The 57,246-nt window shown below is 60.0% G+C and carries 51 protein-coding genes and 2 pseudogenes (2 of these 53 only partly in view); 27 read left to right on the top strand and 26 right to left on the bottom strand.

What is annotated here, in order from left to right:
• Positions 1-258, bottom strand: the 5' portion of a protein-coding gene (locus AC3WJW_RS01575) for a YbaN family protein (RefSeq protein ID WP_493724889.1). Its footprint begins 138 nt before the window's first position; the window shows 258 of its 396 coding nt (coding positions 1-258); it begins with the start codon at positions 256-258; the stop codon falls past the left edge of the window.
• Between the two features lie 10 nt (positions 259-268).
• Positions 269-856 (bottom strand): UPF0149 family protein, encoded by a 588-nt coding sequence (locus AC3WJW_RS01570; RefSeq protein ID WP_007975277.1) that lies wholly within the window; start codon positions 854-856, stop codon positions 269-271.
• 379 nt (positions 857-1,235) lie between these two features.
• Here AC3WJW_RS01570 and recQ point away from each other — a divergent pair, with 379 nt between their 5' ends.
• From recQ to AC3WJW_RS01550, 4 genes are all read left to right on the top strand, one after another.
• Positions 1,236-3,362: a DNA helicase RecQ gene (recQ, locus tag AC3WJW_RS01565; protein WP_493724888.1), complete on the top strand. Its 2,127-nt coding sequence runs from the start codon at positions 1,236-1,238 to the stop codon at positions 3,360-3,362.
• Positions 3,363-3,481: 119 nt separating this feature from the next.
• A complete protein-coding gene (locus tag AC3WJW_RS01560; protein WP_007984163.1) occupies positions 3,482-3,916 on the top strand; it encodes a MarR family transcriptional regulator in 435 nt (144 codons plus the stop codon).
• A 127-nt stretch (positions 3,917-4,043) separates the two neighbouring features.
• Positions 4,044-5,294, top strand: a complete 1,251-nt coding sequence (locus tag AC3WJW_RS01555) for a type IV pilus assembly protein FimV (protein WP_493724887.1) — start codon at positions 4,044-4,046, stop codon at positions 5,292-5,294.
• A gap of 33 nt (positions 5,295-5,327) precedes the next feature.
• A complete protein-coding gene (locus AC3WJW_RS01550) occupies positions 5,328-5,615 on the top strand; it encodes an Rdx family protein (RefSeq protein WP_095963812.1) in 288 nt (95 codons plus the stop codon).
• On the opposite strand, the gene AC3WJW_RS01545 is transcribed toward AC3WJW_RS01550, so the two are convergent.
• Positions 5,609-6,502: a DMT family transporter gene (locus tag AC3WJW_RS01545; protein WP_493724886.1), complete on the bottom strand. Its 894-nt coding sequence runs from the start codon at positions 6,500-6,502 to the stop codon at positions 5,609-5,611. The genes AC3WJW_RS01550 and AC3WJW_RS01545 overlap by 7 nt on opposite strands.
• A 71-nt stretch (positions 6,503-6,573) precedes the next feature.
• Positions 6,574-7,338, bottom strand: coding sequence for a helix-turn-helix transcriptional regulator (locus tag AC3WJW_RS01540; RefSeq protein WP_493724885.1), 765 nt, complete (start codon positions 7,336-7,338; stop codon positions 6,574-6,576).
• Between the two features lie 136 nt (positions 7,339-7,474).
• Here AC3WJW_RS01540 and AC3WJW_RS01535 point away from each other — a divergent pair, with 136 nt between their 5' ends.
• Positions 7,475-8,290, top strand: a complete 816-nt coding sequence (locus AC3WJW_RS01535; protein WP_493724884.1) for a UDP-2,3-diacylglucosamine diphosphatase — start codon at positions 7,475-7,477, stop codon at positions 8,288-8,290.
• Positions 8,291-8,428: 138 nt separating this feature from the next.
• Here the strand turns inward: AC3WJW_RS01535 and AC3WJW_RS01530 are convergent, their stop codons facing one another.
• Entirely contained in the window at positions 8,429-9,019 is a 591-nt protein-coding gene (locus tag AC3WJW_RS01530; RefSeq protein ID WP_493724883.1) for an HD domain-containing protein, read from the bottom strand.
• 27 nt (positions 9,020-9,046) lie between these two features.
• A complete protein-coding gene (locus AC3WJW_RS01525) occupies positions 9,047-9,358 on the bottom strand; it encodes an Mpo1-like protein (RefSeq protein ID WP_007975287.1) in 312 nt (103 codons plus the stop codon).
• A gap of 160 nt (positions 9,359-9,518) precedes the next feature.
• Here AC3WJW_RS01525 and AC3WJW_RS01520 point away from each other — a divergent pair, with 160 nt between their 5' ends.
• Positions 9,519-10,580, top strand: a complete 1,062-nt coding sequence (locus AC3WJW_RS01520; protein ID WP_493724882.1) for an AraC family transcriptional regulator — start codon at positions 9,519-9,521, stop codon at positions 10,578-10,580.
• On the opposite strand, the gene AC3WJW_RS01515 is transcribed toward AC3WJW_RS01520, so the two are convergent.
• On the bottom strand, positions 10,537-11,991 hold the full coding sequence (locus tag AC3WJW_RS01515) for a TrkH family potassium uptake protein (RefSeq protein ID WP_493724881.1): 1,455 nt from the start codon (positions 11,989-11,991) through the stop codon (positions 10,537-10,539). The two genes, AC3WJW_RS01520 and AC3WJW_RS01515, sit on opposite strands and share 44 nt — an antisense overlap.
• Positions 11,992-12,112: 121 nt before the next feature.
• Here AC3WJW_RS01515 and AC3WJW_RS01510 point away from each other — a divergent pair, with 121 nt between their 5' ends.
• A complete protein-coding gene (locus tag AC3WJW_RS01510; protein ID WP_493724880.1) occupies positions 12,113-12,679 on the top strand; it encodes an NAD(P)H nitroreductase in 567 nt (188 codons plus the stop codon).
• A 79-nt stretch (positions 12,680-12,758) separates the two neighbouring features.
• Here AC3WJW_RS01510 and AC3WJW_RS01505 read toward each other — a convergent pair whose 3' ends face one another.
• The 6 genes from AC3WJW_RS01505 to AC3WJW_RS01480 form a co-directional block, all read right to left on the bottom strand.
• Positions 12,759-14,102: a sensor histidine kinase gene (locus tag AC3WJW_RS01505; RefSeq protein ID WP_493724879.1), complete on the bottom strand. Its 1,344-nt coding sequence runs from the start codon at positions 14,100-14,102 to the stop codon at positions 12,759-12,761.
• Between the two features lie 187 nt (positions 14,103-14,289).
• The gene (locus tag AC3WJW_RS01500) at positions 14,290-14,739 is read right to left on the bottom strand and encodes a Spy/CpxP family protein refolding chaperone (RefSeq protein ID WP_493724878.1); all 450 of its coding nucleotides are present in this window, start codon (positions 14,737-14,739) and stop codon (positions 14,290-14,292) included.
• Between the two features lie 239 nt (positions 14,740-14,978).
• Positions 14,979-15,656 carry a response regulator transcription factor gene (locus AC3WJW_RS01495; RefSeq protein ID WP_007975295.1) on the bottom strand — a complete coding sequence of 226 codons (678 nt, stop codon included), beginning with the start codon at positions 15,654-15,656 and terminating at the stop codon, positions 14,979-14,981.
• Positions 15,657-15,663: 7 nt separating this feature from the next.
• A complete protein-coding gene (locus tag AC3WJW_RS01490; protein WP_102699474.1) occupies positions 15,664-16,077 on the bottom strand; it encodes an SH3 domain-containing protein in 414 nt (137 codons plus the stop codon).
• 111 nt (positions 16,078-16,188) lie between these two features.
• On the bottom strand, positions 16,189-16,488 hold the full coding sequence (locus tag AC3WJW_RS01485) for a YciI family protein (RefSeq protein ID WP_007975297.1): 300 nt from the start codon (positions 16,486-16,488) through the stop codon (positions 16,189-16,191).
• 1 nt (position 16,489) lies between these two features.
• Positions 16,490-17,086: a septation protein A gene (locus AC3WJW_RS01480; RefSeq protein WP_102699472.1), complete on the bottom strand. Its 597-nt coding sequence runs from the start codon at positions 17,084-17,086 to the stop codon at positions 16,490-16,492.
• Positions 17,087-17,173: 87 nt separating this feature from the next.
• Here AC3WJW_RS01480 and AC3WJW_RS01475 point away from each other — a divergent pair, with 87 nt between their 5' ends.
• The 7 genes from AC3WJW_RS01475 to arfB all read left to right on the top strand — a co-directional run bounded on the left by AC3WJW_RS01475 (position 17,174) and on the right by arfB (position 24,866).
• The gene (locus AC3WJW_RS01475) at positions 17,174-18,037 is read left to right on the top strand and encodes a PHP domain-containing protein (protein ID WP_102699471.1); all 864 of its coding nucleotides are present in this window, start codon (positions 17,174-17,176) and stop codon (positions 18,035-18,037) included.
• Between the two features lie 13 nt (positions 18,038-18,050).
• The gene (locus tag AC3WJW_RS01470) at positions 18,051-18,680 is read left to right on the top strand and encodes an L-threonylcarbamoyladenylate synthase (protein ID WP_033047950.1); all 630 of its coding nucleotides are present in this window, start codon (positions 18,051-18,053) and stop codon (positions 18,678-18,680) included.
• Positions 18,681-19,499 (top strand): segregation and condensation protein A, encoded by an 819-nt coding sequence (locus AC3WJW_RS01465; RefSeq protein ID WP_056721489.1) that lies wholly within the window; start codon positions 18,681-18,683, stop codon positions 19,497-19,499. It abuts the gene before it with no gap.
• 11 nt (positions 19,500-19,510) lie between these two features.
• Complete coding sequence (gene scpB / locus AC3WJW_RS01460) at positions 19,511-20,473, top strand: SMC-Scp complex subunit ScpB (RefSeq protein WP_493724877.1); 963 nt, start codon at positions 19,511-19,513, stop codon at positions 20,471-20,473.
• 247 nt (positions 20,474-20,720) lie between these two features.
• Positions 20,721-21,941, top strand: a complete 1,221-nt coding sequence (rluB, locus tag AC3WJW_RS01455) for a 23S rRNA pseudouridine(2605) synthase RluB (RefSeq protein ID WP_493724876.1) — start codon at positions 20,721-20,723, stop codon at positions 21,939-21,941.
• 869 nt (positions 21,942-22,810) lie between these two features.
• A complete protein-coding gene (locus AC3WJW_RS01450; protein WP_493724875.1) occupies positions 22,811-24,223 on the top strand; it encodes an amino acid permease in 1,413 nt (470 codons plus the stop codon).
• A gap of 229 nt (positions 24,224-24,452) precedes the next feature.
• Positions 24,453-24,866 (top strand): alternative ribosome rescue aminoacyl-tRNA hydrolase ArfB, encoded by a 414-nt coding sequence (gene arfB, locus AC3WJW_RS01445; RefSeq protein ID WP_003222786.1) that lies wholly within the window; start codon positions 24,453-24,455, stop codon positions 24,864-24,866.
• Here arfB and AC3WJW_RS01440 read toward each other — a convergent pair.
• From AC3WJW_RS01440 to phhA, 6 genes are all read right to left on the bottom strand, one after another.
• The gene (locus AC3WJW_RS01440; protein ID WP_493724874.1) at positions 24,863-26,062 is read right to left on the bottom strand and encodes an MFS transporter; all 1,200 of its coding nucleotides are present in this window, start codon (positions 26,060-26,062) and stop codon (positions 24,863-24,865) included. The two genes, arfB and AC3WJW_RS01440, sit on opposite strands and share 4 nt — an antisense overlap.
• 100 nt (positions 26,063-26,162) lie before the next feature.
• Positions 26,163-26,360 (bottom strand): hypothetical protein, encoded by a 198-nt coding sequence (locus AC3WJW_RS01435; RefSeq protein WP_493724873.1) that lies wholly within the window; start codon positions 26,358-26,360, stop codon positions 26,163-26,165.
• A 74-nt stretch (positions 26,361-26,434) separates the two neighbouring features.
• The gene (locus AC3WJW_RS01430; protein ID WP_015096286.1) at positions 26,435-26,566 is read right to left on the bottom strand and encodes a hypothetical protein; all 132 of its coding nucleotides are present in this window, start codon (positions 26,564-26,566) and stop codon (positions 26,435-26,437) included.
• Between the two features lie 264 nt (positions 26,567-26,830).
• Complete coding sequence (locus AC3WJW_RS01425; RefSeq protein ID WP_493724872.1) at positions 26,831-28,024, bottom strand: amino acid aminotransferase; 1,194 nt, start codon at positions 28,022-28,024, stop codon at positions 26,831-26,833.
• Complete coding sequence (locus AC3WJW_RS01420; protein WP_007975310.1) at positions 28,024-28,380, bottom strand: 4a-hydroxytetrahydrobiopterin dehydratase; 357 nt, start codon at positions 28,378-28,380, stop codon at positions 28,024-28,026. The genes AC3WJW_RS01425 and AC3WJW_RS01420 overlap by 1 nt, the downstream gene beginning before the upstream one ends.
• A gap of 105 nt (positions 28,381-28,485) precedes the next feature.
• A complete protein-coding gene (gene phhA / locus AC3WJW_RS01415) occupies positions 28,486-29,277 on the bottom strand; it encodes a phenylalanine 4-monooxygenase (RefSeq protein ID WP_493724871.1) in 792 nt (263 codons plus the stop codon).
• Positions 29,278-29,680: 403 nt separating this feature from the next.
• Between phhA and AC3WJW_RS01410 the strand changes: the two genes are divergently transcribed.
• A complete protein-coding gene (locus AC3WJW_RS01410) occupies positions 29,681-31,240 on the top strand; it encodes a sigma-54-dependent transcriptional regulator (protein WP_493724870.1) in 1,560 nt (519 codons plus the stop codon).
• Positions 31,241-31,470: 230 nt separating this feature from the next.
• Here AC3WJW_RS01410 and AC3WJW_RS01405 read toward each other — a convergent pair whose 3' ends face one another.
• From AC3WJW_RS01405 to AC3WJW_RS01375, 7 genes are read right to left on the bottom strand one after another with little or no spacing between them, the layout of a single operon-like run.
• Positions 31,471-34,977, bottom strand: a complete 3,507-nt coding sequence (locus AC3WJW_RS01405) for a glycosyltransferase family 2 protein (protein ID WP_493724869.1) — start codon at positions 34,975-34,977, stop codon at positions 31,471-31,473.
• Positions 34,974-35,726, bottom strand: a complete 753-nt coding sequence (locus AC3WJW_RS01400) for a class I SAM-dependent methyltransferase (RefSeq protein ID WP_493724868.1) — start codon at positions 35,724-35,726, stop codon at positions 34,974-34,976. Before AC3WJW_RS01400 ends, AC3WJW_RS01405 begins: the two co-directional genes overlap by 4 nt.
• 4 nt (positions 35,727-35,730) lie before the next feature.
• A complete protein-coding gene (locus tag AC3WJW_RS01395) occupies positions 35,731-36,510 on the bottom strand; it encodes a phytanoyl-CoA dioxygenase family protein (protein WP_493724867.1) in 780 nt (259 codons plus the stop codon).
• The gene (locus tag AC3WJW_RS01390) at positions 36,507-37,064 is read right to left on the bottom strand and encodes a GNAT family N-acetyltransferase (RefSeq protein WP_493724866.1); all 558 of its coding nucleotides are present in this window, start codon (positions 37,062-37,064) and stop codon (positions 36,507-36,509) included. The genes AC3WJW_RS01395 and AC3WJW_RS01390 overlap by 4 nt, the downstream gene beginning before the upstream one ends.
• Positions 37,061-38,041, bottom strand: coding sequence for a hypothetical protein (locus tag AC3WJW_RS01385; RefSeq protein ID WP_493724865.1), 981 nt, complete (start codon positions 38,039-38,041; stop codon positions 37,061-37,063). Before AC3WJW_RS01385 ends, AC3WJW_RS01390 begins: the two co-directional genes overlap by 4 nt.
• Positions 38,034-38,792, bottom strand: coding sequence for a WbqC family protein (locus AC3WJW_RS01380; RefSeq protein WP_493724864.1), 759 nt, complete (start codon positions 38,790-38,792; stop codon positions 38,034-38,036). The genes AC3WJW_RS01385 and AC3WJW_RS01380 overlap by 8 nt, the downstream gene beginning before the upstream one ends.
• Positions 38,789-39,907 carry a DegT/DnrJ/EryC1/StrS family aminotransferase gene (locus tag AC3WJW_RS01375; protein WP_493724863.1) on the bottom strand — a complete coding sequence of 373 codons (1,119 nt, stop codon included), beginning with the start codon at positions 39,905-39,907 and terminating at the stop codon, positions 38,789-38,791. The genes AC3WJW_RS01380 and AC3WJW_RS01375 overlap by 4 nt, the downstream gene beginning before the upstream one ends.
• Positions 39,908-40,790: 883 nt before the next feature.
• Here AC3WJW_RS01375 and AC3WJW_RS01370 point away from each other — a divergent pair.
• The 12 genes and pseudogenes from AC3WJW_RS01370 to AC3WJW_RS01315 all read left to right on the top strand — a co-directional run.
• Complete coding sequence (locus AC3WJW_RS01370; RefSeq protein WP_218475389.1) at positions 40,791-41,531, top strand: flagellar basal body rod protein FlgF; 741 nt, start codon at positions 40,791-40,793, stop codon at positions 41,529-41,531.
• 45 nt (positions 41,532-41,576) lie between these two features.
• Positions 41,577-42,362: a flagellar basal-body rod protein FlgG gene (flgG, locus tag AC3WJW_RS01365; RefSeq protein ID WP_493724862.1), complete on the top strand. Its 786-nt coding sequence runs from the start codon at positions 41,577-41,579 to the stop codon at positions 42,360-42,362.
• A gap of 52 nt (positions 42,363-42,414) precedes the next feature.
• On the top strand, positions 42,415-43,110 hold the full coding sequence (flgH, locus tag AC3WJW_RS01360; protein WP_007975317.1) for a flagellar basal body L-ring protein FlgH: 696 nt from the start codon (positions 42,415-42,417) through the stop codon (positions 43,108-43,110).
• A gap of 18 nt (positions 43,111-43,128) precedes the next feature.
• Positions 43,129-44,238, top strand: coding sequence for a flagellar basal body P-ring protein FlgI (locus tag AC3WJW_RS01355; RefSeq protein ID WP_429396896.1), 1,110 nt, complete (start codon positions 43,129-43,131; stop codon positions 44,236-44,238).
• Positions 44,239-44,249: 11 nt separating this feature from the next.
• Positions 44,250-45,536: a flagellar assembly peptidoglycan hydrolase FlgJ gene (flgJ, locus tag AC3WJW_RS01350; RefSeq protein WP_493724861.1), complete on the top strand. Its 1,287-nt coding sequence runs from the start codon at positions 44,250-44,252 to the stop codon at positions 45,534-45,536.
• 23 nt (positions 45,537-45,559) lie between these two features.
• A complete protein-coding gene (gene flgK, locus AC3WJW_RS01345) occupies positions 45,560-47,605 on the top strand; it encodes a flagellar hook-associated protein FlgK (protein WP_493724860.1) in 2,046 nt (681 codons plus the stop codon).
• 13 nt (positions 47,606-47,618) lie between these two features.
• Positions 47,619-49,184 carry a flagellar hook-associated protein 3 gene (locus AC3WJW_RS01340; RefSeq protein WP_493724859.1) on the top strand — a complete coding sequence of 522 codons (1,566 nt, stop codon included), beginning with the start codon at positions 47,619-47,621 and terminating at the stop codon, positions 49,182-49,184.
• Positions 49,185-49,300: 116 nt separating this feature from the next.
• The gene (locus AC3WJW_RS01335) at positions 49,301-52,888 is read left to right on the top strand and encodes a glycosyltransferase (RefSeq protein ID WP_493725140.1); all 3,588 of its coding nucleotides are present in this window, start codon (positions 49,301-49,303) and stop codon (positions 52,886-52,888) included.
• 261 nt (positions 52,889-53,149) lie between these two features.
• Positions 53,150-53,401, top strand: a pseudogene (locus tag AC3WJW_RS01330) (sugar phosphate nucleotidyltransferase); the annotation flags it as partial.
• A gap of 131 nt (positions 53,402-53,532) precedes the next feature.
• Positions 53,533-56,457 carry a TIGR00180 family glycosyltransferase gene (locus tag AC3WJW_RS01325; RefSeq protein WP_493724858.1) on the top strand — a complete coding sequence of 975 codons (2,925 nt, stop codon included), beginning with the start codon at positions 53,533-53,535 and terminating at the stop codon, positions 56,455-56,457.
• Positions 56,458-56,575: 118 nt separating this feature from the next.
• Positions 56,576-56,893 (top strand): annotated as a pseudogene (locus tag AC3WJW_RS01320) (SAF domain-containing protein); the annotation flags it as partial.
• A gap of 231 nt (positions 56,894-57,124) precedes the next feature.
• Positions 57,125-57,246, top strand: partial view of a ketoacyl-ACP synthase III gene (locus AC3WJW_RS01315; protein WP_493724857.1) — the 5' portion only. 808 nt of this gene lie beyond the right edge of the window; 122 of the gene's 930 nt are visible here — the first part of the coding sequence; its start codon is at positions 57,125-57,127; its stop codon lies off the right edge, out of view.

Below are 57,246 nucleotides of genomic sequence, written 5' to 3'. Positions count from 1 at the left end.
GTAGACCTTGCCCTTGAGCGGAATGCCGTTGCCGTCGAGGTAATCGCGAATCCACGGACCAAGCCGCGGGTGCTTGACCAGCCATTGATAGAAGCGCGGCGAACTGCGGGCAAAGCAGGCGGCCGCCAGCAGCAGGAAGGGGGTGGTGGGCAATACCGGCAGGAAAATCCCGATGACCCCCAACGCTACGCTCAGCCAGCCGATGGCCAGCAGCACGTAGCGCAACATCAGGGGGCGGTTGCCTATGGGACTGTCCATAGGCAGAACCTTAGTGGTGGCGGGGTTTGAGAATCGCCGGTTTTTCGTCTGGCGCGTTGCACAGCAGGTACAGCGCAGTCAGGGCTTCCGGGATCTGCACGATCATGTCGTCCATCAGGTTGGCGTCGGCGGCAATGTCGGAGAACTCCGGTTGCTCGTCGAACAGGCCCGAACCGACCATGATCGGCAGCAGCATTTCGCTGACTTCGTCTTCGGCGGTTTCAAACCAGGCTTCTTCGCGCAGGAACACGCCTTCCATGAAACCGATGCACCAGCCGCGCAGTTCGGAATCGTCCGGGTCGTCGCCCAGGTCCAGGTCGCACGGCAACTCGAACTCCTCGTCGGAGGCCAGTTGACGGGCGATGTGGGCCTTGAGGCCGATCAGCGTGGCTTCGATCTCTTCGCGCTGGGCTTCGCCACTGTAATGTGGCTCTTCGGCGAACAGTGCGTCGATCCATTCACGGTCCGGGACCACTTCGGAACAGATCGACAGCGCAGTGAGGTAGCCGTGGGCGGCCACGTAGTCCAGCGCCTCGTCATGCAGTTCATCAGCGTCGAGGAAGACTTGCAGGCGGGTTAGTTGCTCAGCGAAGGACATTAAAGGACTACCTTGGGGAATGTTCGATGCGGGAATTCTAGGCCTTCTTGAGCGCTTGGGCCAGCCGCACGGCATATTTGCCCATGGTCTCTCCCTGTAGGAGCTGCCGAAGGCTGCGATCTTTGGATTTTTCTTTTTAAAGACAAGATCAAAAGATCGCAGCCTTCGGCAGCTCCTACAGGGATCATGTCCATTCCCTCTTATCAGCGGTGCCCTTTGCCGGACGGGGCTCGGGTATACTCGCGCGTTTTGTGATGCCCTGCTGGCTTCACGGCTGAAATGTGAAGCGTCATGCAATGCGCACTTACGATTTGTCGGTGCAGCATCGCGGGTTCTGAACCAGCCTTGCAGGGATGTTTCGGTGATTTTTGGAGTTTTTATGCTCGAACAGGCTCAACGCGTCCTCAAGGACATCTTCGGCTACGACAGTTTCCGTGGCCGCCAGGGTGAAATCATTGAGCGCGTGGCCAGCGGTGGCGATGCCCTGGTCCTGATGCCTACCGGTGGCGGCAAGTCATTGTGTTTCCAGGTCCCGGCGCTGCTGCGCGAAGGCCTGGCTGTGGTGGTCTCGCCGCTGATCGCTCTGATGGACGATCAGGTCGCCACCCTCGAAGAGCTGGGCGTGGCCGCCGCCGCCTTGAACTCCACCCTCAGCGCCGAGCAGCAGCGCGACCTTGCCGCCCGCATTCGCCGCGGTGAAGTGAAAATGCTCTATCTGGCGCCGGAGCGTCTGGTCCAGCCGCGCATGCTGTCATTTCTGCAGGGACTGAACATTTCCCTGTTCGCCATCGACGAAGCCCACTGCGTGTCGCAATGGGGTCACGATTTCCGTCCGGAATACCTGCAACTGGGCCAGTTGGCGGAAATGTTCCCCGACGTGCCGCGCATCGCCCTGACCGCCACGGCCGACAAGCGTACCCGGGAAGAAATCGTCACCCGGCTGCACCTGCAAGACGCCGAGCGCTTCCTGTCGAGCTTCGACCGACCGAACATCTTTTATCGCATCGTGCCCAAGGAGCAGCCGCGCAAGCAGTTGCTGGCGTTCCTCGCCGAACGCCGCAGCGATGCCGGCATCGTGTATTGCCTGTCGCGCAAGAAAGTCGAGGAAGTCGCCGCGTTCCTCAGTGAGCAGGGCTTCCCGGCGCTGCCGTACCACGCCGGTCTGCCCAACGATTTGCGGGCTTACCATCAGAAGCGCTTCCTCAACGAAGAAGGCCTGATCATGGTTGCCACCGTGGCGTTCGGCATGGGCATCGACAAGCCCAACGTGCGTTTTGTCGCGCATCTCGATTTGCCGAAATCCCTGGAGGCCTACTACCAGGAAACCGGTCGTGGCGGCCGTGACGGCCTGCCGGCAGACGCCTGGATGGCCTACGGCCTGCAAGACGTGGTGATGCTCAAGCAGATGCTGCAAAACTCCGAAGGCGACGAGCGCCACAAACGCCTGGAGCAGCACAAGCTCGACGCCATGCTTTCCCTGTGTGAAGAAACCCGCTGCCGTCGGCAAACGTTGCTGGCCTACTTCGACGAGGACATGCCCCAGCCTTGCGGTCATTGCGACAACTGCGTCGATGGCGTGCAGACCTGGGATGCCACCGAACCCGCGCGGCAGGCGCTTTCGGCGATCTACCGCACCGGTCAGCGCTACGGCGTCGGCCACCTGGTGGATGTATTGCTGGGCAAGGACAACGAAAAGGTCCGTAATTTCGGGCATCAGCATCTTTCGGTGTTTGGTGTTGGCAAGGCGATGGCGGAGGGCGAGTGGCGCTCGTTGTTCCGCCAACTGGTGGCCCGTGGTCTGGCCGACATCGACCTCGAAGGCTACGGTGGCTTGCGCCTGAGCGACAGTTGCCGGCCATTGCTCAAGGGCGAGGTGACCCTGGCGTTGCGCCGCGATCTCAAGGCGCAAACCGTGGCAAAAAGCAGCAAGAGCCAGGCGAGCCAACTGGTTCGGGGCGAGGAGCGCGAACAGTGGGAAGCCCTGCGCGCCCTGCGACGCAAGCTCGCCGAAGAACATGGCGTGCCGCCGTACGTCATCTTCCCCGACTCGACCTTGCTGGAGATGCTGCGCAGCCAGCCGACCTCGCTGGCGGAAATGGCCACGGTCAGTGGCGTCGGCGCGCGCAAGCTGGAGCGTTACGGCGAGGCCTTCCTCGAAGTACTCGGCGGCCAGGTCGAGGCACCGAAGCCGGTGGCCGACGTACGTCACGAACTGATCACGCTGGCGCGGGCCGGTATGACACCGGTGCAGATCGCCGGTCAGTTGCAGTGCTCGGAAAAGAACGTCTACACCATGCTGGCCGAAGCGATCGGCAAGCAGCAATTGTCGCTGGAGCAGGCGCTGGATCTGCCTGAAGACCTGATGGGTGAAGTCCAGGACGCCTTCCTCGACGGCGAAGGCGAACTGCCGCCGGTTTCCGAGATCGCCGCGCTGTTCGCGGGCCGGGTACCGGAAGGGGTTTTGTACTGTGTTCGCGCTGCCTTGCAGTCGGAATTCGAGATTTGAGACATCTGTAGTGCTGATGTAACGATTCACTACAGATCAAGCCTTGCCTCGGATCGAGGCTCATGCTTAGCTGACTAATAATTAGTTTTTATTTATTTCAGTCTAATCATGAGTGTTTTATGCCGTTAACCGATCAACACCGCTTTGGCATGCAATTGGCCCAGATGTCCCGTGGCTGGCGTGCCGAACTGGACCGCCGACTGGCGGGCATGGGCTTGTCCCAGGCGCGCTGGCTGGTGCTGCTGCACCTGGCCCGTTTCGAAGAAGCTCCGACCCAGCGGGAGCTGGCACAAAGCGTTGGCGTCGAAGGCCCGACCCTGGCCCGTTTGCTCGACAGTCTGGAAAGCCAGGGGCTGGTGCAACGCCAGGCGGTGCTGGAAGACCGTCGGGCGAAGAAAATCGTGCTCTGCGCCCCGGCGCGTCCCCTGATCGAACAAATTGAAACCATTGCCACGCAACTGCGTCACGAACTGTTTGAAGGCGTCGATGAGGCGGATTTGAAGGTGTGCATGCGGGTTCACGGGCATATCCTGGGCAACCTTGAAAAATCCTGAGGCATAACCGACTGCCAGGCCTTTGAGAGACTGCATTGCGCAGACTATAAGAACTACTCGGCAATATCGTGTTCGTAACGGATGTACGAACGCGTTCGGGTAGTTTTTGTAGATCTCAAGGATGCTCATGCTCAAGTGTTGGCGGTTGGTTTTGCGCGGTTGTTCACAGGGGTTGCTGGCCGGGGTGGCGATCACTTACTCGGCATGGGCACCGGCATTGGGCCTGGGTGAAATCACCCTGCATTCGGCGCTGAATCAACCGCTGCGTGCCGATATCGCCCTGGTGGATGCGGCTGGCCTGGAGGAGGGAGAGCTGTCGGTGAGCCTGGCAACGGCAGACGAGTTCAGCCGTGCCGGGGTCGACCGGGTCTTTTTCCTCGACAACCTGAAATTCACCCCGGTCCTGCGCGGCAAGCGCAGCGTGATCCAGGTGACATCCAGCAAACCGGTCAGTGAACCCTTCCTGAATTTCCTCGTTCAGCTCAATCAGCCCGGTGGCCGGTTATTACGCGAGTACACGGTACTGATCGATCCGCCGGGTTCGCCAGGCATTGTTCCCGCCACCGATGAACCGGTTTCCAGTTCCCCGGCGTCCGCATTCCCCAGGGTTCAACCGGTCGAAACGCCGCCCCCCGTGGCAAAGACGACGCCAGCAACTGACGTCTCCATGGTCGATCCCGCTGTGGAGCAACTGGCTGCCAGCACCCTGCAAAACCACCGGTTGCAATCCACTGTCGATGAGCTCAATGCGAAGCTGAAAAACCAGGATGAGCAGATCAACGGCCAGAAACAGCAGTTGGCCGAGCTGCAAACCCAGCTGGCTGAGCTCAAGAAGGTAAAGGCGCAACCCATGGTTTCTGATGCAGCGGCACCGGCCCCCGCCATTGCTGAAACCCCCGGGGTTGGCTGGTTGCAGATTGCCGGCGTGTCAGCGCTGATGGCGTTGCTGGCGCTGGGCTGGTTTGTTCGCCGCCGGCGCCAGCAGCATCAGGCCACGGCTTCAGAGGCGCTGCCGTCGCCGCATGAGCCGGCTGAGTTTTTTACCGAGCCAGTGATCTGGCCGCCCGTCACGCAATCGCCCACTGCGCAGCGCGACGGGGTGCCAGCCAATGATGAGCTTGAGTGGGTCGATAACCGTCATTCCATCCCGGTCGCTGCTGCCGTGGCGGTGGCTCCGGGTTTGGCGATGTCCGGCGAATCCGCCACTGACGATGAGTACCGGCTCAACCTGGAGGAGCTGTCCATGGCGTCGAGTTGGGACGTGATCAGCCCAGGCGAGACCAGGCAGCCATTGGCTTTGGCCATGATCGAGCCTGCGTTCGGGCTGGAGGCACAACTTGATCAGCCAACGCGACAGTCACCGGCCGGGCTATCATAGCGGCGTCGTCAAACTCTGGAGTCAAGCCCCGTCATGACCGCCCACAAACCGGAAATCGTCATCACCTATTGCACGCAATGCCAGTGGCTGTTGCGTGCGGCCTGGCTGGCTCAGGAACTGCTCAGCACCTTTGGTGACGACCTGGGTAAAGTCTCCCTGGTGCCGGGCACCGGCGGGGTCTTTCATGTGTTCTGTGACGCCGTGCAGATCTGGGAGCGCAAGGCGGACGGCGGCTTCCCTGAAGCCAAAGTGCTCAAGCAGCGGGTCCGCGACCAGATCGACCCGGACCGCGACTTGGGACACAACGACCGCACTCAGTGAGACGCCGCCTCGGCGGTAACGGCTTTCTTGCTCGAACTGCTTGAGAGCCTGCTGGACACCACGATTGCCACAATGATCAACGCCCCTCCCAGCAACATGCGCAGGGTCGGGTTTTCGTTGAACAGCAGCCAGGCGACGGTGATGCCGTAGACCGGCTCCAGGGCGAACACCACGGCGGCGGTGCGTGCCTTGATCACCGCCAGGCTGGCGACGAACAGGCTGTGGGCGACACCGGTACAGAACACACCGAGCAGGCCGATCCACAGCCAGTCGATGGCGCGTACTTCACTCAGTTGAGACGCCGCCACCGGCAGCAGGCACAGGGCAACCACCACGTTCTGGCACAGCGCGGCCTGCACGGGCGGGACGCGCCCGGAGCTGGCACGGTTGGTCAGCGACAGCAGGGCGAACAACAAGCCGGAACCCACGGCCCACAGCAAGCCGGTGGTGGCGCCGCTGGCCAGGTCAAAATCAGGCGTGACCAGTACCAGGCCGACACTCACCAGCAGCACCAGCACAACCTCATTGGCGCGAATGCGCTCGCGGAAGATCAACCCTTCGAGGATCACGGTAAAGGCCGGGAAACTGGCGAAGCCGAGCGTTGCAATCGCCACGCCTGCGACTTTCACCGCAATGAAGAAACTCACCCAGTGTCCGGCGAGCAACAAGCCGCTGAGCAGCAGTCGACGCCAGTCCACGGCCTCGAGTTTCTGCCAGCGCGTCTGGCTGGCGAACCGTGCAAAAAACGCCAGCGCGAGCACGGCAAAAGCCGCACGGCCGAACACGATGATGGCTGGTGATGCGGCAGCCAGTTTGCCGAACACGCCGGTCAGGCCGAACATCAATGCGCCGATATGCAAGGCGCCAAGCGCGGTACGGGGAGTCATTGCAATCCTTGATGACAAACGAACAGAGGCCTCATTGAAGCGCGTAATGGCCCGTCAAGTCTGTCGGCAGACTAGCGTTTTTTGTCGCCAGCCTCGCGCCGCAGTTTCCCGGGCGATGCCCCGAATTCGCGCAGCACCGCCGCCGCGAAGGCACTCTGGGAGCTGTAGCCGACGCGGCTGGCAATCTCGCCGATGGGCAGCGCCGAGTTGCGCAGCATGCCCACCGCGATGTGCAGGCGTCGGCTGCGGATGTAGTCCATCGGCGTCTGCCCGCATTCAGCCACGAACCGTGCATGCAAACGGGCACTGGAGAGGCCGGCCACCCGGGCCAGGTCGGCCACCTGCAGCGGGTACGCCGCGTACTGATCGATGTGTGCATTCAGCGCGGCATAGGGCAGGCGCCGACCGCCGACGGCGTCGGGCCTGGCGTTGTTGAGGCTGGCCAGCAACAGCACCGCACCTTGTTGTGCGATCAGCGGATCCTCGACCGGACTGTTCGCCAGCCAACTGACCAATTGGCTTTGTCCCGCGTCCAGGGGCAGGCGGCCGGCGTTGTCGAGCAAGCGTCGGCTGGACTCGGCGTGATCGCCCAATGACTGCGAAACCCATTGTTCGCTGGGCACATCCAGCACCAGGCAGCGACTGCCATTGGCGCTGCCACACGCGTGATGCGCGCCGGAGGGCACCACCACGAAACTCTGCTGGACCACCTGGCTGCCACGGCCGTCGACCTCGAAATCCAGCGCGCCCGAAAGCCCGAACACCAGTTGCGCGTGGTCGTGGCTGTGGACGATCAGGTCGTGGCTGTATTGGCGGAGCGTGAGGATCGGTCTCATCGCGGGTCTCCCGTATCAGGCCGCCAGTCTACACCCGGGCAGGCTGATAAGCGCTGTCACACGACTGACTTGGTGCTGTCATGGACCATTAACTCGACCAGCGCAAACTTTACAAAACATGTCCAGAGGGTTGCCCATGACCAGCGCCGAGCTCGCCAAACCCACCCGTAAACAACGCGTACGGACGTTATGGATTTCCGACGTGCATTTGGGCACCCGGGATTGCCAGGCTGAACACCTGTCGCAGTTTCTCAAGGGCTACCACGCGGACAAAATCTACCTGGTCGGAGACATCATCGACGGCTGGAAACTGCGCGGTGGCATGTATTGGCCGCAAGCGCACACCAACGTGATCCGTCGCCTGCTGACCATGAGCAAGCGTGGCACCGAGGTGATCTACGTCACCGGCAACCACGACGAGTTCCTGCGCCGCTATTCGAAGCTGATCCTGGGCAATATCCAGTTGGTGGACGAAGCCGTGCACGTCACCGCCGACGGCCGGCATCTGCTGGTGATCCATGGCGACCAGTTCGATGTGATCACCCGTTATCATCGCTGGCTGGCCTTTCTCGGTGACTCGGCCTACGAATTCACCCTGACCCTCAACCGCTGGCTCAATCATTGGCGTGCGCGATATGGCTACGGCTACTGGTCGCTGTCGGCCTACCTCAAGCACAAGGTGAAAACCGCGGTCAGCTTCATCAGCGACTTCGAAGAAGCCATCGCCCATGAATGCGTCAAGCGCAAGCTGCACGGCGTGGTGTGCGGACACATTCACCATGCCGAGATTCGCAAGGTGGGCGAGGTGGACTACCTCAATTGCGGCGACTGGGTGGAGTCGTGCACGGCGCTGATCGAGCATTGGGATGGTTCGATCGAGTTGTACCGGTTGGCGGATGCCCAGGCGCGGGAGGCGCAGATGAAGGCGGCCAAGGTTGCCGAGTTGGCCTGACAGTCATTCGGTGTTGGTGCTGGCCGATTCGCGGGCAAGCCCGCTCCCACAGTGGGTGAAGGTGAGCACAAAACTTGTGGTCGCCAGATAACCCTGTGGGAGCGGGCTTGCCCGCGAATGGACCGCGTAGCGGTCCTGTCAGGCCGGCGAGCGCTCTTCCATCGCCGCCTTGTAGATCGAGTTCCTCGGCCGGGCAAACAACCGCTCCATCATCGGCTCGAAAAAGCTCAACGGCAGCGTGTCATACGCCGGATCAAACGCCGCTGCATCGTATCTGGCACAGAACTCGACGGTCGCCTGGTATTGCGGATGGTCCTGGAACTGCTCACGCAGATGCCGATCCATGCCCAGGTGATGAAAGAAGTAGTAGCCCTGGAAAATCCCGTGTTTCTCCACCATCCACAGGTTCTCGGCGCTGACGAACGGCTTGAGGATCGCTGCGGCGATGTCCGGGTGGTTGTAGGAGCCCAGGGTGTCGCCGATGTCATGGAGCAGGGCGCAGACCACGTATTCTTCGTCGCGACCATCACGAAAGGCGCGGGTGGCGGTTTGCAGGGAATGGGTCAGGCGATCCACTGGGAACCCGCCAAAATCCCCCTCCAGTAACTTCAGGTGCGCCACAATCCTTGTCGGCAGTTGTCGCGCGTAGGCACTGAAGTCTGCGGCGATAATCGCCCAGTCTTCCTGTGTGCCGTCCTTCATGTGGGTGAAGCGGGCATTGGCATTCATAGGCAACTCTCTTGTGACGGATGTTCTCTAGAACGGAACGCGCCCCAGCACCATGTCCCGGTACATGACAAAATCGCCGAGCAGGCTGTAGAAGGGGTGTTGGAACGTTGCCGGGCGGTTCTTCTCGAAGAAGAAATGCCCGACCCAGGCAAAGCTGTAACCCGCTACAGGCAGGGCCCACAACAGCATCCAGGCTCCGCGACCAACGGTCAGCGCCAGTATCAAGATAACCAGCGTCGTGCCGATAAAATGCAATCGGCGGCAGGTACTGTTGCTGTGCTCGCTGAGGTAGTAAGGGTAAAACTCAGCAAAGCTGTTGAAGCGCTTGATGTTTTCCACGACTGCGATCTCTGTGGTTATTGTTCTGGCTGCAAGTTGTTCTGCGGGTAGCTTATTTGAGTCTAGAGTGATCAATGGCATCAGCCAGTGACAATAGGCGCCACTTTAGTATCCTTCGGTCAATAGCCGTCGCATGCGGCTCACCATGTAAGAAAACGCCATGAGCGAACGAACGACTTCTGCAAGCTGGGCGATGGGGATTGTCAAAGCGCTGGAGATGGACGGCCTGGATTGCCGGGTTCTGTTCAAGCAGCTGGGGCTCGACTACGCGGCACTGGATGATCCGGATGCACGCTTCCCGCAAGATTCCATGACACGGCTGTGGCAACGCGCGGTCGAACTGTCCGGCAACCCGGCCATCGGCCTGAACATGGGCAAGGTGGTGCGACCGGCGCAGTTCCATGTGACCGGTTATGCCTTGATGTCCAGCCAGACACTGGCCGAAGGTTTTCAGCGTCTGGTGCGCTATCAGCGGATCATCGCCGAAAGTGCCGACCTGAGTTTCCAACTGTTGGATGAAGGCTATGCGCTGATTCTGACGGTGCATGGCGACCATCTGCCGCCGACCCGGCAGAGCGCCGAAGCTTCACTGGCCTGCGCGCTGGCGCTGTGCAGCTGGTTGACCGGGCGTACGTTGCAACCACGCAAAGTGTTGCTGCAAGGCGCCGAGCCGGCCAATCCGGCCCCCTATAAACAAGCTTTCCATGCACCGCTGGTGTTCAACGCGTCTTACGATGCGCTGATTTTCGAGCGTGCGGACATGGAAGCGCCCTTGCCGACGGCCAACGAAGCCATGGCGTTGCTGCATGACCGCTTTGCCGGTGAGTACCTGGCGCGCTTTTCCGAAAGCCGCGTGACGCACAAGGCGCGGCAGGTGTTGTGCCGCCTGTTGCCCCAGGGCGAGCCCAAGCGCGACACCGTGGCGCAGACGCTGCACCTTTCCCAGCGCACCCTGCAACGGCGCTTGCAGGAAGAGGGCACGAGTTTTCAGGCGCTGCTGGACGATACCCGGCGCGAACTGGCCGAGCAGTACCTGGCGCAACCGAACATGACCTTGCTGGAAATCGCCTACTTGCTGGGGTTCGCCGATCCGAGCAACTTCTTCCGCGCTTTCCGCCGCTGGTTCGATGCCACACCCGGCGAGTACCGGATGCGGCTGATGCAGGCACCTGAAGCGGTCAATGACGCCAAAATGCTGGAATACACAGCACAAACACAGTGATGATCTCCAGTCGGCCGAGCAGCATGCCGAACGACAGAATCCACTTGGCGGCATCCGGCAGGGTCGCGAAGTTACCTGCCGGGCCGATGGTCTCACCGAGCCCCGGGCCGACACCGGACACGGTACTGGCCGCGCCGGTGAGGGCGGTCATCCAGTCCACGCCGAGCAGCGACAGCAGCAGCGCAATCACGCAGATGGTGATCGCAAAGAAGAACGAAAAGGTCAGGATCGAACGCACAATTTCTTCGTCGAGGCGGTGACCGTTGTACTTCTGCTTGATCACCGCGCGCGGATGAATCAGCTGGTTAAGGTTGGCCTTGAGCAGGATATAGGCCACCTGGAAGCGGAAAATCTTGATACCGCCTGCAGTCGAGCCGGAACAACCGCCGACAAACCCCAGATAGAAGAACAGCATCAGCGAGAAATTGCCCCAAAGGCTGTAGTCCCCCAGTGCAAAACCGGTGGTGGTCACTACCGACGTCACGTTCAGCGCCACGTGCCGCAACGCCTCCAGCCAATGCAGCTGGGTCGTCCACCAATACCAGGTGCCGAGCACCAGCCAGGTCACCAGCAGCATGCCGAGCAGGCCTTGAACCTGTTCATCCTTGATCAGCGCCCGACGGTTACCCCGCAAGGTGGCGACATACAGGGTGAACGGCAGGGCCCCGAGAATCATGACGACGATCGCGACCCAATGCACCGCAGGCTCCGGCCACTTGGCCAAAGACTGGTCGGAGGTGGAGAAGCCGCCGGTGGAAATCGCCGACATCGCGTGGTTGATCGCGTCGAACAGGCTCATCCCGGCCCACCAGAACGCCAGGCTGCCGATAATGGTAATGCCGACGTAGGTCGCCACGATCAGGCGCGCCACCATGTGCGAGCGGGGCATGACTTTTTCCGAGCGGTCCGACGATTCGGTCTGGAACAGCCGCATGCCACCGATGCGCAGCAGCGGCAGAATTGCCACCGCCATGCCGATGAAGCCGATGCCGCCGAGCCAGTGCAGCAACGAGCGCCACATCAGGATGCCGGGGGACATGGTGTCCAGGCCGCTGAGTACGGTCGCGCCAGTGGCGGTGATCCCGGACATGCTTTCGAAGAACGAGTCGGTGTAGCTGATGTGTTGGGTCAGCAGGAACGGCAGCGCGGCGAAGATGCACACCACCAGCCAGCTACTGACGGTCAGCAGGTACATGTCCCGGGGGCGCAGGTGCACGTGCTCGGGGCGCCCCGGAATCACCAGCGCCAAACCGGCGACAAAGGTGATCATGCTGGCCCAGAGGAACGACGGCAGATCGCTGGTGCGGTCGAAAATGACCAGCGTGGCCATGGGTATGACCATGGAGATCGCCAGCGTGATCAGGAAGATGCCGATGATGAAACCAATGATCCGTAAGGTCGGCAACGCCATGAGGTCCGCTCGGCTGATAGAGGAAAGGGCGCCATTCTACCTGTGAGGCAGGGCATGTAAACCGGCACTGCTGCGGCAGTTACAGCTAGAATAGCCGCACAAATTTTTCAGGAGGTGGCCGATGCAGGCTCTCGACGCTTTGCTCAACCGTGTTTCCGTTCCGCGACTGATTGACCCTGCACCCACTGCCGAGCAGCGCGAGGTGCTGTTCGGCGCCGCCATGCGCGCTCCGGATCACGGTCACTTGCAGCCTTGGCGCTTCCTGACGGTGGAAGGCGCGGCACGCGAGCAAATGGGCGAGCTGCTGGCCGAAGCGGCGAAATTGCAGGACGGCGAAGTCAGCGAAGCGGTCATCGACAAGGCGCGCAATAATCCGCTGCGGGCACCGCTGGTGGTGGTGGTGATTGCGCGGTTGCAGGATCACGTCAAGTATCCGAAGTCCGAGCAGTTGCTGGCGGCTGGCTGTGCGGCCCACGGGATCTTGCTGGCGGCCTATGCGCAGGGTATTGGTGCGGTGTGGCGTACCGGTGACCTGGCGTACTCGCCGCATGTGGCCAAGGGGTTGGGCCTGGCGGAGGGGGAAGAGGTGATTGCTTTCCTGTACCTGGGCACACCGCAGAAAGAACCGCGGGTGGCCGAGAAGGTCGACTTGGCCGAGTTTGTCAGCGCTTGGTCCGGTAAAGCCTGAAGATCAAAAGATCGCAGCCTTCGGCAGCTCCTACAGGGTTATGTGTGCCTCTGTAGGAGCTGCCGAAGGCTGCGATCTTTTACGGTTGTACGACAGCTCCCGGCACCAACGGCAATTCCAGGCTGGCAATGAACCCGCCTTCAGGATGGTTGGCCAGCACCAGGCAGCCGCCATGGCGCTCCGCCGCTCGCCGGGCGATGGCCAGGCCCAGGCCGTGTCCGGCCGCAGTCTGCCCCGGCGCCCGATAGAACGGCTCACCGAGCTGGCTCAAATATTCGGCACTGACCCCGGGCCCGTGATCGCGCACGGTCACGACGATCCGCTCACCTTGGCGCAGTGCCTGCATTTCGATCGGCAGGCCACCCACCGGATTGAAACGCTGGGCGTTGCGCAGCAAGTTGTCGACGGCCCGTTCGATCATGGTCGGCCAGCCCTTCAGATTCAGTTGCGACTCGGCCTCGAGTTGAACGAGCTGCTCGGGTGAACCGAGTTGAGCATCCTTCTGCAAGGTATTGAGCAAGGCATTCAGATCCACCTCTTCGGCACTGGCGTTATCGGAGTCGACCCGCGCCAGCACCAGGATTTCGCTGATCAGCGCTTCCAGTCGGTCGCATTCCCGGGTCAGGCGCGGCCATAGCTGTTCCCGTTCCTGTGGGCCGGCCCGTTCGGCGAGCGCCAGCGCGATACGCAGACGGGTCAGAGGCGAGCGCAGTTCGTGGGAGACATCGCGCAGCAGTTGCCGCTGGCTGCCAATCAGACTCTGCAGGCGTGCACCCATGCGGTTGAAGTCATTGGCCAGGACGCCAAACTCATCGCGACGGTTGGCCAGCTTGACCAGGCTGTTCTGTTGATACGTGGTTTGTCCCAGGTCATGCACCGCTCCGCGCAGACGGCTGAGCGGGCGAGTGATGGAAAAGGTCACCAGCAGGCTGAACAAGGTCAGCACCACCAGGGCGATTCCCAGGGCACTGAGCGGCCAGAGCAGGCTCTCGCGGTGCCAGGCGTCCAGTTCCGGGTGTGGAATGCGGTAGATGAACAGGAAGGTGTCACCGGTTTTTTCGCTGGTGAACTCATCGGTCAGACGCCGCCATGGCAGGCGCCGGTCATCATTGTTCTGGCGCGCCTCAAAGGCCGCCGCACGTCTGGGGAAGGTGCCGCGCACCACCGGATCGCCGCTCTCGTTAAGCACCTGAACGTCGATGTGATACTGGCGCTTGCGCTGCTGGAGTATGTCTTGGGCGGCGTCTTCGCCCTGACTTTCGTAAGTTTGCGTCCACTGTTCGGGCAGCGTGTTGAGGCCCGGGTGGCGGCTGAGAATCCAGGCGTCCTGGTTGAGCATGTGCCCGAGCAGGATGGAAAGCCCTGCAACCAGAGCGATGGCCAGCCAGAAGCTGGCCAGGATACGCCAGAACAATGAACGCACAGGAAATCCTCAAACAAACACAGAATCCCATGTAGGAGCGAGCTTGCTCGCGAAAAACGCATAGACAACACGGGCTGCCTGATGCCGCGCGTTATCGTTGACGTCCATCGCGAGCAGGCTCGCTCCTACAGTAGATCAAAAGCATCAGACCCAACGGTGTTCAGCCGTCGGGTCCGGGGTTAACGCATTATTGCGCTTTTTGCGGTTGTTGCGCTTTCCAGGCTTTGAACTCGGCCCACTCGGCGCGACGTTCAGCCTGTTTTTTCTGGATCTCGTCGAATTTCTTCTGCTGATCCGGTTTCAGCACCGCACGCACATCGGCTTCGGCTTTCTGGCGCTTGGCGGTCATTTCGTCTTTCATGGCTTTCTGGTCGGCTGGCGAGAGTTTCTCCAGGTACTTATCGACCAGTTGCTTACGCTCGTGCATCTGCTCGCCCATGATCTTGCGGATCTGCTCGCGCTGTTCGCGGGTCAGGTCGAGTTGACTGTACGGGCCTTTGCCGTGCATGCCGTGCATCTGACCGCCGTGGCGCGAACCGTCCATCGGCCCACCCATCGGGCCTGCGCCTTCAGGTATGGCCATGGCCACGGTCGGCAGGGCAGCAGCGAACATCAGAGCGATAAGAGTCTTGCGCATGGTGAATCTCCTTGTCTCGTTCCCGGTACGTTCCGGATGAGTGCAGATTACGTAGATCAAGGTCAGCGGCGGTCAGCGAAGGGTAAAGCTTGGGTAAAGACGATTTCCCGCCGACCTGACAAAACTCCCGACCTGTAGGAGCTGCCGCAGGCTGCGATCTTTTGATCTTGATCTTAAAAAGCAAGATCAAAAGATCGCAGCCTGCGGCAGCTCCTACAGGGGCCGTATGTCGTCAGGGTTCAGAGGCTGTAGTAGTAGCCGCGGCTGCGCAGGGCCACGATGCGCGGACGGCCATCGGGGTGTGGGCCGATCTTCTTGCGCAGGTTGCTGACGTGCATGTCCAGGCTGCGGTCGTACAGGGTCAGCTTGCGGCCGAGGGCAATCTGCGCCAGTTCCTGTTTGTCCAGGGGTTCGCCGGGCTGTTTGAGCAGGGCTTCCAGCAGGCGGCTTTCGGAAACGGTGAGGGTGAACTCCTGCTCGTCGATGCTGACCACGCCGCGCACCGGGCTGAAACACAGGTCGCCCAGTTCCAGCTGGCTGGACACCGCTGCCGGGTGGCTGCGGCGCAGGACGGCGCGCAGGCGGGCGGTCAGTTCCCGTGGATCGCAGGGTTTGGCCAGGTAATCATCGGCGCCCAGTTCCAGGCCGAGGATACGGTCCAGGGGCTCACCCCGGGCCGAGAGCATCAGCACCGGCAGATCCGGGTGATCGCTGCGCAACTGCTTGAGCAGCTCCAGGCCGCTGCCATCGGGCAACATCACATCCAGTACCACGGCCGCCGGAGCGGTTTCGGCCAGCGCACGGCGAGCGCTCTGGCCGTCGTGACAGGCTCGTACCTGAAACCCTTCCTGGCTCAGCCAACTGCTCAGGAGCTCACACAGCTCCTGGTCATCATCAATCAGTAACAGCTCGCTCATGACTCACTCAATTTAGCCATTGTCGACGTTTTCGACTTGCTCCACTGGCGAAGATACCGCAGAGCAGCGCCAATAGCGCTACCCCGGCGCCAATGACAAACCATTGTTGCTGGTCGGTCAGCAGGCGCGGCAGCGGGCTGCTGGCCTGGGCTTCCTTGAGTTGCAGCTTCAAGCGCTGGTTCTCCTGGCGCAACCGGGCCAGCAGCGGGCTTTCGCGTTCGCCATCGACAGTTTGCAATTGCTTGTTCAGTTCTTCCCGTTGCCGTTCGCTTTCTTTCAAGCGTTGCTGCAGCTCGGTGATCTGGCTGCCGGCGCTCAAGGAAAGCGGCGTCGAGTTTCCACCCTCGGCGTATTCTTCACCGTGGGCGGGCGCCACGATCGACAACGTGACCAACATCAGACACAACGGACCCTTGCGCATCGCGACTCCTGATTCCAATACGAGTATTGGGCAAGTTGTCGGCCGATAAACAGGAATAATGAGCGATTGAGAACGCGATGAACCGACAAGGTTCACCGCGCGGGGGAATTGTTACGGCAGGACTTGCTTGAACGGCTTGACCAGAACGTTGGCGTAGACGCCTGCGGCGATGTACGGATCGGCGTCGGCCCAGGCCTGGGCGGCGCCCAGGGAATCGAATTCGGCGACGATCAGGCTGCCGGTGAAACCCGCCGCGCCCGGATCATTGCTGTCGACGGCCGGGTGTGGGCCGGCCAATACGATGCGACCTTCGCCCTTGAGCACTTGCAGGCGCTCGAGGTGCGCAGGCCGTGCGGCCAGGCGGGCTTCCAGGGAGTTGGCGACGTCTGTGGCAATGATTGCGTAAAGCATGTCAGTCCTCGGTTTTTGGCGTAGTGGTGTCGGCATCGTGCAGATGGCGGGACAGGTAAATGCCCTGGCCGACCAGGAACAGCAAAGTCATGCCCAGGCTGCCGAAGACCTTGAAGTCGACCCAGTAGCTCTGGAAGGTGAACGCGACAAACAGGTTGGCGGCACCGCAAAACAGGAAGAAGGCGATCCAGGCGATGTTCAGGCGTGTCCAGACCGGCTCCGGCAAGGTCAGCGCGTGGCCCATGATGCGTTTGATCAGCAGGCTGTCACCGACGAAGTGGCTGCCGATGAACGCCAGGGCGAACAGCCAGTTGACCACCGGCGCTTTCCACTTCAGGAACGTCTCGCTGTGGAACGCCAGGGTCAGGCTACCGAAGACCAGGCAGGCGATCAGGGTCAGCCACTGGCTCTTCTCCAGCTTGCGCTGTTTGATGAACAGTGTGCCGTAGACCACCAGGGAACTGACGATCAGCATCGCGGTGGCGCTGTAGATACCGCCTACAGTGAGCTCATGGCCGGCGATGTCGACGACCCGTGGATCGATTTTGAAGACGATGAAAAACAGCAGGAGCGGGATGAAATCGATGAATTGTTTCACAGTGGCAGCCAGAAGCAGGATGTGGCGGCATAATAACAAACATATGGGCGCGCGATAGCGCCAGCTGAATTGAGGTTACAAAGCCCTGTGAATGTTGATTTGCACTGCCATAGCACGGCCTCCGATGGCGCCCTGGCGCCTGCGGTTCTGGTGGCGCGGGCGTTCGAGAAAGGCGTGCGAGTCCTGGCCTTGACCGATCACGACACCCTTGAGGGCCTCGACGAGGCCCGGCACGCGGCTACCGCGCTGGGGATGCAACTGGTCAATGGCGTCGAATTGTCCTGCACCTGGGGCGGCGCGACCATTCATGTGCTGGGCTACGGTTTTGACGTGAACGCCGCGCCGTTGGTCGAGGCCATCGCCAGATTGCATGATGGCCGCTGGCTACGCTCCGAGGAAATCAGCCGCAAACTGGCGCTCAAAGGTATGCCGGGGGCGCTGGATGGCGCCCGGGAGATCCAGCAGGCGCTGGGCGACAGCGGTAACGCGCCGGCCCGCCCGCATTTCGCGGACTGGATGGTGCGAGAAGGTTTCGTCAAGGATCGCGCCGAGGCGTTCCGCAAATGGCTGGGTGCTGGCAAGCTGGGCGACGTCAAGCAACACTGGCCGACCCTGGAAGAGACCGTCGAAACCCTGCGCGCGGCCAAGGCCTGGGTCAGCCTGGCACACCCCTGGCACTACGAATTCACTCGAAGCAAGCGACGCCGCCTGATTGCCGACTATATTCAAGCAGGGGGCCACGCCATCGAAGTGGTCAATGGTTACCAGCCTGCCGAACAAGTGGGCAGCCTGGCCATTCTGGCCCGCGAGTTCGGTCTGCTGGTCAGCGCCGGCAGTGATTTTCATGGCCCCGGAGGCTGGTCGGAGATCGGTGAATACCGGCCACTCCCGGAGGATCTGCCACCGCTATGGTGTCGATTCAAACATGACCCAGTTATTGCCGCCGTCTGAACAGGTAGAGAATGTGAGTCAATTTTTCCAGATTCATCCGGAAAACCCGCAAGCGCGCCTGATCAAGCAGGCAGTCGAGATCATCCGCAAGGGCGGGGTGGTGATTTATCCCACAGACTCTTCCTACGCCATTGGTTGCCAGATCGGCGACAAGGTGGCTGTGGAGCGCGTGCGACGTTTGCGCGGGCTGGATGAAAAGCACAACTTCGCGCTGATTTGCTGTGACCTGTCGCAACTGGGCCTGTTCGCCAAGATCGACACCGGCACTTTCCGCTTGCTCAAGGCCCACTTGCCGGGGCCGTACACCTTCATTCTCAACGCCACCCGCGAAGTCCCGCGACTGTTGCTGCACCCGAAAAAACGCACCATTGGCCTGCGGGTGCCCAGCCATCCGATTGCCCTGGCACTGCTGGAGCAGCTCGGCGAACCGTTGATGAGCGTGAGTCTGATCATGCCCGGTGAAACCGACCCGATGTATGACCCCCACGAAATGCGCCAGTTGCTCGAGCACCAGGTCGACCTGATCATCGACGGCGGTTTCGGCGGGATCAAGGCGTCCACCGTGATCAACCTCGCCGACGGCGAACCGGAAGTCATCCGCGTCGGTTGCGGCGACCCTGCGCCGTTCATGGTCGAGGCCTAGATGTCCGCAGTAGAACCCGTCGACAGTCAGGCTGGAGCCCAGCAGGAACTGCCCTTCGCCATGGTCTATGGCCAGGCGGTCATGGAAATGCCGCTGGACCTGTACATCCCGCCGGATGCCCTCGAGGTCTTCCTCGAAGCCTTCGAAGGCCCCCTCGACCTGCTGCTGTACCTGATCCGCAAACAGAACATCAACATCCTCGACATCCCGGTGGCTGAAATCACCCGCCAGTACATGGGCTACGTCGAGTTGATGCAGTCGGTGCGCCTGGAACTGGCCGCCGAGTACCTGGTGATGGCCGCGATGCTGGCCGAGATCAAGTCGCGGATGCTGCTGCCGCGGGCCGAAACCGTCGAAGACGAAGAGGACGACCCGCGCGCCGAACTGATCCGCCGCTTGCAGGAATACGAGCGTTTCAAGGCCGCCGCCGAAGGCATCGATGGCTTGAGCCGCGTCGGTCGCGACGTGGTGGTACCCAAACTCGACGCCCCGGAGGCCCGGGCACGCAAGTTGTTGCCGGACGTGCGCCTGTCCGAGTTGCTGTTGTCCATGGCCGAGGTATTGCGCCGTGGCGACATGTTCGAAAGCCACCAGGTCAGCCGCGAGGCGCTGTCTACCCGGGAGCGCATGAGCGATGTGCTGGAGCGGCTCAAGGGCGGCGGTTTCGTGCCGTTTGTCGAGCTGTTCACTGCTGAAGAAGGGCGCCTTGGCGTGGTGGTGACCTTTATGGCGATCCTTGAACTGGTCAAGGAATCCCTGGTCGAGCTGGTGCAGAATGAGCCATTTGCCGCGATCCACGTGCGAGCCCGAGCCGAATAACGAGTCGAAACATGAACCTGACTGAACCCCGTGACCTGGCACCCTTGCTTGAAGCCTTTCTGTTGGCCTCGGGAAAGCCGCAATCCCTGGAAAGCCTGTTCGAGCTCTTCGAGGTGGGCGAGCGCCCGGAGCCCCCGGTCTTCAAGAAGGCCCTGACGATTCTCGCCAAGTCTTGCGATGGCCGCGCGTTTGAACTCAAGGAGGTGGCCTCGGGGTATCGCCTGCAAATTCGCGAGAAATTTGCGCCGTGGGTCGGGCGTCTGTGGGAGGAACGCCCGCAGCGTTACTCCCGCGCCATGCTCGAAACCATGGCCCTGATCGCCTACCGCCAGCCGATCACCCGCGGCGAAATCGAAGACGTGCGGGGTGTGGCGGTCAACAGCAACATCGTCAAGACCTTGATGGAGCGTGAGTGGATCCGCATCGTCGGCTACCGCGACGTACCCGGCAAACCGGCGATGTTCGCCACCACCAAGGCGTTCCTCGATCACTTCAACCTGAAAAACCTCGACGACTTGCCACCGCTGGCGGAACTGCGCGAGCTGGAACCGGACCCGGTGCTCGATTTCGACGACGCCCCCGTACCCGCCGGGTTGCAAGCGTTGGCCGACGCCAGCGCCGAGCCGGAAGAACCGAAGGAGGAAACCAGTTTCCACACGCTGTTGCTGGAGCTGGACAGCATGGAGGAGGGGATCAAGACCGACTTCGATGATCTGTTGCGTGATGGCGCGGTAACTGAGTTTGATTCGGAACAGCCCGATATCGAGCCTGAACCTGAGCCGGAAATGGAACCGGAGCAGGAAGACGACATCCTCGGCGTGGCTGAGGCCCGGGAAAAACTCCTGGCTGCGGTTGCTGCGCTTGAGCAGCCAAAGTCTGAGCCTGAGCCTGAGCCTGAACTGAGCGACGAAGAGGCCGAAGCCCTCGCTCTGGCCGAAGCCATCGAAGCCGAACGCCGCGAATCCGAGGATTGAAACGTCAAAAGATCGCAGCCTGCGGCAGCTCCTACAGATGTATGCGATTCCCCTGTAGGAGCTGCCGCAGGCTGCGATCTTTTGATCTTGACCTCGCCACGTCACCGTTCGGCGCAAAAACCAATAACCTTGCCTTGATCAGCTAGTCTCTGATGCGCAAACGCCCGCATGCGCGTATGATTCGCGACCCTTCGGCGATCCCTTCGCCAAAGTACCCAGATTTCAGACCACACCGGGAGGTGCCCAGATGAGTATCAAAGACCAGCAAGACGACCAGCCAATTGGCCCAGCAGGCGAAAAACTGCAGAAAGTCCTCGCCCGTATCGGCGTCGGCTCGCGCCGTGACGTGGAAGCCTGGATCAGCCACGGCCGCATCAAGGTCAACGGCAAAGACGCCACCCTTGGCCAGCGCGTCGACATGCACGACGCCATCACCATCGATGGCAAGGTGATCAAGCGCGAAGAGGCCGCCGAAGCGGTGCGCCGCGTGATCATGTACAACAAGCCCGACGGCGAAATCTGCACCCGTGTCGATCCGGAAGGCCGTCCGACCGTGTTCGACAAGATGCCGCGTCCGAAAGAAGGTCGCTGGATCAACATCGGTCGTCTGGACATCAACACCACCGGTCTGCTGATGTTCACCACCGACGGTGAACTGGCCAACCGCCTGATGCACCCTTCCTACGAAATGGACCGTGAATACGCGGTACGTGTGCGTGGCGAAGTCGATGACGAGATGATCGAGCGTCTGAAGGCTGGCGTTGTCCTTGAAGATGGCCCGGCCAAGTTCACCGACATCAAGCAGGCGCCAGGCGGTGAAGGTTTCAACCACTGGTACCACTGCGTGGTGATGGAAGGTCGTAACCGCGAAGTTCGTCGCCTGTGGGAATCCCAGGGCCTGGTGGTCAGCCGTCTGAAGCGCGTGCGCTTCGGTCCGGTGTTCCTCAACTCCGACCTGCCGATGGGCCGCTGGCGCGAAATGAGCCAGTACGAAGTCGACATTCTGAGTGCCGAGGTCGGCCTGACGCCGGTCGCGATGCCGCAGATGAACGCCAAGAGCAAAGACAAGCTTGACCGTATGCAGCGCAAGTCGTCGCGTCCGATGGCCAAGACCGAGCGTGTGCGTACCCTGCGTCCAGCCGCCGGGGGGCCTGCCGCTCCTGTTGCTCCACGTGCCAGCCGCGAGCCGCAGATCGAAGGCGAGCGTCCAGGTCGCAAGCCTGCTGCGCGCCAGGACGGCGAACGCGGTCCACGCACGCCACGTCCGGCCAATGGCCGTACCGAGCGTGGCGAAGGCCGTGGTACGCCGGTTGCCGATCGCCCGGCCGACACCAAGCGCCCGGCGAAGCCGGCGCCGAAGCGTCCGGGGATCAAACTGGTCGACGGTGACACGCCATCGGGCAAGCGCCGTGGCGCACCGGCCGGTTCCGGCCAGCGTCCGGGCTTTGGTCGTCGTAAGCCGGAGTGAGGCAGCGGTAAGCTTCAAGCTGCAAGCGACAAGTTAAAAACGCCAACCTTCGGGTTGGCGTTTTTTTTGGGCTGGCTTTAAGTCTGTGTCGTTTTTGAGGGCCTCTTCGCGGGCAAGCCCGCTCCCACAGGAGACCGGGTTGTTCTGGAGAAACGCGATCCACTGTGGGAGCGGGCTTGCCCGCGAAGGCGTCAGCGGCAACACCATACTCTCCCGAATGGAAACTCGATGTTACGGCCTGTAAAGAAAACCTGACAAAAATCACCGATTAGCCCCGTGGATTCGCCATTCCCGGGATGCCGTAAGAAAACGCTTACGCATCAACGCCTTCCTTCCTCCTTCCAGCCCTCTGGCCCGCTTGTTTCACCGCTCCATGCAGGGTGTTATGCGCGCCATGCCTGTCGTGCAGGTGCATAACAAAAAGGAGGCGCAATGAACGCCGTATTCCATCTCCATCTCTCTGCGAGAGGCGGTTTTCCTGCCTTTCCCGTCGATGATCCGCAAGGATCTGACCCATTTTTTGCAGCCGCCCGGGCCTCCCGGGGCGGACACAGGCAATCCCGGCCATAGACACGCTTGTCCAGCGGGTCTGGCAGCAGGGGGTTACAGGTGTACAATGCGCCGCGTTTTACCTGTGACCTCCTGCGCATCTGCGCAACCCTCAAGGCTATCCGCCTTGTTCACTCCGCCGCGTCACGAGCGTGTCGGGTTCGATTTCGTCACAGATAAAAACAAACAGGTGACGCATGACCGTTGTAAATACGCTGAACTCCTGGTGCCTGCGCTGGGGTTTGATCGGTGCCGCTTAACGCCTTTCTTGAGCAGCAACGTCTACTGAATATCATCAAACCTTGCGTGAGACCCTTTTCATGAGTGGACAAAACCCGCAATCAGGCGAGCTGAAACGCGGCCTGAAAAATCGCCACATTCAATTGATTGCCTTAGGTGGCGCGATCGGTACCGGTCTGTTCCTCGGCTCGGCCGGGGTACTCAAGTCCGCCGGCCCGTCGATGATCCTCGGCTACGCCATCTGCGGCTTCATTGCTTTCATGATCATGCGCCAACTGGGCGAAATGATCGTCGAAGATCCGGTGGCCGGCTCCTTCAGCCACTTCGCCCACAAGTACTGGGGCGGCTTTGCCGGTTTCCTGTCGGGCTGGAACTGCTGGATTCTGTACATCCTGGTGGGTATGTCGGAGCTGACCGCAGTCGGCAAGTACATCCATTACTGGGCCCCGGACATCCCGACCTGGGTCTCCGCAGCCGGCTTCTTCGTGCTGATCAACGCCATCAACCTGGCCAACGTCAAAGTGTTTGGCGAGGCCGAGTTCTGGTTTGCGATCATCAAGGTCGTGGCGATCGTCGGCATGATTGCCCTGGGCAGCTACCTGCTGGTCAGCGGCAATGGCGGCCCGCAAGCGGCGGTGAGCAACCTGTGGTCCCACGGTGGCTTCTTCCCGAACGGTGTCAGCGGTCTGGTGATGGCCATGGCGTTCATCATGTTTTCCTTCGGTGGTCTGGAAATGCTCGGTTTCACCGCTGCCGAAGCCGACAAGCCGAAAACCGTGATCCCGAAAGCGATCAACCAGGTGATCTACCGGATCCTGATTTTCTACATCGGTGCCCTGGTGATCCTGCTGTCGTTGACCCCGTGGGACAGCTTGCTGACCACCCTGAACGCCTCCGGTGATTCCTACAGCGGCAGTCCGTTCGTGCAAGTGTTTTCGATGCTGGGCAGCAACACCGCGGCGCACATCCTCAACTTCGTGGTCCTGACTGCGGCGTTGTCGGTGTACAACAGCGGCACCTACTGCAACAGCCGCATGCTGCTGGGCATGGCCGAACAGGGCGATGCGCCGAAAGGCCTGGCGAAGATCGACAAGCGCGGCGTGCCTGTGCGTTCGATCCTGGCCTCGGCGGCCGTGACCCTGATTGCGGTGCTGCTGAACTACCTGATCCCGCACAGCGCGCTGGAACTGTTGATGTCGCTGGTTGTTGCCACCCTGGTGATCAACTGGGCGATGATCAGCTATTCGCACTTCAAGTTCCGCCAGCACATGAACAAGACCAAACAGACGCCGCTGTTCAAGGCCCTGTGGTACCCGTACGGCAACTACATCTGCCTGGCGTTCGTGTTGTTCATTCTCGGTGTGATGCTGTTGATTCCGGGGATCCAGACATCGGTGTACGCGATTCCGGTATGGCTGGTGTTCATGTGGGTTTGCTACGGCATCAAGAACAAGCGCAGTGCACAACATGCGTTGCAGGCGGCAGTGAAGTAACTCCGCGCGAAAACAACAAACCCGGCCATGCGCCGGGTTTTTTGTGGATATCGAATTCATGGCAGGACATTAAACCCTGTGGGAGCGAGCTTGCTCGCGATGAGGCCGTGTCAGTCGACATCATCGTTGCCTGACACACTGCTATCGCGAGCAAGCTCGCTCCCACAGGGATCGCGTTTGTCCGACCCTTTCGCGGTATCCTGCACGCTCTGAATACGGACGCTTTTCCATGCTGGTGATTTCCAACAACGTGCATCTGCCGGATGCCGAGATCGAGTTGACGGCCATTCGCGCCCAGGGCGCCGGTGGGCAGAACGTCAACAAGGTCTCCAGTGCCGTGCACCTGCGCTTCGACATTCCGGCGTCGTCCTTGCCCGAGTTCTACAAGGAGCGGCTGCTGGCGCTGCGCGACAGCCGCATCACCAGCGATGGCGTGCTGATCATCAAGGCCCAGCAATATCGGACGCAGGAAGCCAACCGTGCCGATGCGCTGGAGCGACTGACCGAGCTGATCCTCAGCGCCACCAAAGTCGAAAAGAAGCGCCGCCCGACCAAGCCGACCCTCGGCTCAAAGAAGCGCCGCCTCGAATCCAAGACCAAGCGCGGCAGTATCAAGGCCGGGCGTGGCAAGGTCGACTTTTAGCGGGCGTCCCGCGCTTCGCGTTGCTTCGGTGCCTGCCGGTACAAGTAAAGGCTGAGTATCAATCCGCTCAACGCGGCAAGGGCCGCGAACAGGAAGATCGAAGCAAAACCGAACCCGGCCGCAATGGCGCCGGCCAGCGGTCCGGTGATCCCCAGCGACAAATCGATGAACAGCGAATAGGCGCCGACGGCTGCACCACGGCTGGAGGCGGGCACCAGGTTGACCGCTTCCACGCCAAGCGCCGGAAACACCAGCGAAAAGCCGAAGCCGCTCAGCGCCGCACCCGCCAATGCCCAATGCGCATCCGGTGCCAGCCACAGCAACAGCAAGCCCAGGGTTTCCACCGACAGGCAGGCAATGGCGACGCGAAAGCCGCCGAGACGGTTGATCAGGTTGCCGAACAGCAGGCGCGCGCCGATGAAGCTGGCGCCGAACAGGCTCAGGCACAGCACCGCGTTGTCCCAGTGTTGCGTGGCGTAATACAGGGTGATGAAGGTGGCGATGGTGCCAAAGCCAATAGAGCCCAGGGCCAGGCCACAGCCGTGGGGAAAGACACGCCCGAGCACATGCATGAACGGCAGGCGCTCACCGGCAACGATCGGTGCGGCGTTTTTCGGCCAGGCCAGCAGCAGGCCGAGCACGGCCAGCAGCACAATGCTCACGCCCATGCTCCACAAACCCAGTTGATGGACGATCAACACACCCAAGGGCGCGCCGACGGCCAGCGCGCCGTAGCTGGCGATCCCGTTCCAGGAGATGACCTTGGCCGTGTTTGCAGCACCGACCCGGCCGATGCCCCAGCCAATCGAGCCAGACCCCACCAGGCTTTCCGCGCTGCCGAGAACCAGACGGCCGATCAACAGGCTGATCAGGCTCAAGGTCGGCAGGCTCTGGGTCCAGGCCGAGATCAACATGAACACGCCGCTCAGGCCGCAACCGGCCAGGCCATACATCACCGCCAGTTTGCTGCCCTTGTTGTCGATGATCTTCCCGGCATAGGGGCGGCTGAGCAGGGTGGCCAGGTATTGCACGCTGATCACCAGGCCCGCGATCACCGCGCCGAAGCCCAGATCGCTGTGGACGTAACCGGGCAATACGGCCAGGGGAATGCCGATGTTCAGGTAGCCGATGAAGGTGAAAAGGACGATGGAAACGACTTGCAGCGTGACCGCCAGGGGGCGCTGGTTTTCAGGCATGGGGAAAGGGTCCACGGTAAAGCAGGATAGATAGGCTGCTTATGATAGCGGTGTGGACAGTCGTTGGTTGTGAAAAAGTAAAACTATTTGCCGGGCGGCGTCATTCAGGCTTGGCAGGCGCGACCAGTTGCGTGGTGACCAGGGCGGCCAGCGCATTTTCCTGGGTGCCGAAGCGGGCGAGCAAGGCGGCTTGTTTCTCGGGGGAGAGGCGATTCCAGATCCCGATCATTTTCTCGGCGGTGCCGATCAGGACGTTGGCCTGCTTTTCATCAAAGGTTTCGCTGAGTTCATCGGTCATAGTGCAGGTTCGCGTTTCAGGCTGTGTGGAAAGCGCATGGTAGCGCTTTCCACACGGTCTGTACGGCGGGTGTTTCAGTCTTCGCTGTCAGCCTGGCGGCGGTCAGTGGCTTCTTTGGGCTCGGGCTGTTGGGCACCGGCTTGTTGCGTGGTCGTCTGCTCAGGTACGTGCAGGCTTGGGAAGGGGAGATTAGGAATCTCGTGCATGGTTGCGCTCCTCGCTAAGTCTGTTGATAGATCTGGTAGATCCGCGCTTTAAAAAAGCTTGGGCAGGATACAGCACTGAAAATGACAAACGGACTTTTATATCCATTTGTTTCGACGGATGGGATTGTCTAGACAGGTCGGTAACAGCGACACAAAACAAATGTGGGAGCGAGCTTGCTCGCGATAGCGGCCTGACAGTCAACAGAGATGTTGAATGTTATGGCCTTATCGCGAGCAAGCTCGCTCCCACAGGGTTTGGTGGTGTTATTTGCAGACTGCGGCAATCGCCTCGGCCAGCAGATCCAGGCGCGTGGCATCAATCCCCGCCACGTTGGCCCGGCCCGAGTTGACCATGTACACGCTGTGATGCTCGCGCAGTTGCTTGACCTGGCCCGGCGTCAAGCCTGTGTAGGAAAACATCCCGCGCTGCACGCCGATGTGCGCAAAGCGCTCGCGCAAACCGTGAGGCTCCAGTGCTTCCACCAGACCGCTGCGCAGTTGGGCGATTCGCAGGCGCATGCCTTCCACTTCGTCAGCCCAGAGGTTTTTCAACTCCGGGTCGCCGAGGATGGTCGCGACCACGGCCGCACCATGATCCGGCGGCGTCGACCACAGGTTGCGGGCGATGTTGGCCAGCTGGCTGCGGATATCGGTGAGCTTGTCGGCGCTTTTCGCGCAGACAATCAGCGCGCCGGTGCGGTCGCGGTACAGGCCGAAATTCTTCGAGCAAGAGCTGGTGATCAGCAGTTCCGGCAACTCGGCGGCGAACAGCCGGGTCGACCAGGCATCCTGCTCCAGGCCATCGCCGAATCCTTGATACGCAAAGTCGATCAGTGGCAGCAATTCGCGCTTGCGTACTACCTCCAGCACCCTCTGCCAGTCGTCGTGGGACAGGTCGAAACCGGTCGGGTTGTGGCAGCAGGCGTGCAGCAACACCACGTCACCCTTGGGCGCTTCGTTGAGCACTGCCAGCATGCCGTCGACATCCAGACGGTTGTCGCTGCCGACGTAGGGGTAATGGCTGACCTTGACCTTGGCGGCCGCGAAAATGCTTTCGTGGATCGGCCAGGTCGGGTTGCTCAACCAGACGCCGCGCCCCGGCAGGCACTGGGCGATGAAGTCCGCGCTCAGGCGCAAGGCCCCGGTGCCGCCCGGAGTCTGGGTGGCGCCGGCGCGTTGTGCGCTGATCAGCTTCGAGTCGGCGCCCAGCACCAGCTCATTGATCGCCTTGCCGAACGCCGGTTCGCCGTGACCACCGATGTAGGTCTTGGTGGACTGGCCGTCCACCAGACGCTGCTCGGCAAGTTTCACCGACTCGAGAATCGGCGTCAGGCCCTGGGCGTCTTTGTAGACTCCCACGCCCAGATCGAACTTGCGCGGGTTCGGGTCCTGCGCGTAGGCCTCCATCAGGCCCAGAATCGGGTCGCCGGGCACTCGGCCGATGGCGTCGAAGTGCATTACTTGCGCCCCTCGGCGTCCTTGGCCACTTCGTCGGTACGCGCAGCCATGATGAAGTCGTTGCGGTGCAGGCCCTTGATCGAGTGGCTCCACCAGGTCACGGTCACTTTGCCCCACTCGGTCAGCAGGCCCGGGTGATGGCCTTCAGCTTCGGAGATCTCGCCGACGGCGTTGGTGAAGGCCAGTGCATGTTTGAAGTTCTTGAACAGGAAGACCTTTTCCAGCTGCATGATGCTGTCGCGTACTTCGATGTTCCAGTCCGGGATCTGCTTGATCAGGATCGGCAGTTCTTCGTCGCTGACTTGTGGGGCGTCGGCGCGGCAGGCTTCGCAATGGGCTTGGTTCAGAGTGGACATGGTGTGTTTCCTGTAATCGAGTGTTTTTATATCGGTCGACAGTGCCGTCACGCTAAACCAAAGCGACGGTGACTGACAGACTCACTTGTCAGCAAAAGTCGCGGTTCACGCAGCTTTTGGTTTTGGCGGAAATTTCGGCGTGTGCAGACCCATCTGCATCGCTTGCTTGACCATGCCCATGATGTCTTCGTGGGCCAGGTCGAACAGGCGCTTGAGGTTCGGCAGAGCGAAATACAGCGGTTGCAGGATGTCGATGCGGTACGGCGTGCGCATGCATTCCAGCGGGTCGAAGGCTTGGTGTTCAGGCTCGTTCGACAGGCTGTAGACGGTCTCTTTCGGTGAGGACAGGATGCCGCCGCCGTAGATGCGCTGACCTTGCGGAGTATCGACCAGGCCGAACTCGATGGTCATCCAGTACAGGCGCGCCAGGTACACGCGTTCTTCCTTGGAAGCCTTGAGGCCGAGCTTGCCGTAGGTATGGGTGAATTCGGCGAACCAAGGGTTGGTCAGCAGCGGGCAGTGGCCGAAGATCTCGTGGAAAATGTCCGGCTCTTGCAGGTAGTCCAGTTCTTCGCGGGTACGAATAAAGGTCGCCACCGGAAACTGCTTGCTGGCCAGCAATTCGAAAAAGGTCTGGAAGGGAATCAGTGCGGGAACCCGGGCAACCTGCCAGCCGGTGGTTTCACCGAGGACCTTGTTGATTTCGCCGAGTTGAGGAATGCGGTCGTGGGGCAGACCGAGTTTTTCGATACCGTCCAGGTACTCCTGGCACGCACGCCCTTCGATCACTTTCAGTTGGCGAGTGATCAGCGTGTTCCACACCGCGTGTTCTTCGGCGGGGTAGTCGATAAAACCTTGCGCATCGGGCTCGCGAGCCACGTATTGCGTCTGCTTCATACTGCTCTCCTGCTAGGGGATTTCGTTCTTGTTATGTACTGCTATGGACCTAGAAATACCCCAAGGATTGCGGCATTGCAGCAGGTGATCGGCGCATCGAGCAGGAAAAACCCTCAAGAATCGTAAAGTTTTCGTTACGTATTGGCTGCTGTCGCGCAGGTTGTGGGATTTGCAGGTTTGAAAAGCGCGCTGGCTGTCACATAATCTTGACGACTATCTGAGTGCCTTGGCAGAAAAATTCGTGCGGGGCGCTGCAATAACACTGTGGGAGCGAGCCTGCTCGCGAAGACGGCCTTCTAGTTGAAAGATATGTCGACTGATACACCGCTTTCGCGAGCAGGCTCGCTCCCACAGGCTGCATTCCAGGCATCCACCTCAATCACTGCTTTTTCAGGCCTTTTTCATGCGTATCAAAGTCCACTGCCAGAACCGCATCGGCATCCTGCGCGACATTCTCAACCTGCTGGTGGAGTACGGGATCAACGTGGCCCGTGGTGAAGTGGGGGGTGAGCATGGCAACGCCATCTACCTGCATTGCCCAAACCTGATCAACATTCAGTTCCAGGCCTTGCGTCCGAAATTCGAAGCGATTGCCGGGGTCTTCGGCGTCAAGCGTGTAGGGCTGATGCCCAGCGAGCGTCGGCACATGGAACTCAATGCCCTGCTCGGTGCGCTGGAGTTTCCGGTGCTGTCGATCGACATGGGTGGTTCCATCGTTGCGGCCAACCGGGCAGCGGCGCAGTTGCTGGGGGTGCGGGTCGACGAGGTGCCGGGTATTCCCCTGTCGCGCTACGCCGAAGATTTCGATTTGCCGGAGCTGGTGCGCGCCAACAAGTCGCGAATCAACGGGCTGCGGGTCAAGGTCAAGGGTGACGTCTTCCTGGCCGACATCGCGCCCTTGCAGTCGGAGCACGACGACAGCGAGGCCATGGCCGGTGCGGTGCTGACGCTGCACCGCGCCGACCGGGTGGGTGAGCGCATCTACAACGTGCGCAAGCAGGAATTGCGTGGCTTCGACAGCATCTTCCAGAGCTCGAAAGTGATGGCCGCGGTGGTGCGCGAAGCGCGGCGCATGGCGCCGCTGGATGCGCCGCTATTGATAGAAGGCGAAACCGGCACCGGCAAAGAGTTGTTGGCGCGAGCCTGCCATCTGGCCAGTCCGCGTGGACAGTCGCCGTTGATGGCGCTCAATTGTGCCGGGCTACCGGAGTCCATGGCCGAGACGGAATTGTTCGGTTATGGCCCTGGTGCCTTTGAAGGGGCGCGGGCCGAAGGCAAGCTCGGGCTGCTGGAGCTGACGGCGGGCGGTACGCTGTTTCTCGATGGCGTCGGGGAAATGAGCCCGCGCTTGCAGGTGAAATTGCTGCGCTTTTTGCAGGACGGCTGCTTCCGCCGTGTCGGCAGCGACGAGGAGGTCTACCTCGACGTGCGAGTGATCTGCGCGACCCAGGTCGACCTGTCCGAATTGTGCGCGCGCGGCGAGTTCCGCCAGGACCTCTATCACCGCTTGAATGTGTTGTCGCTGCATATCCCGCCGCTACGCGAATGCCTCGACGGTTTGACGCCACTGGTGGAGCACTTCCTCGATCAGGCCAGCCGGCAGATCGGTTGCCCGTTGCCGAAGCTCGCCCCGGCGGCCATGGAGCGGCTCAGCCACTACCACTGGCCGGGCAACGTGCGGCAACTGGAGAACGTGCTGTTCCAGGCGGTTTCCCTGTGCGATGGCGGCACGGTCAAGGCCGAGCATATTCGTCTGCCGGATTACGGCGTGCGTCAGCCCCTTGGCGATTTTTCGCTGGAGGGTGGGCTGGACGAGATTGTCGGGCGTTTCGAAAAGGCTGTGCTGGAACGGCTGTATTCCGAGCATCCGAGCAGTCGGCAACTGGGCAAGCGGTTGGGGGTTTCGCATACGACCATTGCCAACAAGTTGCGCGATTATGAGGTGGGCAAGGACAGCACCTGAGCCTGTTGATCGTTCCAGGCACCGCGAAGTAGCTGGCGGCGATCCGTTATACCTGGCCGATCCTGATGCCAGCTATCGCCATGGGAGGATGCGCTGCATGTTGCGCGAGTCGGTCGTGCGCGAATACATGCTTCGCGTTGACAATCTGCGGCATTGGCTGCGCAACGAGTTGGCCGATTGATAACCGGGCGGCCGAGCACACTGCCCTGGCCGCCGTTCTCTAGTCTCCGTCAGTCGGGCATCCACCCCTGAAGCCAGCGTGCCGCATAGGCATCGTCGAAGACCCAGTTGTTCAACACTTGCTCACGCAGTCTGGCAGCTTGCTGTCGTGACGCGTGCCGATCGGCCAGGTGATCATTGATCGCACCCAGCCACTGTTCTCGGCTGTTAGCTACGCGCGTGATCGCCAGATCGCCCGGGTAATCGGCGATATCGCTGCCGATCACACTGTAGCCGCAAGCGCCATACTGCAGAAGATGAAGCGGGCTTGCGCCTTCGTAGGTCTGACCAAAGCCCTGTGGCGCGAGGGCAATATCCAGGTTGAGGCTGGCCATGGCATCGGGATTGCCGTGAACGTCGTGATGAAGCTCGCTGGCAAGCGGCCGCAGATACGCGGGCACATCGCCCCAGAGTACCCACTCCACTTGACCGGCCAGTGCTTGCATCAGCTCGATGATCAAAGGCTGAACGTAGGGCTGCGCCGGGTCGATGGCGCAGCCTATGCGAGGGATGTCAAACGTCCGGCGCACATTCGAGAGGTTGTACCATCTTCTATCCAGACGTGTTTCGAGGACGCGAACATCCTGATGCAGCCAGGCACAGGCTTCGGCCATCGCTGGCGTTGCCACGATGATGCGGTCGACCAGGCTTGCCGCTTGTTGCAGTGACGTCATCCACCCTGGGGTCTCTGGCGTCAGCGCATCCAGCTCAAGGATCTTGAACGATTTGAAGTGGGTGCTGATACGCTGCATCTGTTCCAGGCGCAATGGGTCGGCCTGATGTTGAAAGACAATGATGTCAGGGTTGTAGCGCTCCAGCGTTGTTGTCGGCAGTAGGCTGTTTCTGATGCAGCCTTCGATTTTTCCGGAGTCACGCAAAGCAGTAAACGGCTCGATAATGCGCGGATTGGCGACTTGTGCCGACTTCGCAGGATGTGCCAGCACGACCGGAAGTGGTCGCCAGGACAGCGGTCGCCAGGTCAGCTCGTTGATGCCTTCCAACTCGAAGCCGACACCGCGCAACGACAGGTTACTGTTGTAGGCGGGATCATTGGCCAGGACGCTCAGCCATTTGCTCATGGCCTGCTCTTGTTCTGTAGCGAAGCGTTGCTTGTTGAGTTGGCTCTCGCCAGAGTTTGACCAAGTTGCTCCACCTTCATGCAAGAGCACGGCATGAGGTGTCCAGACATTCAGATAGCCAAGGTTCTTCACCTTCAGGCACAGGTCCAGGTCGTTGCAGGTGACTTGGAACAGCGCCTCGTCCATACCGCCGACTTCCAGGTAGATCGTCGTGCGGATCATCAGGCAGGCGGCACTGACCGCGCTGGTGTTTTGGTCGACCAGCAGACGCTGCAGGTAGCCGGCGCCATTGGCGGCCCTATCTGTGAATGGGCTGCCGGCTGGGCCGCGCAGACCGGTGATCAGGCCTGCATGTTGGGTTTTGCCTGCCGGGGTAATCAGCTTGGCGCCGACGACACCCACTTCGGGGCGCAGGGCGTGGTTGAGCAGTTCGTCCAACCAATCTTCGCGGATGATTTCCGTATCGTTGTTCAACAACACCAGGTACTCGCCGCGCGCTTGGCTGGCCGCCAGATTGTTCATGGCGCTGAAGTTGAACGGATGGGGGAAGCGGATGACTCGCAGTTTGTCACCACCAATCGAGTCCATCTCGTCCAGCCAGACGAGTGCCTCCTCTGTCTCGCTGCAATTATCGATCAGGATAATCTCGAAATGTGGATAGCTCGTCTTCGATAACAGACTTTCCACGCAGCGCTGCAGCAGCGGTAACTGGTCCCGGGTAGGAATCAGAATTGACACCAAGGGCTGTTGATCATGGTCGTACTTGACGTGGTAATGCCGAACCGGTTCCTGCAGCACCCTGGCGTTGGTGTAGCCGCGATTGCTCAGGTGCCGTTGCAGGGCATGGCGCTCGTCCGGGTTATCGGTAAGGTTGGGTGTGTTGCTGACTACCAGCGGTTCGCTCAGGTGGGCAATGCCGTTCATGCTGCCGGCTTCGATCAGTCGCAGGATCAGGTCCAGTTCAAGCGCCGTGGGTACCTGTAGATCGTAACCGCCGGCCTGCAGCGCGAGCTCGCGACGAATCAGCCAATGGTTGGCCATGGCAAAAGGCAGGCTCAAGAGGTAGTCGAGATTGATGCAAGGACGGAACACCGCATTAGGGCCATTCTCTGAGCGATACATGCCATCGCAATAGATCATCCGGTAGCCGTTGGCACCAGGCAGTTCCAGGTCGAGCATCAACGTGCCGGCGGGCAGGACCTCATCGCCAGCCGTCAGCAGCATGATCCAGTCGCTGTCGTCTGCCTGCAGAATTTCGTTCAGTTCGATGGCGCCTGGCTTGGCGCAGGTCAGCCAGCGCAGGTTGGCGGGCAGGATGACAGGCCCTGGCGCGGTGCTCAGGACCACCGTATGCAACCTGATCGAGGAGCTGGACTGCCACAGCGCAAGACTTTTCAGGGTATCGCTCAGGGCAATGGAATCGCCCTGGGGATCGAGTACCAGCAGGGTCAGGCTGGTTTGCCCGCTGAGTTGTTGGCGACGCTGATCGACAAACTGCTGCTGGATCGGTGTCAGCACGCGGTTGCGCAGCCAGTCCTTGATGGAGGGTACATGAGTGTCAATGGCGTGCTGGATGGCGGCCTGCTGAGTGATATCGAGGAAGTGCTCCAGCTGGGGCCAGAAGGCTTTTTCGATGTCCAGCCAGCGCCTGCGAGCCTGCATCACTGTTGCGCGGGCACGCTCCAGCCCGCCAGGCTCGTCATAGAGTGCCGAGCCTGCATCTCCGAACTGTTCGATGAACGGCTGAGTCTTTACGTGCCCGCCGGGCATGTAGATAACCGGGCAGCCACAGAGCATGGCTTCGGTGCACGTCGCTGAGATTTCGTAACTGTAGAGCGTTGAGGCCGTTCGAAAAATCTGTGCCAGCTCGGTAAGGGTTTTCGGGTTGGCCAGGCTCAGGACTTCGATATCGTCCGGCAACATCGAGTAGTCGACCTTGGCCTTGTCGAATCGGTGCAAATACAGGTAGTTGCCACTGCGCTGCACCGGCTCGGTTGGCGGCGAGAACAATTCCGAGTCGATGACTGGCAACAGGAGCAGGTTGCTGCTCTCGCTGTCGCCGCGAAAATCCTGGGTGTAATAGAAGAGCAGGTCTGATTTCTGTGCGTCGATCGCGCGGCCAGTGAGGAAGCCTTCGCGGTTCAGAATGTAACGAGCCACGATCGATGCGCCAATCGGGTTGTCGCTTACCACCTCGGGATAGACCGCAATTGGTACCAAACCGTTTGACAGATGGTGGTCGCGAATATCTTCGGTCAGAATCGGCGTGCGCAGGTTCGGATTGACTTGGCATGGGGTGATGTAGGCCTCGTAGCCGGCCAGGTTCAGAGCATGGCACAGGTAGTGCAATACACACACGCCCGAGGAAGTCTCCCGATAATCGAAAGCATAGATGTAGTAGGGGTGACGCGGCTTGCCATGCACGGACGGAGTGGTCATACGGTTGCCTTAAGGTTGGAAGGCTGCTCACAAATGACGAACACACTGGCGCACAGGTCTGGATAGATCATGCCCAGCGCATGGCAGGCGTCCATGAAACGCTCATCGATCAGTTGGGTTTCCAGGGCTTTGTCCAGCTGGAAGTTGGCCAGAGGCTTGAAGAACACCCCGCCACGTTGGCTCACTCGCCAACCGGCACTGCGTACTTCGTGGTCGAGGGTGTCGAGGCTGTAGGTTACCCGGTGGCCATGCAGGCGCTCGCCTTCCGTTACGGCACTGTTGTGTTCGATCAAGCCCATTTTGACTGCGATCTGGCGAGACGGTGCATTGGCGTTCGGTACGGCGATGAACAAACGGCCGCCCGGGGCGAGCCAGTTGTGCACGCGCTTGAGTACCGCCTGGCGGTCGTCGAGGTGCTCCAGGGTGTGGATCAGGAAGATGTTATCGAAGCGCGGTTCCAGCTCTGCTTCTTCAAAGGTACTGCAGACGAACCTGACGCCTGAACCGACTTTTTTCCGGGTGATGTCGATCAGGTCGCTGGCCGCTTCGATGACTGTCAGGTCGGTAAAGCGTTCGGCGAACAGCGCCGTGAAGGCACCTTCGAAGCAGCCCATTTCCAGGGTCGGACCCTCCGCCAGCCAGGGACCGAAGCTGTCCAGCATGTAACGTCGCAGACGCGAGTCGAAATCGTAGAAGTAGCTACGGTGAGCGTTATCCTGAAACTCTTTGTTGTAGTCGCGTACGGACATGGCGTTATTCCTGGCTTTTCCTGTAGAAACGATGTTCTTCAGGTTGGTACCACTCATGAAGGGTCGAGGGAGTACGGGCATACCACCCCAGCAGTTGTTGCATGGTCGGTGTTTGCGAGCGGCAGAAGTCTTCGCCGAGAGCTCGGCAATAATCGAACTGTGGTTTGAAGTGGCTGCGCGTGAAGGTCAGTGTCAGGCAGCGTCGTGGCTGGTCGGTACGATTGACGCCGGCGGCATGCCAGATGCGTGAGTCGAACAAATAGATCGAACCGGCACTGCCCAAGGCCTTGCGGGACTGAGTCTCGAATATCTGGGGGGCGGGTTTTTCAGGTGCGGTATGTGAGCCCGGCAGAAACAGGGTCGCGCCGTTGTCGACAGTGAAGTCGTCGAGCAGCACCAGTGCCTGGGCCATCTGCATGGACTCGGCTGACCAGGAACGCACGTCCCGGTGCACATTACGCACGTAGGCGTCGGTACTGCTCAGGTTGTTCAGACCGCCAAACGAATTGAGGACTGCTACACCGTTGAGCATGTGCCGCAGGACGTCGACGATTCCCCATTCGGCGAATCGATCGAGCAATTCAACGAAACTGGAATTCTGCGTCAGTACATGGTGCGCGGTCTGTTCGGTTCGCTGGGTAACACCGTTTTCCAGTTGTACCTCACGGCAACGATCTATGGCACGACCCAGGTCTTCGCGCAGTTGGCCGAGCAGTGGATCCGTAATCAGGGAGGGCAGGCAGACGTAGCCGTTCGATTGCAGCTCATGTAATACCTGGCTCATGGTTTGTCGCCCCGCGCGGCTTGCCAGGCTCGGTACTCTTCGGCGCTCACACCCAGCATGATGCGGTCCCAGCGCTGGCCCTTGCGGTAATACCACTGGCGCTGCACGCCCTCGATGACCCAAGGGGTCTTGCGCGTGTAGGTCGCCAGGGACGCTGCGTTGTACTCAATGATGGTGGTCGAGAGACGGCTCAGGCCCAGTTCATCGAAGGCATAGCGCATCACTGTGGCAATCACGTCGGTGCCATGGCCCTGGCCGCGCAGGGAGGAGTCACCAATCATCATGCCGTGTTCGGCTGTGCGGTTTTTCCAGTCGATGCCGACCAGGTTCGCCGTACCGATCAGGCCATGGCCCTGGACCTCGATACCGAAGCGCTGGTTGAGCGGGTCGCTCTTGAGACCCATTATCCAATCCCGTTGCGCTTCCCGAGAGGTAGGGAAATGCCAGCCGCCGAGCAGGCTCCAGAGGGCTTCGTCGTTGGACCATTGATGCAGCAGTGGCAAGTCCTCAAGTTCGAGTGCCCTGAGCAGGATGCGTTGACCTTGAATGCTCATGATTTTCCCGTGTTCTGAAGGATGGCGTCGGCGAGACGATTCATATCATCGACGTTGTATCGCTGGTCGATCGGCAGCGGCAGCAAGCACTGTGCCCAGTCCCTTTCGATGGGGGGCGATGTTGGACGGGTCAGCACTTCGCGCCAGTAACTGGGCACATAGATGTGGTGTTCCAGCAGTTGAGCGCGTAACCGGGTCGCCGTCTCGACGGACTTGACCAGCAGCGGGTAACACAATGCGGCAACGGGCTGCGCAGGCCAGATGGCGAAGCGGTTGAGCTGGTCCAGGCGTTGGCGCAGTTGCGCCAGGTTGTCCATCCTCCGCCTGGCTACTTCGTGGTAATCGATGCTGTCGAGCAGGCGGGCGGTACTGGCGGACATGGCCTTGATGCCGTCGTTCTCCAGCGTCCGTTCCAGTGCCTGGAACGCCGCATAGTGATGTTGAGGAGAGTCTTCAAGGCGCCCCAGCAGTGCGCCGAAACGCGCTTGGGAGCGGCTGTTCTCAGCTTGCGGCAGATCAGCAGGAGCATTGGCCAGCCAGCCACCATCGGCAACACCGACGAACTTGCGCGGTGAATAAAGTGTCGCGATCCCGTCTTGCGGCAGAGAAAACAGCGCCTGGGAGTTGTCGACGATCAGTTGCTTGCCGTAGAAGGTAGCCAGCACTTCGCTGATGTAGTCGGCCTTGAGTCCGAAGTAATTGACGAACAGCAGAGCCTCATCGGCTTCCAGGGCCGGGAAGTCCGGCAGCTCAAGCTGTTCGGACAGTGCATATCGCAGCACCTCGATGCCGGATCCGTGCAGAACGTCCTGCATGACATCGCAGATGTAGACAGGCAGATAAACTCGGCGCAGGTTGCGCGCCACCAGCAGTGCCTTGAAGGCTGAGCGGGCCGAGTTGAAGGCAACGGCCTGCGGGTAAGGATTTTGCCCTTTGCGCAGCTCCAGTTCGAAGTAACCGCCGATGGCTTCAGGCACGGACAATCTCTCCACGTTTTGCCCACGCTCCCACGGTCTGCACGTCGTTGTACATCAAAGCGTCGAGAATCGACAGGCCGGGGACGAAGGGGTGTCCACTCGATCCCTGTTGGTAGTCGGGCAAGTTGGCCTTGAGCAGCTCAAGGGTGATACCGGCCTGTTGGAAGGCTTCAGCACGGTAGAGATGGCCGCCATTGAAGGGATTGAGGTAGTGGGTGCCAGCGCTGGCCTGAACCACTTCGAGTACCCGGTCCTGGGCTCTGCTGTCTGCGGACATCGGCAGATCACTGGAACGGATGATCGGCGTTTGCAGCCCGATCAGGCAGCAGCAGGCCCGTAGTATCCGCTCGTTGAGTTCAGCAATGCTCTTTGCAGGCTCGACCAGCAGTGCTTCCAGCCACGCCAGCATGCGCTGAGCGTGGGGCGCGCGGCGATAGGCGAAGCTCAGTTTGTTGAGGATATCGCCAGGGGAGAATGTTTCGGCAATACGTTTTTCCATGATCTGCTGAGTGTGACTGCCTTTGGCCAGCGGCACCCGGAACCACTTCGGCTCCTGTTCCAGCAGATAGCGGTTTCGTTCGATCCAGCCGTTCTTGATGAACTGCACATTGTCATAGATGACAAAACAGTCGACTGCGGCGATTAACTGGAAGTAGCCCAGATATGGGAGGAAGTAGGGTTGCATGAGTGCAATCCGGTATTGCTGTTCAGCTGCCGGGGCGCAGACATTCGAGGGGCGGACCAGGCTCATGCCGCCCGAGCCTTGAGCAACACCTCGATGATCTGTGCCTGGGTCTTCGTATCGAGATCCGGATAGATCGGCAGGCACAGTATCTGGCGGGACGCTTCGTAGGCATTCCCCAACTGAGAGAGATTCGAACTGGGAAGGCCGCGGTACATCGGGAATTCACATATCAGTGGGTAGAAATACCGGCGCACGAGGATGTTTTCAGCGCGGTAGCGGTCGTACAGCTCGTCCCGGCTGACCCCGAAGCGCTCACCATCGATCAGAATCGGACAATAGGCATAGTTCCAGTCCAGCCCCTGCGGTTGCTTCAGGAGGCTGATACCCTCTATACCTTCCAAAGCGCTCTGATAATACTCAAACACTTGTTGTCGACGCCTGAGGGCCTCGTCAATGTGGCGCAACTGTAGTACGCCGAATGCTGCCTGCAGCTCGTTCATCTTCCCGTTGATACCGGGAGCCATGACCGTGACTTCATCGGCAAACCCGAAATTCTTCAAATAATCGATGCGCCGTTTGATCTTTTCATCAGGGCAGATGATGGCGCCGCCTTCGAAGGTATTGAATACCTTGGTGGCGTGGAAGCTGAGAATCGACAGGTCGCCGTTGTTGAGAATGCTCATGCCGTTGTGTCGGACACCGAAGGCATGTGCGGCGTCATAGATAACTTTAAGTCCATAGGTGTCGGCGACGGCCTGGATGCCCTCGATATCACAGGGAATTCCATAGCAATGAACTGGAAGGATCGCAGTAGTCGCCGGGGTGATGGCTTCGGCGATACGTTGTGGATCGAGGTTCATGGTAACCGGATCGATGTCCACGAACACCGGCTTGAGATTGTTCCACAGCAACGAGTGAGAGGTAGCCACGAACGAATAGGGTGTAGTGATGACTTCGCCAGTAATGCGTAGCGCCTGGAGTGCAGTCACCAATGCCAAGGTACCGTTGGAAAACAGCGAGATATGTTGGACGCCAAGGTATTCGGCAAGCTCCTGTTCCAGCTGTTCGTGGAAGGGGCCGCCGTTGGTCAGGCGCTTACTGTCCCAGATTCGCTGCAGGTAAGGCGTGAACTCTTCCAGAGGCGGTAGTAGCGGGCTGGTAACGGTAATGGGATTGGCCATGGGCGCACTGCTCGGGGTGACTGAAAAATGGCACACGGCTCGGGAGTACCTGTGACGTGGCGTTGCATCGCGGTCAATATCGGCGGGCTGCAGCGCCATGAAACCGACAGCTGGCTCTTGATGTGCGGGTACTCCAGCAAAAAATCGGCCAACTCCCTCCGTACCGATAAGTTGGTTTGTGTTTGCATGCAGTAGCCCTTGGCGATCAATGTTTGTGCGTTAGAGACTTGGTAGTTGAAACGGGCATGTCCCATCCAATGAGTCGTCGGGCAGTGCTGAATGGCGGAGGTTTTATTGCTTCGCAGTCCTTGTTGTCCTGCCTGGATTTTTCAAGGGCGCACACCGAGCATCCATTGACAATTTCCGTTGCTCTAGTGTCCGGTAAACATGTTTCATGGCTGAAGGCAGCCTTCAGTTTTCTCGCCCGCAGTAGTACTTTTCAAAGGCAAGCATCAAGCCGTTCTGCGTCACTGAGGTCGTTGGCGTTGGCGGGAGTAATGTTTGTGTACGCAGGGGGCAGTTGCTCCAGATCCAGCCCCACATGTTCATGCCTTGTGGAGTGCGAGTTTTCGTCGCGGCCGTCCAGCCTTCGAATTTCGGACCGCGCAAAGCGATCGGGGGAGGGAGAAAGCTCCCGCCCCTTCGATTTTTACCGGACACGAGTGATGTGGAGCATGTCAGCGATCAATGGCTGATCCTTGCCACCCAACGGCATGACACCGCCGGTTTTTCGTCTCTGATACAAATCTCCCATCCCCTCTGATTCCTCAAAGTCCCCTGTTTGCCGGGCCTTGTAGCGCCAAAAACAAGTTGGTCTGCAAATTGCTTATGGCTCAGCAACACAGCAGTGGGCGGCAAACGTCCGGCAGGCAGAGGAAAGAGTGTGGACAAGTACCTTTATGTGGCAATGACCGGCGCCAGCCAGAATGCACTGGCGCAAAAGGCGCATGCCAACAACCTCGCGAACATCTCCACCAACGGCTTCCAGAAAGACCTGGAGCAGGCCCGTTCGATGCCGGTGTTCGGTGACAGCTTTCCGGCGCGTGCGTTTGCCATGTCCGAACGCCCGGCCACGGATTTCTCCCCGGGCTCACTGGTGGAAACCGGCCGCGACCTCGACGTTGCCGTGCAAGGCGGCGGCTGGATTGCCGTACAGAATCCCGATGGCGGTGAAAGTTACGTGCGCACCGGCAGCCTGAACGTTGACGCCCTGGGCGTGCTGCGTGCCGGCAACGGCATGCCGGTCATGGGCAATGGCGGGCCGATTGCCGTGCCGCCGGAACAGCAGATCGAAGTCGGTGAAGACGGCACCATCAGCATCCGCGCAATGGGCGAGGGGCCTCGGGTGATGGCTGAAGTGGACCGCATCAAGCTGGTCAACCCGGACCTGAAGAACATGACCAAGGGTCTGGATGGTTCGATCCACACCAAGGACGGCAAGCCGGCGCAGGCCGATGCCAACGTCAAGCTGGTGTCCGGATTCCTCGAGTCGAGCAACGTCAATGCCGTGGAAGAGATGACCTCGGTACTGGCCTTGTCCAAGCAGTTCGAGCTGCACATCAAGATGATGAACACCGCCAAAGACGATGACCAGGCCATGGCTCGGGTCTTGCAGATCAGCTAATTACCAGAACGTCGCGCCGTAAAACAGGCGCACGAGGAGAATCGAATGCTTCCGGCTCTATGGGTTGCCAAAACAGGTCTGTCCGCCCAGGACACCAACCTGACCACCATTTCCAACAACCTGGCGAACGTGTCGACCACGGGTTTCAAACGTGACCGCGCCGAGTTCCAGGACCTGCTCTACCAGATCAAGCGTCAGCCTGGCGCCCAGTCGACCCAGGACAGCGAACTGCCGTCGGGCCTGCAACTGGGTACCGGTGTGCGCATCGTCGGCACCCAGAAGAACTTCACCGCCGGCAGCCTGCAAACCACCGAGCAGCCACTGGACATGGCCATCGACGGTCGCGGTTTCTTCCAGATCCTGCAACCGGACGGCACCACGTCCTACACCCGTGACGGTACCTTCCACCTGGACTCCAACGGCCAGATCGTCAACGCCAGCGGCTTTGCCCTGGAGCCGGCGATTGTCATTCCGAACGACGCGCAGACCTTCACCGTCGGCCGCGACGGCACCGTGTCCATCACCGTTTCCGGCAACCCGGCGGCCCAGGTGATCGGCAACCTGCAGACCGCCGACTTCATCAACCCGGCCGGCCTGCAGGCAGTGGGCAACAACCTGTTCCTGGAAACCGCCGCCAGTGGTGCGCCGCAAGTCGGCACACCGGGCCTCAACGGTTTCGGCACCACGCTGCAGAACACCCTGGAAACGTCCAACGTCAGCACCGTTGAGGAGATGGTCAACATGATCACTACTCAGCGCGCCTACGAGATGAACTCCAAGGTGATCTCCACCGCCGACCAGATGCTCTCGTTCGTAACGCAGAATCTGTAATCAAGTCTATGGGGCGGCCATGAGGCCGCCTGCAACACCGTGAGGTAGGGTCATGAATCGCTATGTATCTGTTCTGGCACTGAGTGGGATCACCGCGCTCGCAGGCTGCGTCCCTTCGACGCCCAAGCCCAATGACCCTTACTACGCTCCGGTGTTGCCGCGCACGCCGTTGCCGGCGGCCGCGAACAACGGCTCGATCTATCAGGCCGGTTTCGAACAGAACCTCTACAGCGACCGCAAGGCGTTCCGGGTCGGTGACATCATCACCATCACCCTGAATGAAAGGACTCAGGCCAGCAAAAACGCCAACTCGCAAATTGGCAAGAACAGCAAGGCCAACATCGGCCTGAGTTCGCTGTTCGGCAGCAGCGCGACCACCAACAACCCGTTCGGCGATGGCGACCTGAGCCTGAGTGCCAGCTACGAAGGTGACCGCGCGACCAAGGGCGACAGCAAGGCGGCACAGGGCAACACCCTGACCGGCTCGATCACCGTGACCGTTGCCGATGTGTTGCCCAACGGCATCATCGCGGTGCGCGGCGAGAAGTGGATGACGCTCAACACCGGCGATGAGCTGGTGCGGATCGCCGGCCTGGTTCGTGCCGATGACATCTCGACCGACAACACCGTGTCGTCGACCCGTGTCGCCGATGCGCGCATCACCTACTCGGGCACCGGCTCGTTTGCCGATGCGAGTCAGCCAGGCTGGTTCGACCGTTTCTTCCTCAGCCCGCTGTTCCCTTTCTAGGTGGCTTTCCAGTTGAGCATGTTGAATTTCAGAAGTCTCATGATGGCTGCGTTCCTGATGTCCGCAGCGTTCAACGTTCAAGCCGAGCGCCTGAAGGACATCGCCAGCATTTCCGGCGTGCGTTCCAACCAGTTGATCGGCTATGGCCTGGTGGTCGGGCTTAACGGCACCGGCGACCAGACGACGCAGACCCCGTTCACCCTGCAGACCTTCAACAACATGCTCTCGCAGTTCGGCATCAAGGTGCCGCCGGGTTCGGGCAACGTGCAGTTGAAGAACGTGGCGGCCGTGTCGATCAGCGCCGACCTGCCGGCGTTTGCCAAGCCGGGGCAGCAGGTCGACATCACCGTTTCGTCCATCGGCAACTCCAAGAGCTTGCGCGGCGGCACCTTGCTGCTGACGCCACTCAAGGGGATCGACGGCAACGTCTATGCAGTGGCCCAGGGCAACCTGGTGGTCGGCGGTTTCGATGCGGAAGGGCGCGACGGCTCGAAGATCACCGTCAACGTTCCGTCGGCCGGTCGCATCCCCGGTGGTGCATCGGTGGAGCGCGCGGTGCCGAGCGGTTTCAACCAGGGCAACAGCCTGACGCTGAACCTCAACCGTTCCGACTTCACCACGGCCAAGCGCATCGTCGACAAGATCAACAACATGCTCGGCCCTGGCGTCGCCCAGGCCATCGACGGCGGTTCGGTTCGCGTCACCGCGCCGCTCGATCCAAGCCAGCGGGTCGACTACCTGTCGATCCTGGAAAACCTCGAGATCGATCCGGGCCAGGCGGTGGCGAAAGTCATCATCAACTCCCGTACCGGCACCATCGTGATCGGCCAGAACGTCAAGGTTTCCCCGGCCGCCGTGACCCACGGCAGCCTCACCGTGACCATCACCGAAGACCCGATCGTCAGCCAGCCCGGCCCTCTGTCCAATGGCACGACGGCGGTGGTGCCGCGTTCGAAGGTCAATGCCCAGCAGGAAGCCAAGCCGATGTTCAAGTTCGGCCCTGGTACCACCCTCGACGAGATCGTGCGGGCGGTGAACCAGGTCGGCGCGGCACCGGGTGACCTGATGGCCATCCTCGAAGCGCTGAAGCAGGCCGGCGCCCTGCAAGCCGACCTGATCGTGATCTGAGGACGGCCATCGTGGATATGCGCAAGAGCGGTCTGGTCAGCAGCAGCGATTCGGGTTCCTACTCGGACCTCAATCGTCTGAATCAGCTCAAGGTCGGCGACAAGAACAGCGACGGCAACCTGCGCAAGGTGGCGCAGGAGTTCGAGTCGCTGTTCCTCGGGGAAATGCTCAAGTCCATGCGTTCGGCCACTGACGCGCTGGGCCAGGACAATCCGATGAACACCCCGGCGGCCAAGCAATATCAGGAAATGTACGACCAGCAACTGGCTGTTTCCATGTCCCGCGAGGGCGGTGGTATCGGCCTGGCTGACGTGCTGATGCGTCAGATGTCGAAGGACAAACCGCTGGCGCCGGGTGAAGCCGCCGCAGCGTCTCTGGCCAAGCAAGAGGCCGCGAAAGCAGCCGTGCAAACGCCGGTGGCGGCCGGCACGGTGGCAATCAACGGACCGCTGTCGCGGGTCAATGGCCAGCGTCCGTTGTGGGCTTCGCGCTCGGTCCATGCGCCGCAGGAGGCGGGTGAGGGTGGTCATCGCAATGACATGGCGCTGATCAATGAGCGACGCCTGGCATTGCCGCCGAAGCTGGCTGATCGTCTGTTGGCCGGGCTGGTGCCTTCGGCGACGCCCGCTGCCACGACGATCAACAAGACACCGTTGCCTGAACGCACGACAAGCACCGGCACGGGACCGCTGTACAACGGCGACTGGCTGGCGACTGCGCAGCAATCCTCCTCGGGCGGCATGCAGATCTACGGTCGCGCCATGGCACAGATTCCTCTGGCGCCAGCGAAGAAAGCCTTCAGTTCCGCCGACCAGTTCGTCAACACCATGTTGCCGATGGCCAGGGAAGCGGCGGCGCGGATTGGTGTCGATCCGCGTTACCTGGTAGCCCAGGCGGCCCTGGAAACCGGCTGGGGCAAATCGGTCATGCGCCAGCAGGATGGCAGCAGCAGCCACAACCTGTTCGGCATCAAGGCCGGCAATAGTTGGCAGGGTAATTCGGCGCGGGCGATCACCAGCGAATTCCGGAACGGGCAGATGGTCAAGGAGACGGCCGAGTTCCGCTCCTACGACTCCTACAAGGACAGTTTCCATGACCTTGTGACTTTGCTGCAGACCAATAATCGCTATCAAGATGTCGTGAAGTCAGCCGATAACCCAGAACAGTTTGTACGCGAGTTGCAGAAGGCCGGTTACGCAACCGACCCGGACTACGCGAGCAAGATTTCGCAGATAGCCAAGCAGATGACGAGTTACCAGAACTACGCTGCGGCGGGCGTTTCCACCACGCCTTTATAGGCACTAGGTATAAGGTCTGAAACATGAGTTTGCTCAATATCGGGATGTCGGGGCTGAGTGCTGGCCATAACTCGTTGGTGACGACTGGCAACAACATTGCCAACGTCGACACCGCCGGGTACTCGCGCCAGCAAACTGTGCAGGGCACCAAAGGCTCGATTCAGTACGGCAACGTGTTCATTGGCACCGGCACGACGCTGGCCGATGTGCGCCGCGTGTACAACTCCTATCTCGATTCGCAGCTGCGTACCGCCACCTCGCTCGACAGTGAGGCGGCGTCCTACAACGCTCAGGCCACTCCGCTGGACGCCACGCTTTCCGATACCAACACCGGGCTGACCGGTGTGCTGCAAAAGTTCTTCACCTCGATGCAGGGCGTTTCGACCTCGGCCACCGACGACACCTCGCGCCAGTCGGTGCTGACCGGTGCCCAGGCCCTGTCCGCCCGTTTCAATTCGATTGCCAAGCAGTTGAACGATCAGAACACCAACCTGAACGGCAGCCTCGGTGACATGGCGGATCAGGTGAACAAGCTGTCCACCACGATCGCCACGCTCAACCAGAAAATTTCCGAGCTCTCCACCGGCAGCAGCCAGCCGAACGACCTGCTGGACGCGCGCACCGAAGCCGTGCGCCAACTGTCCGCACTGGTCGGCACCCAGGTGGTCGAGCGCGGCAACAGCTACGACGTCTACATCGGCAGCGGTCAGCCATTGGTGGTCGGCAACACCACCAACACCCTGCAAACCGTGCCGGGCAAGGAAGATCCATCGCGCATGGCGCTGCAGCTCAATCGTGGCTCCAGCACCATCGACGTGACCTCGGTGGTCAGCGGCGGTGAAATCGGTGGCCTGCTGACCTACCGCAAGGAAGTGCTCGACCCGTCGCTCAATGAGCTGGGGCGCGTCGCACTGGTAGTGGCGGACCAGATCAACAGCCAGCAGGCGCAAGGCATCGACAAGAACGGTGATTTCGGCGCGGCGATCTTCAGCAACATCAACAGTGCCGCGCTGGTCAGTCAGCGCAGCATTGCGGCGGCGGGCAACAGTGCCGGCTCCGGCAACCTGGATGTCACCATCAAGGACACTGGCAAGCTGACCACCAGCGACTATCAGGTGACGTTCACCAGCGCGACCAACTACACCGTCAAGCGCTCGGACGGCACCGACCTGGGCGCGTTCAGCACCACCACGACCCCGGCTCCGGTGATCGACGGCTTCAGCCTGAACTTGAACGGTGGTGCGCTGAGCGCCGGCGACTCGTTCAAGGTGACACCGACCCGCGGCGCGGCGGCCGGTATCCAGACCGTGCTCACCGACCCGAAAAAAATCGCAGCAGCAGCACCCCTGACCGGCGTAACCAGTGCCAACAACACCGGCACCTACACCCAGCCGACGCTGACCAGCACCATCGACATCTACAACCCGGCGGCCCAGGCAGAAATGCAGACCGCGCTCAAGTACTCGACACCGGTCAAGCTGGTGTTCGGGGCGGCCAGCGGCGGTAGCCAGACCTACAACATGGTCGATGCCAAGGGTAACTCGATCGGCACCGGCACCATCGTTCCCGGCCAGAGCAACACCTTGAACCTGAAAGTGGGCATGGTCGATGCCAGTGGTGCTCCGGTCATGGACACCAGTGTCACGCCGGCCGTGCAGAAGACCTTCACCGTGCAGACCACAGTCGGTGCCACGCCGGCCAGCGGTGAAAGCTTCACCATCAACCTGACCGGCGCGGCGTCTTCGGACAACCGCAATGCCCAGGCGCTGGTCGGATTGCAAACCAAGCAGACGGTAGACACCGGCACGGCGAGCAAGGGCATCAGCCTGACCGATGCCTACAACAAGCTGGTGACCAACGTCGGCGCCAAGGCAGCCCAAGGCAAGTCCGACAGCGAAGCCACCACGGCGATCCTGGCCAATGCAAAAGGGGCGCGGGATTCGAATTCCGGGGTAGACCTGGACGAAGAAACCGGCAACCTGGTCAAGTACCAGCAGTACTACACCGCGTCTTCGCAGATCATCAAGGCTGCGCAGGAAATTTTCACCACGCTGATCAACAGCCTTTAAGGAGTCGTAATTCATGCGCATTTCCACCGCCCAGTATTACGAAATCACCGCTGCCAATTACCAGCGCAACTTCAACAAGGCCATCGCGACCAGCAATGAAGCCAGCAGCCTGACCCGCATCAATACCGCCGCTGATGATCCGATCGGCGCCGGTCGTTTGCTGCAACTGGGCCAGCAGAGCGCGATGCTTGATCAGTACGGTACCAACATCGAAAGTACCAAGAGTGCATTGAGCCTGCAGGAAACGACGCTCAACTCCATCGGTATCGCCTTGCAGCGCGCCAAGGAACTCGGTCTTGCTGCCAACAACGGCATCGCTACCGACGCGGATCGAAAGGCTTATGCATCAGAGCTTGTGCAGATTCAGCAACAGGTCCTGGGCTTGATGAACTCCCGGGACTCGGCGGGCAACTATCTGTTCTCCGGTTCGAAAACCGATACGCCACCGTACTCGCAGAACGCTGACGGCACCTTCACCTACAACGGTGACCAAAGCAGCATCAACCTGGGCATTGGCGATGGCATGTCGATTGCCACCAATACCACCGGTTGGGACGCTTTCCAGCAGACCATCAACACCAGCCGCACCCAGACCACCATGACCGCTCCGGCAGTGGATGATGGTCGGGTGGTATTGTCCGGTGGCGAGGTCACCTCGAGCTCGACTTACAACAACAAGTTCGCAAGCGGCCAGCCTTATCAGGTCACCTTCCTCAGCAGTACCCAGCTGAAAATTACCGATGCGGCGGGCAACGACGTCACTGCCGAAGCCAGCAAAAACGGTGTGGTCAGCAATACCAGCGGTGCCAACCAGGTGGTGAACTTCCGCGGTGTCGACTTGAAGCTGAACATCAACCTCAAATCGGGTGATGTACCGGACACCGTGATCGCCGGTCATAGCTTCCAGTTGTCGGCCAAACCGGATTCTTTCAATACTTCGCGCAGCCCGGGTAACACCTCGACAGCGGTAATCACTGGCTCCAACGTGACCAACTCGTCGAGCTACACCAATGCCTTCCCGGCGGGTGGGGCGATCCTCAAATTCACCAGCGCCACGGCCTACGATCTGTACGCTGCACCGATCACTGCTGACAGCAGGCCCGTGTCGTCGGGCACCATGACCGCGGGCAATGCAACGGCCGCTGGCGTGACCTTCGCCATCGGTGGCACACCGGCTGCCGGTGATCAGTTTGTGATTCAGGGTAACAATCACCAGACCCAGAACGTACTCGATACCCTGGGACAGATGATTACCGCGTTGAATTCGCCGGTCGACTCCGATCCGGTGATCAAACAGCAGTTTCATGCCGCTATGGATTCGGGCCTGAACAACCTGAACAGTGCCGTGAATCAGATTGGTACTGCCGTCAGTTCGATCGGCGCTCGAGGCCAGTCGCTGGATAATCAAACCGCGACCAACGAGAGCCTGACGCTGGCCAATACCACCAGTCAGTCGTCGATTCGCGACTCTGACCCGGCAGAAGTCATGACGCGCCTGACCTTGCAGCAGACCATGTTGCAGGCCGCACAGCTGGCGTTCAGCAAGATTTCCCAGTTGGGCTTGTTCAACAAGATCTGACGGTCGTCGGGCGCATCGGCTCCCGATTGCCTCATTACTTCAGTATTTATCCGTCTTTTTTGCGGTTTCGAAGGGCTCGCTTTTCTGGGCGGGCTCGCACCGCCTGTGAGCCCGCCGTGAATTCACTCCCGCTTGTCAGCCTGGTCATTCCCGCCTTCAATCCACGCTTTTTCGAACGTGCGCTGCACTGTGCCGTGAGTCAGGGGTACGCCAATCTCGAGATCATTGTGTGTGACGACAGTCGCGGCAACGAGATTGAGAGCATTGTCACGGCACAGGTTGAGCAGTCGGGTGTAGCGGTGCGTTATGTGCGCAACCCGCGCACGCTCGGGTTGGTGGGGAACCTGCATCGGTGTCTGGACGAGGCGCAGGGCGAGTTCATCAAGTTCCTGTGTGATGATGATCAGTTGTTTGCCTCGTGCATAGAATTCCAGGCTCAGTTGCTGATCGATAACGAGGATGTGAGTCTGGCGCTGGCTCAACGCATGCTTTGGGATGCCAACGACACGCTGCTGCCATCGCGCCTGATAAACACGCCGCTGTCCCCTATGAGCAGCCTGTTCCATGGGGATGACATGCTGGGGATATTCGACCGTTTTCCGGCCAATATTCTCGGTGGTTTCAGTAATGCGTTGTTCCGCCGTAGTGACGTGCTGGAGCTTTTGCCCGCGTTGACCCAAGAGGGTCATTGTTTTGTCGCCAGTCTCGATTTCGCGCTGTACGTGTGCCTGTTACGACGCGGCAACCTGGCGATGTCCAATCAAGTACTCAGCGTCGAGCGCTTGCATCCGGATCGTCTGAGCAATCAGCAACCGATGAGGGATGCTATTGAGGTTGAGCGTCAATGGCTGTTTCAAATGCTCAAGGCTCGCAGCGGTGAGCAAGCGCCTGCACCGGGATGGGTTCGTTACCTGCCGTTGACCCGCGTTGATGAGTCGCCACGGGTCTGGGAAGAGTTGGCTTTAAGCCACACACTGGGCAATCGGCAGACAACCCAAATTCATCAGGTGGGTATCTTCAGCGAGAGTTTTTCAGAGCTCTATGCGCAGTGGCTGGCATGCCGGACTATCAGTGACGGTCAGCGGCAATTATTGCCGGATACGCAGGCAAGCTGGTCGCATGCCCCCAAGATCGTGCCGATTATCATCGATGAAACGGGCAGTCGTTCAGCGCTGGAGCTCACACTCAACGCGCTCGCTTCGCAGGATTACGCACCGGAATTGACGCTGGTCTTGTCGACATCCTGTACAGAAGCGGCGCTGGATGAGCGGGTTTTTCGCCTGCCGCTCCAGGAAGACTGGCAAGAGCAAATCAATCAGTTGTCGGCGCAGCTGACCGGTGCTGACTGGTTCTATTTGCTGCGTGCAGGCGATCGTCTGGTGGCGCCCGCGTTGCTCATGATGGCCGAACGGATTGCCGCCTCGCCAACGATGACTTGCCTGTATGGTGATGAAGGTGGACTGCGTCAAGGAGAGTCCGCCGAACCGGTTTTCAAGCCGGACTTCAACCTGGATTTGATGCGTGGTTATCCCTATGTCGGCAGGGCACTGGCATTTGAGCGTCAACGTTTTCTCGCGCTCGGCGGTTTAGACTCCTCGCACGGGGAGCTGGCGCCTCACGATGTGCTATGGCGCATGGTCGAGAGCGATGGTGTGCAAGCCGTCGGCCACATTGCAGAAGTGTTGATGGAGTCGGTATTCGACTTCGGCAAGTGGTTGTCCTCGCCTGCGGTGCTGGAAGGCAACCCGTTATTACTGAAAGCGCACCTGCAACGTTTGGGCATTGCCCATGAGATTCGCAGCGACAGCTCTGCTCTGCTCAATCGTGTCGATTACCAGCATGCGTATCGGCCGCTGGTGTCGATCATCATTGTCAGCAAAGACCAGACTGTCGCCATGCAGCGCTGCGTCGAAAGCTTGCTGGAGAAGACCACTTACGGCGAATACGAGCTGCTTCTCGTCGATAACGGCAGCGAGAGCGTCGAAGCCCGAATCTGGCTTGAGGGTATGGCGCAACTTGGTTCCGAGCGGATCCGCGTGCTTGTGTATCCACAGCAGGGCAATGATGCTGCGGTGCGCAATTTCGCTGCCAGGCACGCCCGGGGCGAATATGTCCTGATGCTCAATCCTTACACGGTGATCACCCAGGATGACTGGCTGGCAGAACTGCTCAATCACGCGCAACGCCCGGAAGTCGGGGTGGTCGGCGCCAAGCTGTTCGACCCGGATGGACGAGTAGCGCATGCGGGCCTGATACTCGGTCTGCATGGGCCCGCCGGGTCGCCGTTTTATGGCGAGTCTTTGCAGGCGGCCGGCTACATGAACCGATTGCAGGTCGCTCACGATTTGAGCGCTGTCGGCGGTGATTGCCTGATGGTACGCAAAGCGGTTTTTGAGCAGGTTGGTGGTCTGGATGAGCAGGGCTTGGCGCAGTCCCTGAACGAGGTGGATCTTTGCCTGCGCGTCGGTCAGGCCAACTACCTGGTGGTCTGGACACCGCATGCTCGACTGGCTTTAGGGGCTCAGCCCGTGCAGGAAGCCGATGCGACTTTGCGTAACCTGGAACAGGAATTGTTCTATAAGCGCTGGCTGCCAATAATCGCTCGCGATCCGGCATACAGCGCCAACTTGTCACTGAATGGATTGGGCAGAACCAGTTTTATTCTTGAGCCGGGTCAGATTGATGGCTGGAGCCCGTTTTCAACAGCGCAATTGCCCAATATCCTCGCCTTGCCGGCAAACGCTACCGCCGTCGGGCACTACCGCGTGACTCAGCCGTTAATCGAGCTTGAAGCTGCCGGAAGAGTCCAGGGGAAAATTCATTACCTCATGCCGTCCATCATTGAGATTGAGCGTCAGTCACCTGACGTTATCATCATCCAGGGCAGGTACTCTGAATGGCTGATTAATGATATTCCGCTGCTGCGAACCTATTCCAATGCGCGGCGAATCTATGAACTGGATGACTATGTCATCAATGTCCCGCATCGCAATGCGCACAAGCGCAACCTGCCGGCCAAGGAGGACATGGAGAAGCTGGTTCGGCGTGGCGTCGGTATGTGCGATCGCGTAGTAGTGTCTACCGAGTCGCTCGGTGATGCGCTGTCGAGCATGCATAGCGACATTCGTGTCGTCCCGAACATGCTGGCCAAGCATCTGTGGAGCGATATGCGCAGCCAGCGTCGGACCTCGAAAAAGCCGCGGGTCGGCTGGGGCGGCGGTACCAGTCACCACGGTGACCTGGCAGTGATCGCCGACGTGGTTCGCGAATTGGCCAATGAAGTCGACTGGGTGTTCTTCGGCATGTGCCCGGATGATTTGCGTCCGTATATGCATGAATTCCACGGTGTGATCGGGCTGGATGTCTACCCGGCGAAACTGGCCAGTCTGAACCTCGATCTGGCATTGGCGCCGCTGGAATTTCACATTTTCAACGACTGCAAGAGCAACCTGCGTTTGCTCGAGTACGGCGCTTGCGGTTTTCCGGTGATCTGCTCCGACACCAAGGCTTATAGCGGTTACTTGCCGTGCACGCGGATCAAGACCAACACCACCGATGAATGGCTGCAAGCGATCCGCATGCACCTGTCCGACCCGGATGCCAGCTACCGAATGGGTGATGAGTTACGTGAAGTGGTGATGCGCGACTACGTATTGCATGGCGATAACTTGCGCTATTGGGAAGAAGGCTGGTTGAGTGACTGATTGCGTCACGTGTGATCCGTTCAAAACAGGCGACTCTTGAGTCGCCTGTTTTTTGCGCTCTCGCAATGGCATCTACATTACACCCGTCGCGCGCAGCAAAGAGCTGGCGCGTTTCCTGCAGGTTCCCTCTAATTCGCCATAAAACGAGCATTGGCGGCCTGATCGACAGGGCCCGTATCGGCGTTGAGCGTTTTATCCAGATGACCCACAAAAGCCTGATACGGCTGGGTTGGGACCTCTGATGAACAAGAGGGAAAGGGGATGAAGGCAGTTATTTTGGTGGGTGGCCTGGGCACGCGCATCAGTGAGGAGTCACACCTCAAGCCAAAGCCGATGATCGAGATCGGTGGCAAGCCAATTCTCTGGCACATCATGAAGCAGTACTTCGCCCTCGGCATCCACGACTTTGTGATTTGCCTGGGCTGCAAGGGCTACGCCATCAAGGACTTCTTCGCCAACTACTTCCTGCATACCTCTTACGTCACCTATGACATGTGCAACAACCGCATGGACGATTTTGAAGTCGATCAGGTCATTCACAGCAAGCTGCTGATCACCGTCGCGCCGGATGGCTATTTGCATCGCGTGCGGTAACGGGCAGACATCATTGGTTTTTTCGGCGATTTGCCGTTCTGGGGATATGTATGCAAGGCGAGAATAATTCTGGACACGGGTTGGCACTCAACGAACAGTTGACTGTGGTGTTGATGTCTCATGAGCGGCCGGCATTTTTGCGTCGGGCGACGCATTTCTACAGCGGCCTGCCCTGCAGGATTCTGGTGCTGGACTCGTCGACCGAAGAGCTGTCAGGTATGACTGGCCAGTACGCGAATGTGGATTACCAGCATGTGCCCCAATACGGGTACTGGAGCAAACGAGCCAAGCTGGCCTTTGGTGTAGAGCAAGTGACCACGCCGCTCATGGTGTTTGCCGCGGACGATGACTTCCATGTGCATGATGCCCTGCACGAAGCCGTAGCCTTCATGGAGGCCAATCCCGACTACGCCCTGTGCCACGGTTACACATTGATGTACCAGGCGCAGGCCAATAGCGTCAGTTACTTCCGGCGTGACAAGAAAGTCTGCGAGGACTATTGCGCCGATCACCCTCAGGATCGCTTGTTGGAATACATGCAGCAGTACCTCCCGCCTTTCTATGCGGTCCAGCGCACGGCCCTGGTTCGTGACTGGTACGAAGTCCTGCCGCACGAGACTTCCTTGCAGTGGCAGGAAGTCGGTCACACCTATTACATGCTGGCGCGGGGCAAGGCGCGAGTTCTGTCGATCCCGTATTCTGTGCGTGAGCTGAACTGCGGCCACTCGGATCACCGCACCGAGATATTCCACTCGCTGGCTCATAACGACGCCAGGACGGTCGCCGAGCGTGAAGCCTTTGCCGCGTACCTCGCCGGCCTATCTACACAGATCGAGGTGCTGGAACCGGAGCATGGAAAACAGTTTGCATTGCAGTGCTTCGAAGCCTTGGCTGATGGTTTGCGCACAGGTCGGGCATTGGCTGTCGAGTCGATCTTCGAATCAAGCTGGTCGAATGTCGAAACAGGTCCCGTGCGCCGTTTCGGTCCCAAGCAGTACGTCGAAATGCCGTTCTATAACCAGTTTTTTTTCGATCACTTGACCCAGTTGGAATTCCTGTTGCACGCCATGCCGGCCGGTCGCCTTCAGCTTCAGGCCCTTGAGGGCATCTGGACCCGCCAGGAGAACCTCATGCTGGCGCGTAACAATGACACGCCGGAAAGTGTGGTCGAGCGTTTGTGGCAGGCCCACGACACCAACGTGTTCAATTGCACGTTGGTTAAGCGTCTGGCGGTCCAATTGGAACTGCTGGGTGAAGACGAGGAGGCGCAGACACAGCGTGACTGGGCTGCACGTCTTGAGGCCGTATCAGTCGAGGGTAATCGTGCGACGTTCGACAAAATGCACTCCGGGCGACTGCTGAAGTGGCTCGACGCCCGTCAGCCCGATGCCAGGGAGCTTGAGTCGATTACCCAACATCTGGCGGCAAACGACGGTGGTCCACAGTTCGGTGTTTTCTTGCTGGACCTGGACAACGACATCAGCAAGGTGCAAGCCACGCTCGATAGCCTGCTTGAGGGCCACAGCAAAGCATTCAAAGTGGTGGTCTTCACCACGGGTGAACCACCGGTGGCCACCACGGCGCAAAACACCCTGCACTTTGTCCGCGTTACCCGAACCAACTACGTCGACAAGCTGAACCTGAGCGCCGAACAATCGCCATGCGACTGGGTGCTGCTGACGCAAGCGGGCGACGAGTTCACTGCCGGCGGCCTGTTGCGTGCCAGTCTGGAACTGATGTCTGCCGCTGACGTTCGCGCGGTCGCCACCGATGAAATCCAGCGCAAGGACGATGGTGCACTGGTGGACGTGTTCCGGCCCGGCTTCAATCTGGATCTGCTGCAAAGCGTGCCAGCGCTGATGGCGCGTCATTGGCTGATTCGTCGTGAGGTCTTGATCGAGGCGGGTGGCTACCAGGCCGATTTCAGCAACGCTCTGGAATTCGACCTGCTCCTGCGCGTTATCGAGCAGGGTGGTCTTGGCGGCCTGGCTCATCTCGACGAACCGTTGCTGATCACCCAGGCGCCAGTGCTGGAAGAGAACGCCGACGAGCGTCAGGCATTGCTGCGCCATCTGGGCAATCGCGGTTACAAGGCCAAAATCACCTCGGCGATGCCGGGCACGTATCAAGTGGATTATCGCCATACGGAACGCCCGCTGGTGTCGATCATTCTGGCGGCGGGTGACGATCTGCCGGCGCTGCAACGCTGCCTGGAAGGGGTGTTGCTGCGTACCCGCTACCTCCAGTACCAAGTGTTGATCGCGGTCAATTCAAATCAGTCGGCCGAGGTCAATGACTGGCTCGGTGCATACCACCATCCGAAAGTGCACATCCTGCGAGCTGACCGTCCGTTGAGCGAGGTGGCGCTGTATAACGCAGCCAGCCAGCAGGCGCAGGGCGAGTACCTGGTGCTGCTGGATGTTGAGGCTGAACTTGTAAATTCGAACTGGATCGAGACATTGCTCAACCACGCACAGCGTCCAGAGGTTGGTGTCGTCGGTGCCAAGTTGATCGATCGCAACAACGAAGTCTCTCAGGCTGGTTTGATTCTGGGGCTCAACGGTGGTGTCGGTTCGGCGTTCATCGGTGAGAAACATGACGCTGAGGGCTACCTGTATCGGTTGGCGCTTGAGCAGAACTACTCTGCCGTATCGAAGGCCTGTCTGATGGTGCGCAAAGAGCTGTTCGATGTCTTGGGTGGCCTGGACAGTGAAAGCTTCGCCGACGGCTTCAGCGACGTTGACCTGTGTCTCAAGACGGGTCAGGCCGGTTACCTCACCGTCTGGACGCCGCTGGTTCGCGTGTTCCATTCAGGCAAGGTTGCACAAGCGCCACAAGCCCTTGCTGCGTTGCGTGAAAAATGGTCCGCCCACTTCGCTCAGGACCCGGCCTACAACGCCAACCTGGCATTGACCGGCAAAGGTTTTGCCCTGGGTGAAGGTACGTCGGTTAACTGGGCACAACTGCTCGTTTAAACCTGGCTCACGGGTATAAAGGTCCAAGGCAGGTCAACGCCCAATCGATTTTCATTTCAGGCGGCACGGGGTCGTTCTGGCGTTATTTCATCCGTCGCTTGCTGGAGCAATACCAGCCGCGGCGGGTGGCGTGGACGCCGGTTTCTCACTGGAGACGGAGGAAATGGCGAGTCTGGTTATCAAGACCGAGCGCGCCTGGCAGGCTTAGGGGCAGGTGAATTACGGGGTGGCCGATGTCGAGCGCAACTCCTTGGTATACCGCCGCTCGTTGTGTGTCACCGAGGATATAGTCGCTGGCGAGCCCTTTAAAAGCACCAATCTACGTGCCATTCGTCCGGGACTTGGGTTGTCCCCCAAACATGCTTCAAACCTTCTGGGACGACGCGCCCGTCAGGCTATCAAGCGTGGAACGCCGATGGATTGGTCGTTGGCCTGATAACCCATAACCGGGGTGAATCGGCAAAATAGCGTGACCTGAGAGTCAGAACGCGCATCTTCACTGTATTGTATTAACCGGGAAGACGGCGCCTGGGTCTTTATCAGGTCCGGTGATAGCCCTTTACGCTTCCCGCTGTCGCCCTCCAGGCGATAGACAATCTTGGTTTGTCGGCGCCCCTCGATTCCTTGCGGGTGGTGGTATTGGGCTGTTTATTATTGGGAAGCCGTAATGATTGGCATAAAAAGCATTGCGAGCTACGTTCCTGTAGCCGGCGTGGACAATTACGCACAAGGTGCAAAATTCGAAAAGGATGAAGAATTCATCCTGGGCAAGATCGGTTCGGCTTTTCT

It is taken from the genome of Pseudomonas sp. GW821-FHT07G06 (assembly GCF_058986625.1).
Note: the sequence above shows the minus strand (reverse complement) of the source record. Positions and strands in the feature narration are given on the sequence as shown.

What these genes read in the sequence shown, in the direction of transcription:
- AC3WJW_RS01510 (WP_493724880.1), top strand. Translation starts at nt 12,113, where the DNA reads ATGCAGGCTCTCGACGCTTTGCTCAACCGTGTTTCCGTTCCGCGACTG.
- AC3WJW_RS01530 (WP_493724883.1), bottom strand. Translation starts at nt 9,019, where the DNA reads ATGAATGCCAATGCCCGCTTCACCCACATGAAGGACGGCACACAGGAA.
- AC3WJW_RS01405 (WP_493724869.1), bottom strand. Translation starts at nt 34,977, where the DNA reads ATGACCACTCCGTCCGTGCATGGCAAGCCGCGTCACCCCTACTACATC.
- AC3WJW_RS01490 (WP_102699474.1), bottom strand. Translation starts at nt 16,077, where the DNA reads ATGCGCAAGGGTCCGTTGTGTCTGATGTTGGTCACGTTGTCGATCGTG.
- AC3WJW_RS01545 (WP_493724886.1), bottom strand. Translation starts at nt 6,502, where the DNA reads ATGACTCCCCGTACCGCGCTTGGCGCCTTGCATATCGGCGCATTGATG.
- rluB (WP_493724876.1), top strand. Translation starts at nt 20,721, where the DNA reads ATGAGTATCAAAGACCAGCAAGACGACCAGCCAATTGGCCCAGCAGGC.
- AC3WJW_RS01410 (WP_493724870.1), top strand. Translation starts at nt 29,681, where the DNA reads ATGCGTATCAAAGTCCACTGCCAGAACCGCATCGGCATCCTGCGCGAC.
- AC3WJW_RS01355 (WP_429396896.1), top strand. Translation starts at nt 43,129, where the DNA reads ATGTTGAATTTCAGAAGTCTCATGATGGCTGCGTTCCTGATGTCCGCA.
- AC3WJW_RS01515 (WP_493724881.1), bottom strand. Translation starts at nt 11,991, where the DNA reads ATGGCGTTGCCGACCTTACGGATCATTGGTTTCATCATCGGCATCTTC.
- AC3WJW_RS01485 (WP_007975297.1), bottom strand. Translation starts at nt 16,488, where the DNA reads ATGCTTTACGCAATCATTGCCACAGACGTCGCCAACTCCCTGGAAGCC.
- AC3WJW_RS01570 (WP_007975277.1), bottom strand. Translation starts at nt 856, where the DNA reads ATGTCCTTCGCTGAGCAACTAACCCGCCTGCAAGTCTTCCTCGACGCT.
- AC3WJW_RS01450 (WP_493724875.1), top strand. Translation starts at nt 22,811, where the DNA reads ATGAGTGGACAAAACCCGCAATCAGGCGAGCTGAAACGCGGCCTGAAA.
- AC3WJW_RS01390 (WP_493724866.1), bottom strand. Translation starts at nt 37,064, where the DNA reads ATGAGCATTCAAGGTCAACGCATCCTGCTCAGGGCACTCGAACTTGAG.
- phhA (WP_493724871.1), bottom strand. Translation starts at nt 29,277, where the DNA reads ATGAAGCAGACGCAATACGTGGCTCGCGAGCCCGATGCGCAAGGTTTT.
- AC3WJW_RS01430 (WP_015096286.1), bottom strand. Translation starts at nt 26,566, where the DNA reads ATGCACGAGATTCCTAATCTCCCCTTCCCAAGCCTGCACGTACCTGAG.
- AC3WJW_RS01500 (WP_493724878.1), bottom strand. Translation starts at nt 14,739, where the DNA reads ATGCGCAAGACTCTTATCGCTCTGATGTTCGCTGCTGCCCTGCCGACC.
- AC3WJW_RS01395 (WP_493724867.1), bottom strand. Translation starts at nt 36,510, where the DNA reads ATGAGCCAGGTATTACATGAGCTGCAATCGAACGGCTACGTCTGCCTG.
- AC3WJW_RS01325 (WP_493724858.1), top strand. Translation starts at nt 53,533, where the DNA reads ATGCAAGGCGAGAATAATTCTGGACACGGGTTGGCACTCAACGAACAG.
- flgG (WP_493724862.1), top strand. Translation starts at nt 41,577, where the DNA reads ATGCTTCCGGCTCTATGGGTTGCCAAAACAGGTCTGTCCGCCCAGGAC.
- arfB (WP_003222786.1), top strand. Translation starts at nt 24,453, where the DNA reads ATGCTGGTGATTTCCAACAACGTGCATCTGCCGGATGCCGAGATCGAG.
- AC3WJW_RS01440 (WP_493724874.1), bottom strand. Translation starts at nt 26,062, where the DNA reads ATGCCTGAAAACCAGCGCCCCCTGGCGGTCACGCTGCAAGTCGTTTCC.
- AC3WJW_RS01520 (WP_493724882.1), top strand. Translation starts at nt 9,519, where the DNA reads ATGAGCGAACGAACGACTTCTGCAAGCTGGGCGATGGGGATTGTCAAA.
- AC3WJW_RS01380 (WP_493724864.1), bottom strand. Translation starts at nt 38,792, where the DNA reads ATGAGCCTGGTCCGCCCCTCGAATGTCTGCGCCCCGGCAGCTGAACAG.
- AC3WJW_RS01340 (WP_493724859.1), top strand. Translation starts at nt 47,619, where the DNA reads ATGCGCATTTCCACCGCCCAGTATTACGAAATCACCGCTGCCAATTAC.
- AC3WJW_RS01375 (WP_493724863.1), bottom strand. Translation starts at nt 39,907, where the DNA reads ATGGCCAATCCCATTACCGTTACCAGCCCGCTACTACCGCCTCTGGAA.
- flgK (WP_493724860.1), top strand. Translation starts at nt 45,560, where the DNA reads ATGAGTTTGCTCAATATCGGGATGTCGGGGCTGAGTGCTGGCCATAAC.
- AC3WJW_RS01555 (WP_493724887.1), top strand. Translation starts at nt 4,044, where the DNA reads ATGCTCAAGTGTTGGCGGTTGGTTTTGCGCGGTTGTTCACAGGGGTTG.
- AC3WJW_RS01495 (WP_007975295.1), bottom strand. Translation starts at nt 15,656, where the DNA reads ATGAGCGAGCTGTTACTGATTGATGATGACCAGGAGCTGTGTGAGCTC.
- AC3WJW_RS01435 (WP_493724873.1), bottom strand. Translation starts at nt 26,360, where the DNA reads ATGACCGATGAACTCAGCGAAACCTTTGATGAAAAGCAGGCCAACGTC.
- AC3WJW_RS01420 (WP_007975310.1), bottom strand. Translation starts at nt 28,380, where the DNA reads ATGTCCACTCTGAACCAAGCCCATTGCGAAGCCTGCCGCGCCGACGCC.
- AC3WJW_RS01400 (WP_493724868.1), bottom strand. Translation starts at nt 35,726, where the DNA reads ATGTCCGTACGCGACTACAACAAAGAGTTTCAGGATAACGCTCACCGT.
- AC3WJW_RS01465 (WP_056721489.1), top strand. Translation starts at nt 18,681, where the DNA reads ATGTCCGCAGTAGAACCCGTCGACAGTCAGGCTGGAGCCCAGCAGGAA.
- AC3WJW_RS01560 (WP_007984163.1), top strand. Translation starts at nt 3,482, where the DNA reads ATGCCGTTAACCGATCAACACCGCTTTGGCATGCAATTGGCCCAGATG.
- flgH (WP_007975317.1), top strand. Translation starts at nt 42,415, where the DNA reads ATGAATCGCTATGTATCTGTTCTGGCACTGAGTGGGATCACCGCGCTC.
- AC3WJW_RS01425 (WP_493724872.1), bottom strand. Translation starts at nt 28,024, where the DNA reads ATGCACTTCGACGCCATCGGCCGAGTGCCCGGCGACCCGATTCTGGGC.
- AC3WJW_RS01550 (WP_095963812.1), top strand. Translation starts at nt 5,328, where the DNA reads ATGACCGCCCACAAACCGGAAATCGTCATCACCTATTGCACGCAATGC.
- AC3WJW_RS01540 (WP_493724885.1), bottom strand. Translation starts at nt 7,338, where the DNA reads ATGAGACCGATCCTCACGCTCCGCCAATACAGCCACGACCTGATCGTC.
- recQ (WP_493724888.1), top strand. Translation starts at nt 1,236, where the DNA reads ATGCTCGAACAGGCTCAACGCGTCCTCAAGGACATCTTCGGCTACGAC.
- scpB (WP_493724877.1), top strand. Translation starts at nt 19,511, where the DNA reads ATGAACCTGACTGAACCCCGTGACCTGGCACCCTTGCTTGAAGCCTTT.
- AC3WJW_RS01535 (WP_493724884.1), top strand. Translation starts at nt 7,475, where the DNA reads ATGACCAGCGCCGAGCTCGCCAAACCCACCCGTAAACAACGCGTACGG.